The organism is Accumulibacter sp. (genome assembly GCF_029255125.1).
Classification (GTDB): Bacteria; Pseudomonadota; Gammaproteobacteria; order Burkholderiales; family Rhodocyclaceae; genus Accumulibacter.
The window spans coordinates 1-45,508 of sequence record NZ_JAPUVR010000134.1; the positions used below are offsets into that span (position 1 = coordinate 1).

Here is a 45,508-nt window from a genome sequence, read left to right on the forward strand (position 1 = left end):
ACCGACGTGACCGGAGCGATCGCGATGCCGGAAGGCGTCGAAATGGTGATGCCGGGCGACAACGTGCAGATGACGGTCAAGCTGATTTCGCCGATCGCCATGGAAGAAGGTCTGCGTTTCGCGATCCGCGAAGGCGGCCGCACGGTCGGCGCCGGCGTCGTCGCCAAGATCATCGAGTAACAACAACGTCAGTCCAAGCGCGGCTCCGCATGCGGAGCGCGCGCTCTGCCGCAGGGGTATAGCTCAACTGGCAGAGCGTCGGTCTCCAAAACCGAAGGTTGGGGGTTCGATTCCCTCTGCCCCTGCCACCCTGTCACCAAAGCGGACGACATGGCCGATAAGTTCAAGTTTGCGCTGGCGCTATTGCTGCTTGCGGCCGGCGTTGCCGGCTTTTACCTGCTCGCTCAGGAAGCGGCGATTCTGCGCGTTCTGGCGGTTCTCGTCGGCGTCGGCTTGGCAGCCGGCGTGGCCTGGAAGACCGAGCAGGGCCGGCTGTTCTTTGTCTTTGCCCGTGAGGCAGCGGCCGAAGCGCGAAAAGTCGTCTGGCCCTCGCGTAAGGAAACGATGCAGACGACCGGTCTGGTTTTTGCGTTCGTCGTCGTGATGGCCGTTTTTCTCTGGTTGACCGACAAGAGCCTCGAGTGGGTGCTCTACGACCTGGTTCTTGGTTGGAGAAAGTCATGAGCATGCGCTGGTACGTCGTTCACGCGTATTCGGGTTTCGAAAAGAGCGTACAACGGGCACTTGCCGAGCGCATTCAGAGGCAGGGAATGCAAAGCGCTTTCGGTCGCATCCTCGTTCCGGTCGAGGAGGTCGTCGAGCTCAAGATGGGCCAGAAAAGCATTTCGGAGCGCAAATTTTTTCCCGGCTACGTGCTCGTCGAAATGGAGATGAATGACGACTCCTGGCACCTGGTCAAGAGCACGCCGAAAGTGACCGGCTTTGTTGGCGGCACGGCCAACAAGCCGACACCGATTTCCGAGAAGGAAGTCGCCAAGATCATGCAGCAGATGCAGGAAGGCGTCGACAAGCCGAGACCAAAGGTGCTTTTCGAGCCGGGCGAGGTCGTGCGTGTCAAGGAGGGTCCGTTTACCGATTTTCACGGTGCCGTCGAACAGGTGAACTACGAAAAGAACCGCCTGCGCGTTTCGGTGACCATTTTCGGACGGCCGACGCCGGTTGAACTGGAGTTTGGGCAGGTCGAAAAGGCCTGATCGAATGAGTCGTTGGCAGTGTGCCGCTTTTCCGGCGCACGGCCGAAGTGCGGCCAGCGGGCCGCGTTTGTCGTTTGGGGAGCGCCACCGTCGGCGCGCTTGTACCCGTATTTAGGAGTCAAACCGTGGCAAAGAAGATTACCGGTTACATCAAGCTGCAGGTGCCGGCCGGCAAGGCCAACCCCTCGCCGCCGATCGGACCCGCGCTAGGTCAGCGCGGTTTGAACATCATGGAGTTCTGCAAGACCTTCAACGCTCAGACGCAAGGCCTAGAGCCGGGTTTGCCGATTCCGGTGGTGATTACCGCCTATGCCGACAAGAGCTTCACGTTCATCATGAAGACGCCGCCGGCGACGGTGCTGATCAAGAAGACGATTGGTATCCCGAAGGGCAGCGCCAAGCCGCACACGGCCAAGGTCGGAACGCTGACGCGTGCGCAGTGTGAAGCAATCGCGCAGCAGAAGATGCCTGATCTGACGGCCGCCGATCTGGCTGCCGCAGTCCGTACGATCGCCGGCAGCGCGCGCACGATGGGCGTCACGGTGGAGGGCGTCTGAGATGGCGACGCTGACCAAACGCCAGAAGGCACTCAAGGGTAAGGTCGAAGCCGGGCGCAACTACGCCGCGGCGGACGCTTTGAAGCTGGCCAAGGAGCTGGCCGCAGCGAAGTTCGACGAATCGATCGACGTGGCGGTCTGTTTGGGTGTGGACCCGCGCAAATCGGATCAGATCGTTCGCGGATCGGTCGTCTTGCCCGCGGGCACTGGAAAGTCGATCCGGGTCGCGGTTTTCGCGCAGGGCGACAACGCTGCCGCAGCGCGTGCCGCAGGTGCGGATATCGTCGGCTTCGAAGATCTGGCGGCGGAGATCAAATCCGGCGTGATCAACTTCGATCGGGTTATCGCGACACCTGATGCGATGCGCGTGGTCGGGCAACTCGGGCAGATCCTCGGTCCCCGCGGCTTGATGCCGAACCCCAAGGTGGGCACGGTGACCACCGATGTCGCCACCGCTGTGCGCAACGCCAAGGCTGGCCAGGTGCAGTACCGCACGGACAAGGGCGGCATCATCCACAGCACGATCGGCCGCGCCTCGTTCGAGGTCGACAAGCTGGCGGTTAACCTCAAGGCGCTGCTTGAAGCGCTGATCAAGGCCAAGCCGGCAACTTCGCGGGGTCAGTATGTGCGGCGGGTGGCCATTTCCAGCACGATGGGGCCGGGCATCCGGGTTGATGCAGCGACCATCTAAGACTTTCTCGTCGGCTGCCCGCAGGCCTCCTGTCTTGCGGGAGCCGGAAATGAGCTTTGTTGGGCGGTTGGCAGCGCGCGTTGGTGCACTGCCGGCTGATCGTCAAAGACCGCAGGTACCGAGGGTAAAGGCCCGGAGTTTAAGCGTGTCTACGGCCTGCGTAGACGGTGTGACCCGAAAAGGACTGTGCAACCGGTGCCGGTTGGCGCCGGCTGCAGCCCGGATCCAGGTCGCCGTGGGTGCGTTCCGCTCTGTGGGCGGAGCGTGTGTGTTGACTTGATGGGAGGAAGGGCCTGTGGGTCTCAATCTTGAACAAAAGAAGGCTGTCGTCGCCGACCTTGCGGCGGCGATTGCCGGCGCCCAGACGATGGTCCTGGCTGAGTACAGTGGTTTGCCGGTGGCTCACCTGACGCGTTTGCGCGCCCAGGCGCGCGCCGCCGGGGTCTATCTGCACGTGCGCAAGAATACGCTGGTTCGGCGAGCGGTTGAATCTACCGTCTTCGCCAGCTTGGCCGAGCAGATGACCGGGCCGTTGATCTACAGCATTTCGAGTGATCCGGTGGCGGCGGCACGCGTGCTCAACGAGTTTGCCAAGACCAACGACAAGCTGGTTCTCAAAGCCGGCAGCTATGCCGGTGATCTGCTCGACAAAGCCGGTGTGCAGGCACTCGCGTCGATTCCGAGTCGCGACGAACTGCTTGCCCAGTTGCTCGGCATCATGCAGGCACCCGTTACCGGTTTCGCCTGTGCGCTGTCAGCGCTGGCAAAGAGTCGGGAAGAAGCGGCGAATCCGGAAGAAGCGGTTGCCTGAACGTGCTGTCAGGTCCATTGAGTATTCAGAATTAGGAGTTAATAGATTATGGCCATTACGAAAGAAGACATCCTCGAAGCCGTCGGCGCGATGACGGTGATGGAGCTGAACAGCCTGGTCAAGGCGTTTGAAGAGAAGTTTGGCGTTTCCGCTGCGTCGATGGCGGTCGCGGCGCCGGGGGCGGCTGCTCCGGTGGTCGAAGAGCAGACCGAGTTTACGGTGATGTTGATGGCGGCCGGCGAGAAGAAGGTCGAAACGATCAAGGTCGTGCGTGCGGCTACCGGTCTTGGCCTCAAGGAGGCGAAGGATTTGGTCGATGGTGCACCGAAGGCGGTCAAGGAGGCGATTTCCAAGGCAGACGCAGACGCCCTCAAGAAGCAGCTCGAGGAGGTCGGTGCGAAGGTCGAGGTCAAGTAATCCCGGATTGGCACGCTGGGCTGACAGCCGGCAGGCTGTCAGCCTTTTGTGCTTTTCCAGAAACGGCTTTCTGTCGAACGCCTGGGCGCCGGCAGAGGCGATAAGCGCGAGCAGCGCACAAACGCAAGCGCGATTGGCGCACAGGTGGTTGTCGCCGCCAGTCGCCTTGCTCTTGTCCGTTGCGCACCGGCAGGTCATCTGATCTCGCCCGGCGTGTACCAAAGGATTTGCCTTCTGAGTTCGGAGCGACCATGACCTACTCCTACACCGAAAAGAAACGTATCCGCAAGAGCTTTGCCAAGAGAGTCAGCGTGCTCGAGGTGCCGTTCTTGCTGGCGACCCAGTTGGAGTCTTTCTCTGCGTTTCTGCAGGCGAACGTTCCGGCGGCGCAGCGCAAGAACCAGGGGTTGCAGGCGGCCTTCTGCTCGATCTTTCCGATTGTCAGCCATAGCGGCAACGCCCGGCTGGAATTCGTCAGCTACGCCCTTTCCGACCCCACTTTCGACGTCAAGGAGTGCCAGCAGCGCGGGCTGACCTTTGCCTCGGCGTTGCGGGCGAAGGTCCGTCTGGTGATCCTTGACCGCGAGTCGCCCGACACGATCAAGGAAGTCAAGGAGCAGGAGGTGTACATGGGCGAAATTCCGCTGATGACGCCGACCGGCTCGTTCGTCATCAACGGTACCGAGCGCGTCATCGTCTCGCAGTTGCACCGTTCGCCGGGCGTTTTCTTCGAGCACGACCGTGGCAAGACGCACAGCTCGGGCAAGCTGCTCTTTTCGGCGCGCGTCATTCCCTACCGTGGCTCCTGGCTGGACTTCGAGTTCGACCCGAAAGACCTGCTCTTCTTCCGCGTCGACCGCCGACGCAAGATGCCGGTCACCACGCTGCTCAAGGCGATCGGTCTGACGCCGGAGCAGATTCTGCGTGAGTTCTTCGACTTCGACACCTTCTACCTGGGTGGCAAGACGGTCGACTTCGAGCTGGTTCCCGAGCGCCTGCGCGGCGAGGTTGCCCGCTTCGACTTCAACGACCCGAGCGGCAAGCTGATCATCGCCAAGGACAAGCGAATCACCCAGAAGCATATACGCGAGCTCGACGCAGCGGGAATCAGGCAGGTCGCCGTACCGGACGACTTCCTGATCGGTCGGGTGATTGCCGAGGACATCATCGACGAAGACAGTGGCGAGATTCTCGCCAACGCCAACGACGAGATTACCGAGACCCTGCTCGCCAGATTGATCGAGGCGAACGTCAATGAGTTGCACACGCTGTACATCAACGACCTGGATCGGGGTGGTTTCATCTCGCAAACCTTGCGGGCGGACGATACGATGTCCCGGCAAGCGGCGCGTATCGCCATCTACCGGATGATGCGGCCGGGCGAGCCGCCGACCGAAGAAGCGGTCGAAGTGCTGTTCAATGCCTTGTTCTACTCGGACGACCGCTACGATTTGTCGACGGTTGGCCGGATGAAATTCAATCGCCGGGTGGGGCGCAAGGAGGTTGTTGAACATAAGGTGATGATCAAGCACGCGCCGGCCCGGCGCGATGCGGTGGTCAAGCTGATCGGCGATGCGGTGAGCGATCCGGTGGCTTCCGTCGAGCAGATGTTGGGCGAATTGAACTATGGCCCGCGTGCTGCCGCCGAAAATCTGACCGAAGCCGTTGCCCTCGAATTGCTGCAGCAGTTGAAGGCGGCCGGTGTGGCCGGCGAAGTGCGCGAGCAACTGACGCTGTCGCCGCGCGACATCGTCGAAGTCATTCGTTTGCTGGTCGAACTGCGCAACGGACGGGGCGAGGTCGACGACATCGATCACCTGGGCAACCGGCGGGTCCGCTCGGTTGGCGAACTGGCGGAGAACCAGTTCCGGGCCGGCCTGGTACGCGTCGAGCGGGCGGTCAAGGAACGTTTGTCGCAGGCGGAGTCGGACAACCTGATGCCGCACGATCTGATCAACGCGAAGCCGATCAGCGCCGCCGTGCGCGAGTTTTTCGGTTCGAGCCAGTTGTCGCAGTTCATGGATCAGACCAACCCGCTCTCGGAAATCACTCACAAGCGACGCGTCTCGGCGCTCGGCCCGGGCGGCCTGACGCGCGAGCGGGCCGGCTTCGAGGTGCGCGACGTGCATCCAACGCACTACGGTCGCGTCTGTCCGATCGAAACGCCGGAAGGACCGAACATTGGCCTGATCAACTCGCTCGCGCTGTTTGCTCGAACGAATGAATACGGCTTCCTGGAAACACCCTACCGCAAGGTCGTCGATGGCGTGGTCAGCGATCAGATCGAGTATCTGTCGGCGATCGAGGAGGGAGCCTACCTGATTGCCCAGGCCAATTCTGGGGTGGGCGACGCGGGAATCCTGCAGGACGAACTGGTGACCTGCCGCGAGAAGGGCGAAACGATCCTCGCCGAGTCGGCGCGCGTGCAGTACATGGACGTTGCGCCGAGCCAGATCGTTTCGGTGGCCGCTTCGCTGATTCCCTTCCTCGAACACGACGACGCCAACCGCGCGCTGATGGGTGCCAACATGCAGCGTCAGGCGGTTCCCTGTCTGCGTCCGGAGAAGCCGCTCGTCGGCACCGGTATCGAGCGGACGGTGGCCGTTGACTCGGGAACGGCCGTCCAGGCACTGCGCGGTGGCGTGGTCGATTACGTCGATGCTTCGCGTGTCGTCGTCCGGATCAACGACGACGAAACCGGACCCGGTGAGGTCGGTGTCGACATCTACAATCTGGTCAAATACACCCGCTCGAATCAGAACACGAACATCAACCAGCGACCGCTGGTACGCGTCGGCGACCGCATTGCGCGCGGCGACGTGGTTGCCGACGGCGCGTCCACCGACAAGGGCGAACTGGCGCTCGGTCAGAACATGCTGGTCGCCTTCATGCCGTGGAACGGGTACAACTTCGAGGACTCGATCCTGATCTCGGAACGCGTCGTCGCCGAGGATCGCTTTACCTCGATCCACATCGAGGAACTGACCGTCGTTGCGCGCGATACCAAGCTCGGCCCGGAGGAGATTACGCGTGACATCGCTTCGCTCGGCGAATCACAACTCTCGCGCCTCGACGAATCGGGAATCGTCTACATTGGTGCTGAAGTCGAGGCCGGCGATGTGCTGGTCGGCAAGGTGACGCCGAAGGGTGAGACGCAACTGACCCCGGAAGAGAAGCTGCTGCGCGCGATCTTCGGCGAGAAGGCGTCCGATGTGAAGGACACCTCCTTGCGCGTCCAGTCCGGAATTTCCGGAACGGTGATCGATGTCCAGGTGTTCACGCGTGAAGGGATCGAGCGCGACAAGCGCGCCCAGTCGATCATCGACGACCACCTGCGCAGCTACAAGCTCGACCTGGCTGACCAACTTCGCATCGTCGAGCGCGATGCCTTTGCCCGTGTCGAGCGCCTGATCGTCGGCAAGCTGGCGAATGGTGGGCCAAAGCGGCTGGTCAAAGGAACGGCGATCACGCAGGAATACCTCGACGGAATCGAACCGCATTACTGGTTCGACATCCGGATGGCCGACGACGATGTCGCGCATCAGCTCGAATCGTTGCGTGAAGGTCTCGAACAGACGCGCAAGGGTTTCGACGTGGCTTTCGAGGAGAAGCGCAAGAAGCTGACGCAAGGCGATGAACTGCCGCCGGGTGTGCAGAAGATGGTCAAGGTCTATGTCGCCGTCAAGCGCCGTCTGCAGGCGGGCGACAAAATGGCCGGAAGGCACGGCAACAAGGGTGTCGTATCGCGCATCGTCCCGGTGGAAGACATGCCGTACATGGCCGACGGCCGCCCGGTAGACATCGTCCTCAATCCGCTCGGGGTGCCCTCGCGGATGAACGTCGGGCAGATCCTCGAAGTGCACCTTGGCCTGGCTGCCAAGGGGCTGGGGATCAGAATCGGCGACCTGCTGCGTCGGCAGGCCGCCGCGCAGGAAGTGCGCAGCTTCCTCGATCAGGTATACAACGGCACCGGAAAGCCGGAAGACATCGACCAGTTGAGCGACGACGAAGTGCTCGAAATGGCCGGCAACCTGGAGGCCGGCGTGCCCTTTGCGACGCCCGTCTTCGACGGCGCGAAGGAGTCCGAGATCAAGGCGATGCTGGCGCTGGCTGGGATGCCCGAATCGGGCCAGATGACGCTCTACGATGGCCGCACTGGCGAGCGCTTCGAGCGTCAGGTGACCGTCGGCTACATGCATGTCCTCAAGCTGCACCACCTGGTCGACGACAAGATGCACGCTCGCTCGACGGGTCCGTACTCGCTGGTCACACAGCAGCCGCTCGGCGGCAAGGCGCAGTTCGGTGGGCAGCGCTTCGGCGAAATGGAGGTGTGGGCGCTCGAGGCTTACGGGTCATCGTACGTGCTGCAGGAAATGTTGACCGTCAAGTCGGACGACGTCAATGGCCGCACGAAGGTCTATGAAAACATCGTCAAGGGCGACCACAAGATCGATGCCGGAATGCCCGAGTCGTTCAACGTCCTGGTCAAGGAAATCCGTTCGCTGGCGATCGACATCGATCTCGAACGTTACTGATTGTTTGCCGCGGGGCGCAACGTGCTGTGTCCGGCGAGCCCGCCGCGGCGCCGCTGGCCCCGGATGCCTTACTCCTGATTGGAGCGAAAGATGAAAGCACTGCTCGATTTGTTTAAACAGGTGACGCAGGAGGAACAGTTCGATGCGATCACGATTGGTCTCGCTTCGCCGGAAAAGGTCCGCTCGTGGTCGTATGGCGAGGTCAAGAAGCCCGAGACGATCAACTATCGTACGTTCAAGCCGGAACGCGACGGCCTCTTCTGCGCCAAGATCTTCGGCCCGATCAAGGATTACGAGTGCCTGTGCGGCAAGTACAAGCGCCTGAAACATCGCGGCGTGATTTGCGAGAAGTGCGGTGTCGAGGTGACGCTGGCCAAGGTGCGCCGCGAGCGCATGGCGCATATCGAGCTGGCCAGCCCGGTGGCGCACATCTGGTTCCTCAAGAGTCTGCCGAGTCGCCTGGGAATGGTTCTCGACATGACGCTGCGCGACATCGAGCGCGTCCTCTATTTCGAGGCCTTTGTCGTCTGCGACCCGGGAATGACGCCACTGGCGCGCGGTCAGTTGCTCACCGAAGACGATTACCTGGCCAAGGTCGAGGAGTACGGCGACGACTTCTATGCGGCGATGGGGGCCGAAGGGATTCGCGAGCTGCTACGGTCGATCGACCTCGGGCGCGAAGTCGAGACGCTGCGCAGCGAACTCGAGACGACGACTTCCGAGACGAAGAGCAAGAAATTTTCCAAGCGTCTGAAAATTCTGGAGGGCTTCCAGAAGTCCGGGATCAAACCGGAATGGATGGTGCTCGAAGTGTTGCCGGTGCTGCCGCCCGACTTGCGACCGCTGGTCCCGCTCGACGGCGGGCGTTTCGCCACCTCGGATCTGAACGACCTCTATCGGCGTGTCATCAACCGGAACAACCGGCTGAAGCGCCTGCTCGAGCTGAAGGCGCCGGAAATCATCGTGCGCAACGAAAAGCGCATGCTGCAGGAAGCCGTCGACTCGCTGCTCGATAATGGCCGGCGCGGCAAGGCGATGACCGGCGCCAACAAGCGCCCGCTGAAGTCGCTGGCCGACATGATCAAGGGCAAGGGCGGCCGCTTCCGGCAGAACCTGCTCGGCAAGCGCGTCGACTACTCGGGCCGCTCGGTCATCGTCGTCGGGCCACAACTCAAGCTGCACCAGTGCGGCCTGCCCAAGCTGATGGCACTCGAATTGTTCAAGCCGTTCATTTTCAATCGGCTTGAGGTCATGGGCTTGGCGACGACGATCAAGCAGGCCAAGAAGATGGTCGAAATGCAGGAGGCGGTGGTCTGGGACATCCTGGAAGAAGTGATCCGCGAGCACCCGATCATGCTCAACCGCGCGCCGACGCTGCACCGCCTCGGCATTCAGGCGTTCGAGCCGACGCTGATCGAAGGCAAGGCGATCCAGTTGCATCCGCTCGTCTGTGCGGCGTTCAACGCCGACTTCGACGGTGACCAGATGGCCGTGCATGTGCCGCTTTCGCTGGAAGCACAGATGGAGGCGCGCACGCTGATGCTGGCCTCGAACAACGTCCTTTCGCCGGCGAACGGCGAGCCGATCATCGTTCCGTCGCAAGACATCGTCCTCGGCCTCTATTACGCCACGCGCGAACGCGTCAATGCCCGTGGCGAAGGAATGATGTTCCCCGATCTGGCCGAAGTGACGCGCGCGCTGCAGGCGGGCGAACTCGAACTGCATGCCCGCATCGCCGTGCGCATCACCGAGTACGAGCGCGGCGCTGACCATGGCTGGCAGGAGAAGACCACGCGTTACAACACGACCGCCGGGCGTGCCTTGCTCTCCGAAATCCTGCCCAAGGGTCTGCCCTTCAGTCTGATCGACAAGCCTCTGAAGAAAAAGGAGATTTCAAAGCTGATCAACGCCGCTTTCCGGCGCTGCGGGCTGAAGGAAACGGTTGTCTTCGCCGACAAGCTGATGCAGAACGGCTACGCCTTGGCGACGCGCGCCGGTATCTCGATCTGCTCGGACGACATGCTCGTCCCGGCGCAGAAGCGCGACATCATTGCCGCGGCCGAGGAAGAGGTCAAGGAGATCGAGAACCAGTATACGAATGGCTTGGTGACCAATGGCGAGCGCTACAACAAGGTGGTCGACATCTGGGGGCGAACCGGCGATCAGGTGGCCAAGGTGATGATGGACCAGCTCGGCCATGTCGATGTCACCAATCGGCGCGGAGCGACCGAGAAGCAGGAGTCGTTCAACTCGATCTTCATGATGGCCGATTCCGGTGCGCGCGGTTCGGCGGCGCAGATTCGCCAGTTGGCCGGCATGCGCGGCCTGATGGCGAAGCCGGACGGATCGATCATCGAAACGCCGATCACGACCAACTTCCGCGAGGGACTCAACGTTCTGCAGTACTTCATCTCGACGCACGGTGCGCGCAAGGGTCTCGCCGACACCGCGCTGAAGACGGCCAACTCGGGTTACCTGACGCGGCGTCTGGTCGATGTGACGCAGGATCTCGTCGTCATCGAGGAGGATTGCGGAACCAGCGACGGGGTCACGATGAAGGCGCTGATCGAGGGCGGTGAAGTGATCGAAGCGCTGCGCGAACGCATCCTGGGTCGGGTTACTGCGGCTGATGTCGTCGATCCCGACAGCGAGGCGACGATCATCGAACAGGGCACGCTGATCAGTGAAGACCATTGCGACCTGATCGACCAGGTCGGTGTCGACGAGGTCAAGGTGCGTACGCCGCTGACCTGCGAGACGCGCTACGGATTGTGCGCCATGTGCTATGGCCGCGATCTTGGACGCGGCACGCCGGTCAATGTGGGCGAAGCAGTCGGCGTGATTGCCGCGCAGTCGATCGGTGAGCCGGGGACGCAGCTCACCATGCGTACCTTCCACGTGGGTGGTGCGGCGTCGCGGGCGGCGGTTGCCAGTCATGTCGAGACGCGCAGCGCGGGTGTCGTTCGCTTTACGTCGACGATGCGCTACGTCACCAGCGCCAAAGGCGAGAAGATCGTCATCACACGCTCGGGCGAGATCCTGATCACCGACGACAACGGGCGCGAACGCGAAAAGCACAAAGTGCCCTATGGTTCGACGCTGCAGGTGGTCGATGGGCAGCCAGTCAAGGCGGGCGCTCGGCTGGCGGCGTGGGACCCGCACACCCGTCCGATCATTGCCGAATACTCGGGCCGCGTGAAGTTCGACAACGTCGAGGAGGGCGTTACCGTCGCCAAGCAGATCGACGAAGTGACTGGTCTGTCCACGCTGGTCGTCATCGATCCCAAGCGCGGCGGCAAGACGCCGAGCAAGGGCCTGCGCCCGCAGGTGCGCCTGTTCGATCCGGCCGGCGACGAAGTCCGCATGCACGGCAGCGATCACCCGGTGACGATCACTTTCCAGGTCGGCGCGATCATCAACGTCTACGACGGCCAGGAAATCTCGGTCGGCGACGTGCTCGCCCGCCTGCCACAGGAGTCGGCCAAGACGCGCGACATCACCGGCGGTCTGCCGCGTGTTGCCGAACTTTTCGAAGCGCGCACGCCGAAAGACGCCGGCATGCTCGCCGAGTTCACCGGCACGATGTCGTTCGGCAAGGATACCAAGGGCAAACAGCGGCTGGTCATTACCGACCTCGACGGCGTTGCGCACGAGTACCTGATTCTCAAGGACAAGCACGTCCTGGTGCACGATGGCCAGGTGGTCAACAAGGGCGAACTGATCGTCGATGGCGCGCCTGATCCGCATGACATCTTGCGTCTGCTTGGCGTCGAGGCTCTGGCGATCTACATTACCGACGAAGTGCAGGACGTTTATCGTCTGCAGGGCGTGAAGATCAACGACAAGCACATCGAAGTCATCGTCCGCCAGATGTTGCGGCGCGTGAACGTCCTGGAACCCGGCGACACCAAGTTCATCAAGGGCGAGCAGGTCGAACGCGCCCATTTGCTTGACGAAAACGATCGCATGATCAAGGAAGGCAAGCTGCCGGCGACGTTCGAGCATGTCCTGCTCGGTATCACCAAGGCGTCGCTGTCCACCGATTCGTTCATTTCGGCTGCGTCTTTCCAGGAAACGACGCGCGTGCTTACCGAAGCGGCCATCATGGGCAAGCGCGACGAGCTGCGCGGCCTGAAGGAAAACGTCATCGTCGGTCGCCTGATCCCAGCCGGAACGGGCTTGGCGTACCACAACACGCGCAAGAAGAACGCCGCCGGCGAGGATATCGCCGATGGCAGCGGACTGTTCGACGAAGAGATGATGACCGGCGAGCCAAGCGAAAGCGAGCAGGACGCACCGGTGGGTTGAGCATGCGCGCGGCGCGTCTGGCGGCGAGCGTTCGCCGGTGGCGGTTGAATCGGTCGTACAGACAACAGAAATGCCGGGAAGGCTATCGCCCTCCCGGCGTTTCTGTTTACAGATCGAATTCCAGATCGAGCAGCGGCGCGTGCTGCTGTGCGCCATAGACGTCCGAATCGCCCGGCGAACCGGAAACGATCTGACGCGGCATCACCACCTTGACCGCGTTTGCCGGTGCGAACCAGATAATGCGGCGGATTTCGCGCAGCGACACGCCGTAGGCGGCGGCCAGTCGCTGCGGCGAGAACTGGCCGCTCGCCCGCAGCGCGTCGAACAGCGTGCGGTCGCGCAGAATGACGTCGAGCACGAGCTCGTAGGGGCCGGAATTCTTCGAACGGACGACGCGCGCAATATCGAGCAGGCGCTTCATTGGCCAACCCCGGCGCCGACCGTCTCGAGGTGGAAGGGGAACAGCTTGGCTTCGTCGGCCGCCATCAGGTGATAGAGCGAGAACTCGTACACCTCGCCGGTAGCCAGGTCCGAGGGCGAGAAGGGGAAGGCCAGATTGCCCGCGGTCGCCACTCGCCCATCGTAGCCGTAGTGGAGCAGTGTTGAGCGCGTCAAGGAGCAGACGGTATCCGCGTGCTCCTGGGTATCGGCGACGACCTCGAGCACGATGCCGAGTTCGTGCGCGGCGAGCCCGCGGCGCGGTTCGCGTTCGCCCATCACGCCATTCCTCCCGTAAAGGTGGAAGCAGACGCGCGCGCTCTCGGAATCGCCCAGCAGCTGTCCGACGCGCTGCCTGACTGCGGCGAGAATGGGATCGATCGACGCGATCATGATCGGGTCGCGCACGCCGGCAATGGATACGGTGCGAAAGCCGATGCGACGGGCGCCTTCCAGCTTCACCTGGTAGGGTCGCTCGAGGTGCCGGGAACCACGTATCTCGACCGTGCCGTCCGCATGTTCGGCGAACTCGCAGGCGCTCAGGTCGAGCACACCACCGGGTCCGGGCAGAAAACAGGGGTCCGACTTCTCGTACAGCGTGTGCGCCGCGGCCGACTCAGCGGTGAATCTGCGTCCATCGGCGAGCGCCTTGAGGACGAAGGAATCCTCGCGCAAGATTCCGAGCGCGCAGTCGGAACCCGAGCCGGGCGTCGCTGCGATCGCCGCGCATTCGAGAATCTTGCCGCAATGCAAGGCCAGCCCGGCATCGTATCCGTGCGCGATGGGCAGGGCGGCAAAGCATGCCGGATCGTAGGCGCGCCCGGCGAGGACCACCTGAGCACCCGCCGCCAGCGCGCGGATGAAGGGCTCGACGCCGATCTGGGCGACGATGTGCGGGCTGGCGTCGATTGCCGCGTGCGTCAACGGCGGGACCAGATCGAGCGCCTGAATGGCGCCCTGGTCGAGCGCAGCATGTACCGTAGCGTGCGGCACATCGCTGCGAATCAGCGCCATGCTGAAGCTCAGGCCTTGCTCGCACGCCAGTTCGACGATGATCCGGCGGCACCATTCAAGGTGCGGTGCGGCGCCTGAACCGCCGGCCGTGCCGATGACCAGCGGAATGCCGCGCGCGAGTGCGGCGGGCAGCAGGTAGCCTAGGTCACGCTTGACCGCCGCGCGGTCGGTAAAGGACTTTCCGCTACCGAGGTAATAGGGTCCCGGGTCGGTCGATCCAGCATCGACAGCAATCAGGTCTGGTCGTTCGGCGAGGCCGCGGCGCAGACTTTCCTCGGGAAAGCCGTAGCCGAGAATCGCGGTTGGCGCCAGAATCCGGAACTCCACTTTCATTGCTCACCCCGAGCGTTTGCTCATCCCCGCATGGCGGTGGGCGGCTTCCGGAGCGCAGTCACCGAACGCTCGCCGCGGGCCGCTTAGCGCGCGCGCCCGTAAAGCCGAGTCAGTTCAGCCAGCCGATGGGCGTGGCTGGCGTCTACCTGGTCCCAGGAAAAACGCCATTCCCATGAGCCCTCGCTCAGGCTGGGTTCGTTCATGCGGTGTGCCGAGTCGAGCCCGAGCACGTCCTGCATGGGAACGACGCAGAGCGCGGCGACCGATGCGCAGGCAAGCCGGATCAGTTGCCAGTGGGGTGCTTCACTTGCCGTTTCTTTGTCCAGTCCGAGATAGGCACGCACGTACGCCTGTTGCTTGGCGTCGAGCGCCTCCCACCAACCGCGCGTCGTGTCGTTGTCGTGCGTGCCGGTGTAGACGACGGTGTTTTCCTCGTAGTTGTGCGGCAGGTAGAGGTTATGCGGGTCGCCGTCGAAGGCAAACTGCAGGATGCGCATGCCGGGCAGGCCGATCGCGCGGCGCAAGGCATTGACCTCGGGCGTGATGATGCCGAGGTCTTCGGCGATGATGCGCAGGCGGCCGTCGGCGTCGCCCAAGTCGTGCCGCATCGCGTCGAAGACGGCAATTCCGGGTCCAGGTCGCCATTGCCCGTCGATCGCCGTTTCGGCCTCGGCGGCGATTTCCCAGTAGGCCTCGAATCCGCGGAAATGGTCGATGCGCACGATGTCGCAAAGCTTCATCGTTTGCCGCATGCGGTCGACCCACCAGCGATAGTTTTCAGCCCCATGCGCCGGCCAGCGGTAAAGCGGATTGCCCCAGCGCTGGCCGGTGGCGCTGAAGTAGTCGGGCGGTACGCCGGCCACGACGCGCGGCCGACCCGCCGGGTCGAGGTCGAAGAGTTCGGGGTGCGCCCAGACGTCGGCACTGTGCCCGGCGACGAAAATCGGCAGGTCGCCGATGATTTCGACGCCGCGCGCGTTCGCGTAGCGCTTCAGCCCGGCCCATTGCTCGAAAAAGCGCCACTGACAGAACTTCCAGAAGGCGATCTCGTCGGCGTGCTTGCGTGCCGCCTTGCGCAGCGCCTCGGGCTGGCGCCGGGCAAGTGGCGCTGGCCAATCCTGCCAGACTTGCCCGCCGCCGCCGTGCGCGCCGTCGAGCGCCATGAACAGCGCATAGTCGTCGAGCCACGCCTTGGCCTCGCTGCAGAAAACCTTGAAGGGCTCGTGTTCGGCGCTCTTGCCGGCGAGAAAGCGCTCGGCCGCGCGGCGCAGCAGCGGCAGGCGGAAGCTGCGCGCCGTCGCGTAATCGACCCGGCCGGCCGGAAAGCTGGGCACTACGGCGAGATCGGTCGTGTTCAGCCAGCCGGCCGCAGCCAACTGCGCGAGATCGATGAGCAATTCGTTGCCGGCGAAAGCCGAGGGACTGATATACGGTGAATTACCGGGTCCGACGCTACCGAGCGGCAACACCTGCCAGAGCGACTGGCGACCGGCGACCAGCCAGTCGACGAAATGGTAAGCGGCTGGGCCAAGGTCGCCGCAGCCGTGTGGGCCAGGCAAGGACGTGGGATGCAGGAGAACTCCGCACTGGCGGGGCAATGATGTCATTTGGATTCCTGTTGGGAGGCAGGCTGCCAACCTCCGCCGAGTGCCTTGTAGAGGTTGATCATCGCCTGCAATTGTGTTTTCCGGGTCTGCGTGAACTGCAGTTGAGCATTGAACAGGCTACGCTGTGCGTCGAGAACCTCGATGTAGCTCGTATATCCGTTATCGTAGCGCAGGCGGGCGGTCGCTGCATAACGTTCCAACGACTCGACCTGCCGCTGTTGTGCGGCCAACTGTTCGTGCGTCCGGTTCTGTTCGATCAGCGCGTCGTTGACTTCGCGGAAAGCCTGCTGGATGGTCTTCTGATAGCTCAGCAGCGCCTGTTGCTGGACGGCTTCCGCCGCCTGGACCTGGCCGGCGATCGCCCCGGCGGTAAAGATCGGGACGCTGATCGGCGCCGACGCCTGCCAGATCTGCGAATTGCCTTCGAACAGGTGACCCAGACTGCTGCTGGCGTAGCCGAAGAGGCCAGTGAGCGAGACGCTCGGGAAGTAGGCGGCGCGCGCCGCTCCGATCTGGGCGTTGGCGGCAATCAGCGTCTGCTCGGCTTGCCGGATGTCCGGCCGTCGCTCGAGCAGGTCGGCCGGCAGGCCGGCAGGAATCACCGGCAGCGCCAACTGCTCGATCGTCCGGCCGCGCGCGAGCGGACCCGGGTTACGGCCGAGCAGCACGCTCAAACCATTCTCCTGCTGCGCGATGGCCTTCTCCAGCAGCGGAATCGTTGCCAGCGCTTCCTCGTACTGCGACTGGTTCTGGCTCAGTTCAAGGATCGAGATGACACCACCGGCAAAGCGTTCGCGGAAAACGGCGTGCGATTGCGCGCGACTGTGCGCCGTCGCGCGTGAGATTTCCAGTTCCCGGTCGAGTTCGCGCAAGTTGATGTAGGCACCGGCGACGCTGGCGACCAACGAGAGGATGACGCTGCGCCTGCCTTCCTCGCTGGCCAGGAGTTGCGCGCGTGCTGCCTCGCTCTGTCGGCGCAGACGGCCCCAGAAGTCGATTTCCCACGTCGCCGAGAGCGTTGCCTGGTAGCTGTCGAAAACCGTCGGGCCGCCGGTTCCGGGAATCGTGTTGCGCTGGCGGCTGGCCGTGAAACCGCCGCCAAGCTGCGGAAACTGCGCTGCGCGCACGAAACCGTAGCGGCCGGCGAATTCGTCCACGCGCGCCGCGGCAAGCAGCAGATCCTTGTTCTCGCGCAGCGCGGTGTGCACCAGGTCGTTCAGGACCGGATCAGCGAACTGCTCCCACCAGGGCGTGTTGGCCAGATCGCCGGCGTCCTTCTCGCTCACCCGCCAAGCCGTCGGCGTCTCAAGCGGTGGCCGCAGATAGTCCGGACCGAGCGTGCACGCGCTGCTGGCCAGGACGAGCAGCGAAACCAGCAGCGTGCTGAGCAAAGGCTTACGCATGGCCGCCTCCCTGCTGCCGGGCAGCACCTGTCGAGGCGCCAGCCGGTAGCTCTTGCGCACTTGCAAGCGCCGCGTCGCCGCCCGCCTTGCCGCGCCCAGCGCTGATTCTTTCCACGACATAGAACGTCACCGGGATGATGAAGATCGCCAGACAGCTTGCCGCGAGCATGCCGCCAATGACGGCACCGCCCATCACCTGACGCGAAACGGCACCGGCGCCGCTGGCGATGGCGAGCGGAACACAGCCCAGAATGAAGGCGAAGGAGGTCATCAGGATCGGCCGCAGGCGCAATCGGGCACCTTCCAGCGTCGCTTCGACCAACGACAGCTCGCCTTTCCGGTGCTCCATGCGGGCAAATTCGACGATCAGAATGGCGTTCTTCGCGGCCAGTCCGATCAGCATGACGAGACCGATCTGGGCATAGACATTGTTTTCCTGGCCGCGCACGAGCAGCGCGAGGAAAGCGCCGGCGACGGCAATCGGCGTGCCGAGGAGGACCGAGAAGGGCAGCGACCAGCTTTCATACTGGGCAGCCAGGATGAGGAAGACGCAGAGCAGCGAGAAGGCAAAGATCGCCATCGGTGAAATTCCCTCCTGCGCGCGCTTCTCCTGGTACGACATGCCCAGGTAGCCGTAGCCCATGTCGCTCGGCATGGTTTCCGCGAAGACCTCCTCGAGCGCCTGCATGACCTGCGCCGAACTGTAGCCGGGGGCTGCCGAGGCATTGATCTGCGCGCTGCGGTAAAGGTTGTAGCGCATCGTGAACTCCGGGCCGACTACCTCGCGGATCGTCGTCAGCGCCGACAAGGGGACGGCTTCACCTTTGGCATTGCGCACCGAGAATTGGCCGATGTCCTCGATCTTCGTCCGGTACTCCCCCTCGGCCTGGATGTAGACCTGCCATTGGCGGCCAAAGCGGTTGAAATAGTTGATGAAGCCGCTACCGAGGAAGCTCTGCAGCGTCTTGTAGACGTCATTGATGTTGACCCCCTGCTTGAGCACCTTGTCGCGGTCGACCTCGATGAAGCGCTGCGGAACGGTCGGCCGGAAGGTCGTCGACACGCCGGTTAACTCGGGACGCTTGCGTGCCGCCTCGATGAACTTGTTGGTGTTCTCGGCGAGGAACTGGATGTCCTTGCCGGCACGGTCCTGGAGAATGAAGGTCGCTCCGCCCGAGGTGCCGACGCCGGGAATCGCTGGTGGCGGGAACGAGAAGCCGATGGCGCCGCTGATCCCGGCCAGCTTCTGATTCAACGCGGCCTTGATCGCCGCGTACTGTTCCTCCGGCTTCTTGCGCGCCGCCCACTCCTCGAGCGTGATGAAGAAGAAAGCGCTGTAGGTATTCTGAACCTGGCTCAACATGCTGAAGCCGATGACCGAGGTCGAGTACTTGATCCCCGGCACCTGCAGGATCAGTTCCTCAGCCTGGCGGGCGATTTCGCGTGTGCGCTGCAGCGAGGCGCCGTCCGGCAGTTGTACGCCGGCAAAGACGTAGCCCTGGTCTTCGTCGGGCAGGAAGCCGCTCGGGACGATCCTGCCGAGCAGGCCGGCGGCAGCGGTCAAGGCGAGCAGGAAAAACAGGCTGACCACACTCTTGCGAATGGCGACGCGGCAGATACCGACATAACCGGTCGTCAAGCGGCCGAAGACGCGGTTGAAGCCGTCGTAGAACTTCTGCAAGGGACCGCTTCCACGCTGCTTCGGCTTGAGCAGCAGTGCGCAGAGCGCCGGGCTCAGGGTGAGCGCATTGAACGCCGAGATGACCACCGAGATGGCGATGGTGACGGCAAACTGCTGGTAAAGCTGACCCGTGATGCCGGGAATGAAAGCGGTGGGGACGAAGACCGCCGCCAGAATGACGGCGATCGCAATCACTGGGCCGGTTACTTCCTCCATCGCCTTGAGCGTTGCCTCGCGCGCCGAAAGGCCGTGCTCGATGTGCTGCTCGACCGCTTCGACGACGACGATCGCATCGTCGACGACAAGCCCGATGGCGAGCACCAGGCCGAAGAGCGAGAGCGTGTTGATCGAGAAACCGAAAAGCGGGAAGAGCATGAACGTGCCGACAAGCGACACGGGAACCGCCAGCAACGGGATCAGCGTCGCGCGCCAACCCTGCAGAAAGGCGAAAACGACGATGATGACGAGGACCAGCGCTTCGATCAGCGTGTGCTGGATTTCCTTGATCCCTTCGGTAACCGACAGGGTCGTGTCGAGCGCGATGACGTAGTCGAGATCGGGCGGGAAACTGTCCTTCAGCTTGGCCATCAGCTTGCGCGCACCGTCGGCGGCTTCCAGCGCGTTTGCTCCCGGCATCTGGTAGAGCGCGACCAGCGCCGCCGGCTTGCCGTTGAAACGCCCCTCGATGCTGTACGTCTGGGCGCCGAGCTCGATGCGCGCGACATCGCGTACGCGGACCAGCGAGCCGTCGCTGTTCGCCCGCAGAACGACGTTGCCGAACTCCTCCTCACTCTGCAGCCGGCCCTGCGCGCGTACTGCATAGGTGAACTCCTGGCCCGCCGGAACGGGTTCGGCGCCGACCGTTCCTGCCGGATTCACCGTGTTCTGCGTGTTGATCGCGTTGACGATCTCGGGAATCGTGATGTTCAGACGAGCGAGTCGGTCCGGCCTGACCCATAGCCGCATGGCGTACTGTCCGGCGCCGAAAACGGTGACGCTGGCGATTCCCTGCACCCGCGTCATCTGATCGTTGATGTTGATATACGCGTAGTTGGCCAGGAAGACGTTGTCGTAGGTGCCGTTGGGCGAAAACAGCGCGAACATGACGAGCGGCGAGGCGGCCGACTTTTGCACCGTCACCCCGGCATTGCGCACGTCGGCCGGCAGTTGCGACTCGGCCTGACCCTTGCGCATCTGCGCGAGAAGTTGGTCGGTGTTCGCGTCGGTGGCAATGTCGAAGTTGACCGTCAGCGTCGATTGCCCGTTATTCGCGTTGATCGAATACATGTAGTTCATGTTGTCGACGCCGGACATCTGCTGCTCGATCGGCGTCGCCACGGCTTGTTCGACGGTCAGTGCATCAGCCCCGGTGTAGCTGCTGTTGACCTTGATCTCCGGCGGAACGATGTTCGGAAACTGGGCAATGGGTAGCCCGCTCATGGCGATCAGGCCAACCAGGGTCATCAGGATCGAGATGACCATGGCGACGATCGGCCGGTTGATGAAGAAGCTGGCCATGACCGCCTATTCCTTCTTGGCTGCGGCGGGCGATGCCGTCTGGGCGGGCGGCTGGCCGGATGCGCCGGCCGCCGGTCCCGCGCTGGTGGCATACGGCTTGGGCGTTACCGGACTCCCCGGCCTCACCTTCTGCGTGCCTTCGGCAACGACCATTTCGCCTGCCCGCAGCCCCTGGCGGATGATCCATTCCGTGCCGATGCGCTCGCCGACCACCACCGGCCGAACGTCTGCCTTGTTGTCGGGGCCGATCACGGCGACCAGGTGCTTGCCCTGGACCTCGTTCACCGCGCGTTGCGGAACAAGCAGCGCGTCCTTTTCGACCGACATCGTCGCCCTGATCCGGCCGTACTGCCCAGGCCGCAGCAGCCGGTTCGGGTTCGGGAAAAGCGCTGCCGCCTTGAATGTCCCGGTAGTCGCTTCCGCCTGCCGGTCGAGCAGCGAGAAGCGACCGCGGTGCGCATAGGTCGAACCATCGACCAGAATCAATTCAAGCGGAACATGCTCCGCCTTGCGGCTGGCTGCCGTTGCTCCGCCAGCCACCTTCAGGTACTCGCGCTCGCTGATGTTGAAATAGACCTTGATCGGGTCCACAGCCGAGACCGTGGTCAGCTCGCCGTTCATTCCCGGGCTGAGCAGGTCACCGATCTGCGCCTTGGCAATTCCGGCAATGCCGGTGATCGGTGCGCTGATGCGCGTGAAGCCGAGGTTGAGGCGGGCCGTCTTCAACGCCGCGTCAGCCGCCGCGAGTTCAGCCCGGGCCGACTGCTCGGCGCCGGTCGCGTCGTCGAGATCCTTCTGGCTGACCGCATTCTTCTCGGCCAACGGCTTGATCCGGGCGAGGTTGGCGCGTGTCGTCTGATGGCGCGCCAGTCGCTGGGCGCGCACGCCGCTGGCTTCCTCGACGGCGGCTTCAAAGGTGCGCGGGTCGATTTCGAAGAGGACTTGCCCTTTCCTGACCAGATCGCCTTCGCGGTAATGTTGGCTGATCAGGTAGCCGGTGACCTGCGGCCGAATATGCGCATTGACATCGCCATCAAGCGAGGCGATCCATTCGGCGGTAAGCGGCACATCGCGCTGCACGACGCCGACCACTTCGACGATCGGTGGCGCAGGCGCCACCGCTGCCTGCTCCTTGCCGCAGCCGGCGGCGAGCAGGATGAGCGGAGCGGCGCACAGAACGGTGCACAGTTGGTGGCTCCATTGGGCGTGGGCAGTGCCTCGCTGGCAAGGGCGCAGGTGTCGGGAGAGGCGTGGGGTCTGGGTGAGCGTCATGGCAGCTCCTGCACGGGTGGAGATCGAGCGACAGGGCAAGGTGTGGTCAGGAAAAACCCTGCCGGTCGACCGCGCGCCGCGCCGTTTCCCCACCTCGCCCTGCTCCAGTTGCCATTATACGTGGAGGTTGCGCCGCAATAGGGAGAGGCGTACGATCGAGATCGCTTTCGGTTTATGACAAAGGCCTGTCAAGGCAGGGCGTTTGGAACGAGTTGTCGGGCGCCAGCAGCAAAGCCAGCAGACAAGGACTGGCGAAACCGGAGCGTTGGACCGGCAGCAGAAGGCGCACCGCTCGAACGGGCGCTGCCTCCCTGCCTGGCTCAGCATCACAACCCCTAGTATGAAAGGAATGGAAGCAGTGGCCGGACAAGTTCTTGTATTGATCAACAGACTGATCGATGCGCGCGCCAAGGGCAACCCGACGGTTGCCAGTACCACCCGAACCAAACTGCTGTTGAAGGGAATCAAGGCAGAGAACTGGACTCCCTCTTCAGCCGACGATCCCGCGATGCTCGCCAAGGTTCGTGACGTGGCAAGAGAAATGGGCGTTGCCATCTGACCTCGCCATCGCAAAAAATACAAGGAGTTGTCAAAATGATCAAAACAGCCTTATCGAAAGCGACCGTGACCGCCGAAGCGGTCGAAGAACTGGCCGCACAACTGCATGGTGTCGTGGCGAGCGTCGTTCTGCTCTTCTATTCGTCCCAGCATGATGCCCGGGAAGTTGCCCGCCTTGCCCGGAACGCTTGGCCGGAAGCGCACACGATCGGTTGCTCCACCTCCGGAGAAATTGTTTCGGGTGAAATGACCGATGGCGCGATCGCCGCAATGGCGATCGACCGCACGGTCGCTGTCGAGGTCTCCGTCGCGGTCGTCAGCGATATGGGCGACGCAAGCCGAGTGGACGCTGCCTGCCAACAACTCGGGTCGGCGCTCCATGGCGACGTTGGGCAGCACGTCGGCATCGTCCTGATGGATGGCCTGTCGGGCAAGGAGGAGGCGGTGATGGATCGCCTTGGCGACCTGACCGACCTGCGCTTCATTGGCGGTTCGTCTGGCGATGACCTGGCGTTCTCCGCGACCTCTCTGATTGTCGACGGTGACGCGCTGAGCAATGCCGCGGTTCTCGCTGTCCTGCACGTCCCGGCAGGCTACCGGGTGATCAAGACGCAGTCATTCTGCCGTGCCGGCAAGCAGTTGACGCCGACGCGCGTCGACGCCGCCAAACGCGAAGTCATCGAGTTCGACGGCAAGCCGGCGAGCGAGGCCTACTGCGAGGCGGTCGGCGCCCGAACAGTCGAGGAAGCGGGCACCCGGTTCATGTCCAATCCGGTCGGGCTGATGGACGGAGACGAACCCTACGTCCGTTCGCCACAAGCTTTCGACGGCCATGCACTGAAGTTCTACTGCGCTGTCAGCGAAGGGATCGAGCTTGATCTCCTGCAGTCGACCGACATACTGGCCGATACGCAGCGTGCGCTGGCCGAAGCCAACAGCGATGGTCGAGTAATCGGCATCCTCAACTTCAACTGCATCCTGCGCACGCTCGAACTCAAAGCGCAGAACAAGACCCATGAGTACGCAAGCCTGTTCTCGCTGCCGACCGCCGGTTTTTCAACCTATGGCGAAGCCAACATCGGGCATATCAACCAGACGGCGACGATGATAGCGTTTCTTGGTGTGGACGCGGGCGCCGAACCGGCGTAGCGCGTAGCGGGTGCCGTCGATCCGGCAGTCACCTTCGGCGCGTCGGATTCCCGCGGTGGCGCTACGCCAAACGCGGGCCAGCCATGCAAGCCGCTTGACGGTGCGGGCCCGATGCGTCGATACTTGCCGCCCGCAAATTGTTCCCGCCTTCGTCGATCGTTCGCCGTCGATCGACGAAGGCGCCCAGGCCAGTGCCTCAGCTTTCGCCCACGTCATCCCCCTGGTACGTCTGCTTCACCAAGCCCCGACAAGAGGCGACTGCCGTGCGCAAGCTCGAAGAGCAAGGTTACGAAGTCTTCCTTCCGATGTTTACCCGCTGGGAGAAAACGACTCGTGGTTGGTCCATGAGGCAGCAGGTCATGTTCCCGCGCTACGCCTTCGTCCGCTGCTCGCGCTCGGAACAGAGCATCGCGCCAATTCGCAGCACGCCGGGCGTCACCGGGCTTGTCAAGTTTGGCAACACACTGGCCCAGATCGGTCACGAGACACTGTCGGCCATCCGTCACCTGGCGGAGCGGCAGGCGCGCGCGGCAGACGGGACCGGTTCGCCGTTCCAACCGGGCGAGGTGGTGAGCGTTTCAGATGGACCGCTGAAGGGGATGAGCGGTATCGTTTCGTCCATTGCCGCAGATCGGGTTGTTGTTCTGCTCAAACTACTTGGGCGCGAGAAACCGGTTGTTATGCCATGTGAACATGTGACCTCGGGCTGATCCTCCTACTGGCTATCACTGCGCCTTGCGGCGTCTTCGCGCGTATCGCGGGAGCAGTAGGAGCGCGGCGGCAGACGAATCATGAATCGCACGAGTACCAGTATCGGTGGCCGCGGCTTGTGAGCCAGTCGAAGAAGCGTCGTGGTGATCTACAGATTTGTTAGAGCAATGACTTGCAACGCAGCGATGAATTGCCACGGCTGATCATGTCTCCGAGTAGCGCTGAAAGCGGCTGAAGTCGGTTGATGAGAGTGGAGGGCACGAGGGGCTAGCTGGTCACAGTACAAGCACCAGGGACCCTACAGTCTGCCTTGGGAAACGCTGATTTGAGCGCCGACAGATCATGCGTATGGTATAATGGACACGTCAGGTAAGGTGGGATTGGCCAATGATTCAGATCAGCTTTTCGGAAGCCGAGTTTGCCGCGAAGAAGCGGGTAACGAAGTACGCGCTCCTTATTGCCGACGTGGAAAAGCTGGTACCCAGGCGGGAACTGCTGGCGGTCATCGACCCGCATTACCCGACGAAGCGCGGGCGGCCGCCGATCGGGCCGGGGCGAATGCTGCGGGTGTATCTGGTCGAGGAATGGTACAGCCTGCCGGATGGAAGGGCGGCGAAATCGACCGGGAAAGCGCGACGCTGGCGGCAAGCACTGGCGTTACAACCTGCAGATGTGTCGGCGGTGAGCAACCTCCGAAGTTTGGCGGCAAAAAGCGCGAGTCAGCATAAGTTCAGGCATGTAGATGCCGCGCGCACAGTTATGCCACGGCGTACCCTTCCTTCCACCGCGTCACGGGCTTTGCTGCGCCTGGCAGGCGCCCACACCCTCGACCCGGCTCCAGGCACGCAATTTGCATGCTGGATGTGTCGTTAACGCGCTAGATTCCGCGGCCTTGGCGCTTCTTGAGGTCCATTGATCAGCGCTTCCTTAAGAGTGGAAGCAAGCCCAGCTCAGGCTAGCAGCGCTGGCGCGGTTTACACTTAGCTGTCCGCTGCCGTGTTGGAACAGGTACCGCCGATAAGCCCACAAAGATGAATTTCTTCCCATTTCGCGAGTCGCTGGAGTAGCACAATGGCCCGCTTCACGGGATAATTCGTCAACAATCGCTGCTTGGGCTGATGCGACCTGTATCGGCCCGCCTCGTGGGTGAGCGCGGCGTAGGAGGTCAGACGCTGGAAGTGTGGGCCGCCAAACGTAGGGTGGTCGCTTCTCAGGGTGGTTCCACTACATCAAGCTGCTGAATGCGGAAGCATTCGGGCACGGCGGTAGCGTGGTTGAAGTGGGGTTACCGGAGGTTCCAGCGAGCCTTGGCCAGCAGAAGGGCATTGAGTTAAGTGGGTAGCCTTGTGCCCCGTCGGCGGAAGGCAGAGGGCGTCCAGCCCGAGCAGAAGTGGCGACGGTTGACCCAATGCTGTAACCGCCACCGGAATCAGGTTGCGGATCGGAAACGGTGCTGGCGAAGCTTGCGTTTCAGGCTCGTCGGAGCGTTAGCAATCCAGCGCGCGGATGCTGTTGTCAAATCCGGTGCGCCAAATTTCATAAGCATGAGCGGATCAGGCGGTAATCTTTTGGCGCCCCGGGGGATTGCTAGGCACCAGACGCCGTCTTTTACAACCACACCCCCGAGCGGGTCGGCATTCGCTTCGACGCCGCGAAGGTAGTACCAGCTCTTCTCGGCCTCTTGGACCCGTTTGAACGCGAGCCCCGGAGCCGTGGCCCGCGACACGCAGTTCCTCGTGTGCATAGTGCGATGGCGTTCCGTGGCGAAGGTCGACACGATGGGGGTTAGTAGTTTGCAGGTGCATCCGTGGTAGAGGGCGAGAAAGGCGTGGCGGTCCTTAGCGAGTTTGTTGGTGGCCTTCGGGTATTTCGCATGATAGCTCTTGGGAAAGGCATCAACGGTGACGATGGCATGCGCTCGGGTGAGCTCTAACAAAATCTCGTGCTACGCCGGTTTGGCGTTACCCTTGCCGCTCATTTTGGAGTTCGTTGAGCACGTTGGCGGCCTCGTGGATCCGACAGCGCCGTGGGCGAGCTTCGGGACAAGTCTGGTCGAGCGCACTCCACAACCCGTTCGTACCGCCTCCGGCTGCCAACAGGGGGCACCAGTCCAGGCCGCGCGTCTTCAGGTGGCGCAGTACTTCAAGCCACGATGTCGGCGACTCGCGCAGGGCACCGCTAATCCTTACCCGTTCGTTGGTGCCTGCGGCGGCGACGAGCACTATGATCAACAGGCAGCTAGTAGCGTGCGCCGCCTTCATCACGCCAGCAGGTATAAATTCCGTCAGCCCACCAGTAGATGTCGCGGCAGTTGCTCAAGCCGCGGTTTATCCACACCGCGTATTGACCGGCCGACGCGCTTTCAGCCAGTCGACCACGTTCGGCGCGAACACGCGCACCTTGACACACCAGCACCGTCAAGGTCTCGCGCGCATATCGCCACCGGAAACCCACTTCAGGTACAACCACTGCAGTGTCGCAGCGATCGTCTTCGGGCGATGCTCGTATTGCGGCGCAACGGCGGAATTAGGCTTGACGCCGGTGCCGGTGTGGTTCCACACCCCTCAGCAGGCGAACCCCAATCGATCCGATTGCCGTCAGGACCTCACGCCGCGGCAGACCCCCGTTCCGCACCGCCGCCGTCGCCGACGAAAGTGTCCGAACGTTGGCGTACGCACCCGGGAATTCCCGCCTCTCAAGGTTGATCGCACCTTGCATCAACTTGTGGGTGTACCGGCGAAACAATGCTTCGAGCGTCAGCCGCACTTCCCGTGGGTGGCCGTCCTTGTTGCTTGCGACCTCTCTCGTCGCGCTTCTGCGGATTCGGCGACTGCCGGTGCCGACAACCCGACTTCATCTGAGGTACGCCACCTGATCAAGTCTTCCTCACGCCTGCCTACGCGAGAATGGAAAATAGCTCATGAAGCTCATTAAACAGTGGTTTCCAAATTGCCTAGCAACGCCCAGTCCGAAGTCCTGAGACAGTCGATGTCTCAGGATGGAGGGCACAGGTGCGCATCCAAGAGCATTTCCGAGCGAACTGCTCTCTCTCGAACCAACCGCTCGCGACAATACACTCTAACGGGGCTTCATGAAATCTTCGCCTGAATTCTCTAAAACGAGCATACTAAAGAACGGGATAAAGATATTTACAAGCAGGATTTTGACAACCATTCTCGCCTTCTTGACTGTCCCAATAGTAATAGGAAAGCTTGGAATCGATGTATATGGGGCTTGGGAGTCAATACTCGCAATTTCGGCCATCACTAACCTGTTTAGTGCGGTAATAACAGGCACCCTCCTATGGTTGATATCAACCTCTCATGGTTCAGCAGATAAAGGTGAAATCGAGAGATACGCGCGGAATGGGATTTTTTGCAGCGTTTGCTTATTTGCAGTCGTAGTTCCAATCTCAGTTTTTTTTCGTCACGAACTGGTCGGCACCTTCAATCTCCCGAGAGAAACTTATCAAGATGCTGTTTGGCTGCTGCCCGCAGTGGTTTCATTTTCTTTCATCACCAGTATCAACGAAGTTCTGGCAGCGCTCGTAAGTGGTCTTCATCGCGCCGGGACGGCTGCATTAATTCAGGCGGGCGCCAGCATTGGCGGCAGCTTGCTTACCATAGTCTGCATTTTCGGGGATGTGGGGTTGGTTAGTTTGCCTATCGGGTTAGCGTTCACGGCTGTTGGAGCAAACTGCGGTTTGTATGTGGCGTGTGGTAGGGTCTACAAAAAGATCATCCTCTGGCCCTTGTTGCCGGACAGAGGAATACTCAAGCGGGTTGCCCCGTATGCTGCGTTTATGGCTTTGGGCGCGCTGACAGTAGCGCTCAGAGATCAATCCGATAAGATTATTCTTTCGTATACTGCCTCTGTCGCGTGGGCGGGATACTACGGTGTTGCTGCTCGGCTTTCTGGTGTCGTAATGGTTGTTTGTACGTTCTTTTATGTTCCCGCAATAGCAGCGGCAGGCTCGTTATACGCCATGAGTGGCATGGCGGCTGTGACAAAGCTCTATAGCGACCTTACTGTAGGTGTTGCCTATACTGTGGGTTTAGTTGTTGTCCTGCTCGGGAGCTTGTACGACCGGATTGTGGTGATGTGGATTGGACATGTTATGCCGGAGGTCGAGGCGATATTTTTTCTCCTTCTTATCGGAAACGGCTTGGCAGTAATGCTGACAGCTCCCGGCACGTCTGTCTGTAAGGGAATTGGTTTGGTAAAGATTGAGGCTGTCTATATCGCTGCGAGTTTAGCCTTGAACGTTGTTTTGAAGTTGCTGCTTGTTCCTCATTTTGGGGGGCTAGGTTCGGTCGCATCATCAGTATTGAGCTGGACGCTTGCGTCTTGTGTATTCATCTGGCTGTTACACAAACGTACTCAGCTGCCCTTTTCGAGCGTGACCAAGACGATAAGAACGATCTTGATAATAGTGCTCTGCGTCTCTCTTGCGCGATGGCTGAGTATTGGATTTCCTCCCGAAGCGCATCGTCTAGACGCGGCCGTCTCAGCGACTCTGTTGGGGGTGGTTACAGCAGGGGTGTACACTGCGATGATGATGTTATGTCGAGTCATCTCGTTTAGTACTATCCTGCAACTGTTGGGTGGTCTAACGAGCAAGGCTAAGGCTTAAGCCAAGTCCACATTTTTGCAGCCCAGCCCGTCGATCGCCTCGAAAAACATCTGACGTGCATCGGACGAAGACCCATATAAGCGGCGGTTCAAAGTGAGCTCAATCCCCAGCAAGTAGAGGCCGGAAGCCATACCCGTGAGGATCGCCCGACCGTTGTCCTTCATCACTGTCAGACGAACTGGGCTGGTATCCGCCGCGATCACGGGCTAGCCTCTCCAGAGTGGGATCGGCAAGTATCTCCCCACCAGCTCAATCTGCTACCGGCCGAGCGCCTGCCGGAGGTGTGAAAGGGCCTGTTGCATAACGTGAAGAAGTTGCAGGATCTGCTGAACTAGAACCCGGACAACAGCTCACGTCCGCGAACGAGTCAAAGGTCCTTGGCGAAGACAGGTGGCTCGGTGGGGCAGAGTGGCGCGGCGGACGAGCGCGGCACTGCTGACGTCACCGCCATGACGGCGGGAAGCTCTGCGGCAGCGGCGGGACAGGCTTCACCGGCTGATGGGTATCGGCCAGGAGGCGGCTGGGAGGCGGCTGGGAGGCGGCCCAGCAAGCAGTCGGGCAGTCCACAAGGTCACGGTCGTAGTCAGAAACTGGCGATCAACGCCCGGTGAGCACCACCCCGAGATCCCAGCGGCTTGAGCGACTGCGTTATCGACGGATGCGGTCTCGCAGGCTTACACGGCTTGGGACGATGTGGACATTGGACCGCCGGTCGAAGGCGCGATCGGGTTTAGGTTTCGTGTCACCCGCAGCGCGCGGTTTGAAGTGAGCCGCACCCGTGACAAGGTTGGCGGCGTGCAAGCTTGGCGGGCGCTGGCCGACGGGCAATGCTAGAAGGTCGATCTTGGGAAATGGTTTTCCCTGGGCCCGCGGCTGGCCGCGGTGATCCTCCCGCCGGGGCAGCGCATGCACCTGTCGCGGGCGGGCATTCGCCAACTGTTGATGGAACTGCTCGAGTTGGCGCTGAGTACCGGCGCCGTCGACGACGCCATCCGGGGAGCGGGCGGCGCCCGTTTGCCGCTGGATCACGCCTTGGTGGCTGACCTCGAGCAGGCAGATCAACTGCAGGTCGATGAGAACTCGTGGCCAGAGTGTGCCAGCATGCTGTGGCTGTAAGCATTGGTGACGATGCACACGGTGCTGATCCTGATGGGGCCCCGCGCAGCCGAGGAATGCTCGATAGCGCCATGCAGGACAGCTTTGTGCTACTTGCAAGCCGCTTGCGTCGCTGGCCGCGCCTGCTGCGCAAACTGAGGAGGCTGGCCTAATGGAGCGATGGGCGCGTCTCCGTGGTGGGATAAGAGATGGAAGGCAGCCTGAAGATGCCGGTGGCCGGCATCTCCTCGGCGCGGATCGATCCGGCGCCGGAAGGACTCACGGTTCGCTTCGCGAACGAGATCGGGCGACCGCGGGAGACCTGCGCGAAGGGCATCGCCTTGATGCCTCCTCGGTGCTGCTTCGGGTTGTGTGTCAATTCATCTACCATTGATTGGGACGTGATTCCGCGTCCCGTTGCCGCGCCTGAGGCGAACAATCCCGCCGAACAGGTGCTACTGCACTGATTGATTTCGCGCACTATCAGCCACGACACACGCGCTTAAGATGAGTCACGTGCCTTCGCTTTCCTCACCAGCCTCATCGAAACGTGTCGCCAGCGCGGGAAGGATCCGCCTGGCAGTACCTCCCCACTGTCATCGCTGCCGCTCGCAAAGGCATGCAGCCCTTGACGATCGCTGCAGTCGGGGGCAATCGTGTAGCGGAGTGAATGATTACTACCGGTCAGCAGTTCCATCGATGAAAGGTTTTCGTGAGGCTATTGTTCATTTCTTTTGAACTGGGAGTTACCTCCTCGGGGATTGCTAGCGATCGCGTTGCCAGGCAGCTAGCGGAACACGGTCACCACATCACAGGACTCGTAGGCGCACAAACGCCACAAGAGAGGCCATTCGAAGTTTGGACAGCATCTCCATTCCCATTGAAGCCGGCGAGGTTCTACTCGCTGTTAGGGAACCTGATTGGCCGTGATCTAAATTATGTCTTCTGGGAACGGCGTGCCATCAAACTTGGGTTGTCTCTAATAGATAAGCACTGCCCGGACGTAATTTATGCCAGAGGCTCGCCGGCTTGCGCATTTTCAGTGGGACTGCATCTCTCGGAACGGACAGGTATCCCCCTGGCAATCCATTTCGCAGATCCGATCCCCGCCACTCCGGACTGGCAGGCAATGCCTGCTGTGCGGGAGAAAATGCGCCGGACGGTGCTCCCTGCTCAACGCCATGCGTCATTAGTATCGTTTGGAAACGATAGGATGCGTGTCTACCAGGAAAAGACTACCGAAGAGTGTATAGGCAGCCGGTGCATGATACTACCAAATCCGATTCCCGTAAGAAAGCCATGTACGCCTTTAGTTAAAAAAAATGCTTTCGTATTCACCTTCATTGGTTCGTTTTTTGGCAGCCGGAGACCTGATTCACTACTCCAGGCATTCTCGGTTGTGGCGCAACGGCATGCGGATGTAAGGCTTCACATCTACGGTGTGTGCTCAAAAGAGATGAAAGGTCTCATTTACAGGGACGCGTGTCTCGCCAGATGTGTCGACCTGTTTGGATGGACGAGCGACGTTGCGTCGGCGCTTTCTGAGTCGTCCTGCTTGATCGACGTAGATCCCGATGTTGACGATTGCGTTTACACATCCAATAAGCTCATGGACTATCTTTCGGTCGATCGCCCAATACTTGCGATCACACCCAGAAATAGCGCTTCACGAGAAGTCTTGGAAGGCCTTAAGGAGTCATGCGTTCTTTCAGACCACGCGATCGAGAATATTGTTGGCGCCATGGAAACAGCAATAGCGAGTGACTGGGGCATCAGTGCATTCGAGGAAAGAAGGGAGCTTCGGTCTGCGATGAGCTTAGAAAGCGTTTGTCGCCACCTTGAGAACAGGCTCGAAGGACTCATACGACGGTGAAAGACGCACGTTGCTCATGGGTCATTCGCGTTGTCGTTTCGCGACCCAAAGCCTCCGCCCTCCACTGGCCGAGGGTTGGCGAAGCGCTGATTTAATGGCCCCGCCCGACGATGCAAAGGGTGCAAATATAGACGCCAATGGGCACGAGATTGGCTAAAGAGTCAGGCCAGCTTTTCGGAAGCCGAGTTTGCCGCGAGGAAGCGGGTCATGAAGCGCGAAGAGCGGAAAGACCTGGACGTCGACTGGCAGCTGGCGATGAACCGCAGCAAGTTGAAGGCAATCCCGCAGGAGAACAGGTTTACCCCATTGCCGTGCCAACTGGAATCGGTCAAGGCTATTATCCGGTCGAGGGTCGAGCACCCGCTTTCACATCGTGCATAATCTCTTCGCCCATCGGAAGGTCCGTTGCACGAGGCTGAAGAAAAACACCGCCCGGTTGCACACCCTCTTTGGGCTGGCTAATCTGGCCATCGCCACGCGGCTGCTTGTCGCCCTCCACAGCCAAGGTGGGTTCTGAGCACGCTGAGGAGCACCGAACACGGGCGGTGGAGGCCAGAAGGAGGGTTCAAATGCCAGAAAAACCGGCTCGAGCGGCGCGACGCTGACCGGGGGTGTGCTCGTTTCCCAGCTTGCGGCAGCCTTGGTGCGCCTTGACGCCGAATGCGCCGGGTTTCCTTAGAGGGGTCGCAGCAGCTCCCGGTGATTTTCGGCAGTCCATTCTGGCACTCCGAATGTGCTCGATTTTTTTTTGTGATACCAGTTTCCTTATTCTATTAGTAGCTCTTATCCGCATCGCGTCTTCTATAAGCTTTATGAAAAGGCTGAGTTGACCTAAGAGTGCGAAGCCGTGGTAAAGCATTGAGCAAACCACGCAAGATAGAGAAGACGTTAGGTACTGGCTACAGTAGTGAATTTATCTTAGCCAGAGATTAAATCATGGTATTAGAAGAGCAGTCGAACTAGCTATAGAGGTTAGATGTGAAAATCTTGGTCGTAGGAAACGGATTTACTCGCTACGAAGAGCCTGGAAGATACTTTGTCAATCACCATACTGCTGACTTTCTCGGCGGGTTGGTTGCCAGGGGGGTCAAGGTTTCGCTTGCGCAGCCAGTCATTCGCGTCCCCACGGATGGTGGGCTGAACGATGCGCGCGTACCTACCCAGGAAATCGAGATTATCGATCTGAATCGACGCGCGGTGACGATCGGGCTAAAGGTATTGCAGGCGATCTGGTCGGCGGATCTGGTATATCTATTTTTTCCGGGGACCTGGCCAAGGCTAATTGGCTTTGGTTGTTTGTTACTCAATCGACCATTCGGGATATACTTGCGGGGTGAGCAGTTCTCGAGTAAAGGGTTTGACGTCAGGCTGCTTCAGAGGGCGGTAGCGATATGCACTGAGACCGGTTTGGAGGAGCGCGTCCGGATGCACAGCGATCGAATTATTCCAGTCGCACCGATGATCGACATGACAGCGCAGGACGCACTAGCCCGTACGTCGGAACGGGGACCGAACGGGTCCCTCAGGATTCTTTTCGTGGGACGGCTTGAGAACGCAAAAGGCGTTCCAGAACTCGTCAGCGCTGCGCGGGAGCTCAAAGAACGGGGTGTATCGTTCGAAATGCGCTTAGTTGGCGGTGGCCCACTTTATCACCGATTAAGAGAAGAGCTGCTAGTGGATAGTGATTTGCCGATCGTGCTGACGGGGCTACTGTCTGACAAAAGCTCAATGATGGCACAGTACGAATGGGCAGATGCGCTAGTCTTACCATCACATCATGAGGGCTTTCCGAGGGTTCTATTCGAAGCTATGATCAAGTCTTGCGCGATCGTGACGACGATGGTAGGCGGTATCCCGGCAGTAATGCGCGACGGGGTAAACTGTCTCGCGCTACCCGTTGGTAGTTCAGTTGCCATTGCAGATCAGCTAGAGCGCTTAGCGAAGGAGCGAGGTTTAACGGGGGCGTTGGCTTCTGCGGGCCACACAACGGTATTGGAAATACTTGCTCATCGTGTCGCACACATCGCCGCAGTTCAAAGGATAATCGATGCAAAGGTTAGGTAAGATCTGGAATGGTCGAATTGGTGGTGTGCCGTCAGCGCTTTTATTGGCGCTGAGTGTAGTATATGGTCGAATAGGAGATTGGATTTCTACGTCCCTATGGAGGGGGAACCTTGCTGCTTTGGGAACGGGATCAAGAATTCAGCGGAGCGTTACAATTCGCTTTCCGGGGCGCGTAAGGATTGGGCGTGACTGTTGTGTTGGTTCCTTTAGTTCTTTTACCTCCGAGTACGCGGATGCCGATCTGGTGATTGGGGACAATGCAACGATTAATCCGCATGTTTTTCTGGACTTTAGCGGTGGCTTAATGATTGGAAAAAACGTTTTGATTTCTAGAAACGTCACCGTTTTCACTCACTCGCATGGCTATGATCCAAAGTCGGAGGCGCGGAAGATGCCCTTGCGGATAGACGACAATGTTTGGGTGGGTGCTAATGTGATTATTGGTGAAGCGGTTTCTTGGATAGCTGCGGGTTCGATCATTGGTACCGGGTCAGTGGTAACACGGGATATCACGGAAAAGGGGATTTATGCTGGTGTGCCGGCGAGCTTAAAAAAATCTTTGCCGTCTGCAACGGAAGTCTCTAAAGCTGGTCTATCGCGGTAAGGGCAGAGTGCAAAGACTCCACATTTACGCCGTAAGCCCCGCGGCGGTGTACGCAACCAACGCGGATCCCTTTCGCGGATGAACTGGACGCCGTTGACGCGGTCCATGACGCACTGCAAGCCGCTGAGCATGGCTACGAATCGCAGCGCATAGCTGTAGGTCGGCTGTACAGACAGACCGCGCTGGGGCACATGGCACAAGGGGCCGAATCGTCGATGCTTTGTCCATTGGAGTCCTGTTCGGCGCCCTGGAGGATCAGCACGCCTTGCGGGGGGCGGTAGGCCTCCGGGAGCACGCCCAGCAGTGGCACGCCAGCAGACCTTCCCAATTGACGTAATCATTGGGCATTGGCCACGAAGCGCTACTCCGCGATCGTCGCTGCCCGGCCAGAATGCGGCCACGGGATGTGCCCACTGTTGGCTTGGCAGCCAGCCTGTCCAACAAAACGATTGCCCGCTTGCTCACGATTCGGTTCCCCAGGTAAACTTTCTTCGGCTGCTCCGCAGCCCAGCACATCCTGCCAGATTCTTCAGTAGATCGTCGGATCGCAGCGGGCTCCTAAAGTGTTCATAAGGGATACCCTCTCGACTGGGTTCTGCGTCGGTGGTCATGCTCCGCGGTTTCCTGGCGTGTAAGGATGACGACGAACTGGGCGCCGGAACAATCTACATCGGCTTGCAGCGCGTCGGCGACTGCTTCACGGGTCTGCACTTCGTCCCTGAAGCGGGTTCGGGGTAAGTTGTGTCTACAAATGCATGGGCCAAGGGACTCGAAAAGCGGGCGAGGAAGCCAGAAAGTGGCTTTGAATCCGCGAGGAATTGGCCGGAACGGTGCGACGCGCACCGCAAGGACTCGTTACCCAAACCATCAGCAGCGTTGGGGCGTTTTGGCATCCGTTGATCAGCGCTCCCTTAGGCTTCGGAGCTACGGCAATCCCTTCGGCTAATCTAGGCGATCATCACGCAATGGGTTCCCAAAAAAACGTCCTCGTTTTTGCATCCAGCTATTTGCCGGGTTTTAAGGGTGGAGGCCCGGTTCGCAGTATCTCAAATCTAGTAGAAGCCCTTGGAGACGATCTGGAGTTCAGGATTCTAACCGCTGATCGAGACCTTGGTGAGACCACTGCCTACCCAGACAGACAGGCTGGAGTTTGGCATACAGTTGGGAAAGCCAAGGTCCAGTATCTCTCACCAGAGCAATTACGCCTACAGAATATGTTCCGGCTTCTTCGAGAAACCGACTGTGATACCGTCTATCTGAATAGCTTCTTTGATCCTAGGTTTAGCGTCGTTCCCCTCGCGCTCTATCGCTATGTGCTTCGGAAGCGGCCTCAGGTCGTCTTGGCCCCAAGGGGTGAGTTTTCAAGCGGCGCATTAGGGTTGAAGGCAAGAAAGAAGCGTGCGTTTCTGGGAGCTAGTCGGCTGTTGGGTCTACATCAGGGCATAACCTGGCAGGCGTCGTCACAGCACGAGTTGGATGACATCCGAGCGGTAATGGGACACGCCGCGACAGACATCCGTCTTAGCCCACCGTTCCCAGGAATCCTCGGGGATCTACCACCCCCGAGGGAATCGCGTTTTCCAGAGGAACCGCTGCGCCTGGTCTACCTTGCTCGTATCGTGCCAATGAAGAACCTACTCTTTGCACTTGAGGTGCTTGCGCAGGTTCAAGTGCGAGTAGTCTTTTCGATCTATGGCCCCTGTGAGGACCAAGCCTACTGGAAGGCGTGCCAAGAAGCGATCGCGCGGCTTCCAAAGAACGTGAGCGTCCGCGAAAACGGACCGCTACCACAGTCTGAAATTCCTCACGTCTTGGCTGATCAGGATCTCCTTTTTTTACCCACTAAGGGAGAGAACTTCGGCCATACAATCGCTGAGGCACTGGGAGCGGGTGTGCGGGTCTTGATTTCTGACCGAACGATGTGGCGTAACCTTGAATCCGAAGGCGTTGGCTACGACCTGGCACTTGAATCGCCCGGGAGCTTTGTCCGCGCTATTGAGACCGAATACTACCGCGCGCACCAGGAAACACTTAGATTGAGCTGTCGGGCATACCTGGCGCGTAAGTTGGAGCTCGACAAGCTGAGGGTTGCCAACAGGGGCTTGTTTGGGCTCTGAGAGGCATTTGCCCAAAATTGGATCAGCGGCCGTCAAGGGGATATCGTCTTCACAAGCCGGAGTACTGGCAATTTGTGGCACTGGACCCCTTTGCTAGAGCGTGAGCTTGGGGTTAGTGGTCAAACCGGAGTTGTATCAGGAAGTTCGCCCAGGCGTTGAATTGCATTAGCGTCGATAAGTTGTGCAACAGGGAATGCGCTAAGGATAGGCGCGAGTAAGCAACGGTAGCCGGCGCTGCTCCGTGCGAGCCGAATTCTCGTATCACGGTGAGGCAATAGGAGCATAGGAATGTAGCCTTCTCCGGAGATTGCCGACTGTCGCGTGTCTAGCTATGCCTTTAAGGGATCGGAGGTGAATGGTGGCAGAGCGAGAATATGGGACGGGTGTGGGCCACGATTGTCGACCGGGAGGACTAAAGCTGCCCCAAGTAGGCCGAGAGGGAATTTCGACCAGAGTCTCCTTATTTCCGTTATATTTCTTCCAGGTTTATTTGAGTTTGACGGTTCTCCTATACGCGTTTGGACCATGGCCCTGGCCGACCCAGGAGCCGGGCATTCTTTACGGCTTTTTGCTACTGGTGCAGGTGGCCTTTTGGCTTGGGTATAGACTTGGGGTACCAAAGGTTCCTTGCAAGTACGTTGGGCCGTGGAGTATGCAGGTGCTTGTTAGCGTAAGCCTGATCTTAAACATGGTGTGGATAGTGCCAAGCTTCATGTCTAGGTCGGGGGCTACTGGTTTTAGCCTCGGGGGAATGTTGGAATCGGCTCTGCAGGGACTATACGATCCGGGCAGTATGTATGCGGCTCGAATGGAAGCACTTGCGACAGTGGAAAAAACAACCCTTTTCGGCTATTTGAGTCAGGTGGTGAGTCCGGTATTATGGCTTGCTATTCCACTTGCGATTTTTTTCTGGAAGAGTCTAGACCGTCTAAAAAAGATTTTCTTGTTAATCGTCGTCTTCTTTGAGATAGTCTCGTGGGTGGCAATCGGTACTAATAAGGGGCTGTTTGATATTCTGATTGTCGTGTCGTGGATGGTAATCGCCGCAAATCCACGGTTTATCAGCAGCTTTGATTTTAGGGGGTTCCTCAAATCCGCTGTATTGATAATCGGCGGGTTGGTGGCTGTGCTATACTTTTTTGCCATCGGTCAGGAGGGTCGAGGAGGTGGTGAAATACCAGCCTATGATAGATCGGCGAATATTCAACTTGACTACGATAATTGGTTAATTGCGGCACTGCCAGATGGTGCGCGGTTGCCGTTCGGTGCTGTCGCGTCGTATCTTTCCCAGGGCTATTATCCGTTGTCTATCGCATTGACAGAGCCGCCCACTTTTAGCTATGGTGTAGGTCATTCGCACTACTACACTGGAATCGTGCAGTCGTTCGTTGGGCAAGGAGTTATTTCAGATAAGACGTATCCGGCATTAATTGAAAAGTATGGGTGGGACCGATATGGAAAGTGGCATACGATGTACACTTGGATGGCTTCGGATATCAGCTTTGCCGGGGTCATTGTGTTTGTCTTTGCTCTTGGAGGGCTATTAGCCAAGGTTTGGTGTGACGTCGTTTATCGCCACAATCCGCCGGCTGTTGCTCTTCTTGCCTTACTCTGTATAATGGTGTTCTACTTTCCTGCGAATAATCAGGTTCTGGCGTTTTCTAGAACAGCTAACGCGTTTTGGGTGATTTTAGTTTTTTGGGGGCTTACTCGGAGTAGGAAAGCCTGAGGAACCGCCGACTTCGCGGCCGAGACCGACGTTGACGGAGGATTGCCGGTCGGTTGTTGGGGGATCGGATTTGTCGACGGGTCAGATCGGCTTTTCGGAAGCCAAGTTTTCCGCGAGACAGCGGGTCACGAAGCGGGAGCACTTTGCCGCCGACAGGGAAAAGGTTGTTTCCTGGCAGGAAGTGCTGGGGGTGATCAAACCGTATTACCTGAAAGGCAGGCGCGGGCCGCCGCCGGTCGGGCTGGAGCGCATGCTGCGAGTGTATCTGGTCCAGCAGTGCTACGGTCTGTCGGATGAGGGCGCGGAGGATGCGATCACCGACAGCCAGGTGTTGGGGGGATTCGTGCGGATCGATTTGTCGCAAGTAGCGGTACCCGCTGCGACGACGCTGCTGGAGTTTCGGCACTTGCTGTGGAAGCGACGGGCCTGTCGAAGGCCGTCTTCGAGACGATCACCGGGCAACGGAGGAGCCAGGCGCTGATGATGTGCGAGGGCACGATTGCTGGCGCGACAATTTTGGCTGCACTGTCGTCGGTGAAGAATCAAACTAGAGCCCATGATCCGGTGATGCACCCGACGAAGAAGGGCAAGCAATGGCACTTTGGCATAAAGGCGCGCATCGGTGTCGATGCCGAAAGCGGGCGGCTGGTGCACAGGGTGGTTGGAACGGCGGCGAACGTCGCCGACGTGACGCAGACCGCCGAATTGCTGCATGGCGAAGCGAAGACCGTCTGTCGGGATGCCGGTTACACCGGTGTCGAGAAGTGGGAAGAAATGAAGGGCCGGGACATCGACTGGCAGGTGGCGATGAAGCGCCGCAAGTTGAAGGCAATCCCGCAGGAAAACGAGCTTGGCCCACTGCTGCGCCAACTGGAATAGGTCAAGGCGAGTATCCGCTCGAGGGTCGAGCACCCCTTTCACATCGTGAAGAATCTCTTCGGCCATCGCAAGGTCTGTTGCTAGGGGTGAAGAAGAACACTGCCCAGTTGCACGTCCGCTTTGGGCCGGCCGTTCTGGTCATCGCCAAGCGGCAGCTTCTCGCCCTGCACAGCCAAGGTGCCTCCTGAGTACGGCGAGGAGCCCCGAAAGTGGCCGGTGAAGACCAGGAGGAGGCTTCAAACGCCAGGGAAATCGACCCGAACGGCGCGAGGCTGACCGGAAGTAGTCGTTTCTCGACGTGCAGCAGCTTTGGCGCGCTTTGACGTCCACTGATCAGCGCCTCCTTAGAGTTGAGAGCCAAGCGTTGCCCGATGTAGGTCTAAGGCGGTGCATAGCCGAGGTTGTACAGTTGTATTCTATTGACAGTTATTTGGGAGGTTTATGTTCTCTGGGAAAGTGTTGTTGATCACAGGCGGGACAGGCTCTTTCGGCAACGCTGTGTTGCGCCGCTTTTTGGGTACGGATATTCGCGAAATTCGCATTTTCAGCCGTGATGAAAAGAAACAGGATGATATGCGCAGGCATTACGCAAGCACTAAAATAAAGTTCTATATTGGCGATGTTCGAGATGCTCGGAGCGTCCTGACGGCAATGCGTGGCGTCGATTTCGTTTTTCACGCGGCCGCTCTAAAGCAGGTACCTTCATGCGAGTTTCATCCAATGGAAGCGGTGCGAACCAATGTCCTTGGTACGGAGAATGTTCTCGAAGCAGCGATAGCCGCCGGCGTGAGGCGCGTCGTATGTCTAAGCACCGACAAGGCTGTGTATCCAATTAACGCCATGGGTATCAGCAAAGCGATGATGGAAAAGGTGATGGTAGCGGCGTCCCGCAATCTGGAAGGGGCTGGCACTGTCATCTGTGGAACACGCTACGGCAACGTAATGGCGTCCCGGGGGTCGGTCATTCCCCTATTCGTTGATCAGGTCCGTGCGGGGCGGCCGATTACGATTACAGATCCCAGCATGACGCGGTTCATGATGACACTAGATGATGCGGTCGATCTTGTTCTGTATGCCTTCGAGCATGGGAGAAACGGCGATATCTTTGTGCAAAAGGCGCCCGCTGCCACCGTCGAGACTCTCGCGAAGGCGATTCTCGTCCTGATGAAAAAGGTCGATCACGAAATGCGTGTCATTGGAACTCGCCACGGCGAGAAGTTGTACGAGGCCTTGCTAAGCCGCGAGGAGCGAGCGGCCGTTGAGGATCTAGACGGGTATTTTCGGGTTCCGGCCGATGCGCGCGACCTCAATTACGACAAGTTCTTCGAGTTTGGCGAAGAGCGGATCACGCAGGCGGTGGAGTATACTTCGCACAATACAGAACGGCTGGACCTGGAAGGGATGACACGACTGCTACTGAAGCTTGACTTTATGCAAAGGATCGCGCGTGGTGAGCACGCCGATGCACAGGACTAAATAAGCATGCGCATTGTGATTACCGGTGCCGACGGGTTTATCGGCCGGAACTTGGTCGTTCGCTTAAAAGAGCTTGGGCATACTGACCTTGTTGGCATTACCCTTGAGTCCACCGCAGCGGAATGGCAGGGGGCGCTGAAGGCGGCGAACTTCGTATTCCACCTTGCTGGGGTCAACCGCCCGAAAGACGCAAGCGAGTTTGCAACGGGAAACGCCGAGCTTACCGATGAGGTCTGCCGGCTGCTGGCTGACGCCGGAAACGCTGCGCCCGTTGTTTTGTCGTCCTCGACGCAGGCCGAACTGGATAATCCCTACGGCCGAAGCAAGCGGGCGGCTGAGGACGCCGTTTTCCGGCACGGCGAGAAGACGGGAGCACCAACCTATGTTTTTCGGCTGACCAACGTATTCGGCAAGTGGTCGCAGCCAAACTATAACTCGGCGGTGGCTACGTTCTGTCATAACGTTGCACGTGGACTGCCCATCACGATCAACGATCCGACGGCGCCGTTGCGGCTGGTGTACATCGATGACGTTATGGGCGCTTTTGTTAGGCTGCTTGATACATCACAACCCAGTGGATTTGTCGGGGCAGAGCCAGAGTACCTGACGACAGTTGGGGATGTGGCTAAGGCTATTGTGGGCTTTGCGGATAGCCGTAAATCGATGCTTACAGAGCGGGTGGGTACGGGACTGATGCGCGCTTTGTACTCGACTTACCTTAGCTTCCTGTCACCGGAATCGTTTTCGTACGAGGTTCCATGCCATACTGATCCGAGAGGTGTCTTCGTTGAGATGTTGAAAACGCCGGATTGCGGGCAATTTTCCTACTTTACCGCGCACCCCGGAGTTACGCGAGGCGAACACTATCACCATACGAAGACTGAGAAGTTCCTTGTCATTAGAGGCACAGCGCAGTTTGCTTTTCGCCATATTGTAACAGGCGAGCGCTATGAGCTGCTTGCCAGAGGTGGGGAAGGCCGAATTGTCGAGACTGTACCGGGATGGACCCACAATATTACGAATGTCGGCGACGAAGAGATGATCGTCATGCTTTGGGCAAATGAGATTTTTGATCGAGAACACCCGGACACTGTTGCGATGAAGGTAAGACCGTGAGGCGGCTGAAGGTTGTTAGTGTAGTTGGGACGCGGCCGGAAATCATACGGCTTTCGCGCGTAATGTCACGGCTTGACGAGTATTGCGATCACGTGCTGGTCCATACGGGGCAGAACTACGATTACGAGCTGAACCAGATATTTTTTGAGGATCTCGGTGTCAGGAGGCCAGATCACTTCCTGAGCGCAGCGGGTAATTCTGGTGCCGAGACAATCGGGAAGGTCATTATCGCGGTCGATAAGGTGATCGCCGCCGAGGAGCCGGACGCGATGCTGGTGCTGGGCGATACCAACAGTTGTATGGCGGTCCTCCCAGCGAAGCGGCGGAAGATTCCGACGTTTCATATGGAGGCCGGCAACCGTTGTTTCGACATGCGCGTCCCCGAAGAGATCAATCGGCGAATCGTCGATCACACTGCTGACATAAACCTCACGTATAGCACAATTGCCCGGGACTATCTGCTGCGCGAGGGCTTGCCGCCGGATATGGTTATAAAGACCGGCAGCCCAATGTTTGAGGTCCTGGGGCACTACCGGGCTGGCATCGATGCGTCTGACGTGCTGGAACGGTTGGGGCTGATTTCCGGTGAGTTTTTCGTGGTTAGCGCCCATCGCGAAGAGAATGTCGATTCGGAGGAACGCCTTGGCGAACTGGTGGAGACGCTGAATGCGGTAGCGGCGAAGTACGGATTGCCGGTGATTGTGTCGACCCACCCGCGCACTCAGAAGCGCTTTGATTTGGCGGGCGCAAGGTTTGATCGACTCGTGCGTCTGCTGAAACCGTTGGGTTTCAAGGATTACAATAAGCTTCAGTTGACCGCGAAGGCCGTGATGTCTGATAGCGGTACGATCAACGAAGAGTCGTCCATATTGAATTTCCGGGCTTTGAACTTGCGCGAAGCGCACGAGCGGCCCGAAGGTATGGAGGAGGCGGCGGTAATGATGGTTGGAATGAGTACTGAGCGGGTGATGCAAGGGTTGGCGATTCTTGAGAACCAGGCATCGGGCGAAGCGCGGACCTTGCGCCTCGTCGAGGATTACAGCATGCCGAACGTGTCGGAAAAGGTAGTGCGAATTATTCATAGTTACACGGACTACGTTAACCGTGTAGTTTGGAAACGCTACTAGATTCGGAGAGCAGATGCGGATTGGCCTCATTGCCGATACGTTTCCGCCCCTGCGAACGTCAGGCGCGGTGCAGCTGCGCGACCTGGTGCGGGAATTCGTGCGCCAAGGGCATTCTTTGACGGTGCTGCTTCCAGCGGACGGATTGAACCAGTCGTGGGAACTAGAATATTTCTCGGGAGCAAGAGTTCTACGTCTGCGTTCACCCCGGATCAAGAACGTGGGCTATGTCAGGCGAACCATTGGCGAGTTCGTGATGCCATTTGCCATGTTCCTCAGCTTTCTTCGAAGTCCATTAGCCAATGAGGAGTTCGATGGGTTGGTGTGGTATTCACCATCGATCTTTCACGGGCCGCTGGTCGCCCGCTTAAAGCGACGGAGCGCTTGCAAGGCCTATCTGATCATCCGAGATCTTTTTCCCGAATGGGCAGTTGACCTTGGCTTGATGAGGCGCGGCGCTGCATATCAGTTCTTCCGTGCGGTAGCGAACTATCAGTACGCCGTCGCCGATGTGATTGGCGTTCAGACACCTGGTAATCTGAAGTATTTCGAGTCGTGGGTGGGCGTTCCGGGGCGCCAAACAGAGGTGCTGCAGAACTGGCTGGGTGAGGCAGCCGGTCGGCGCTGTCGAATTCGAGTAGAAGAGACGGCGCTCGCGCTACGCAGGATCTTCGTATACGCTGGGAATATGGGGATAGCCCAGGGCATGGACGTTTTGCTTGAGCTGGCGGAGCGCTTTCGCAGCCGCGAGGATGTTGGCTTCCTTTTTGTTGGCAGGGGTAGTGAAGCCGGCAGACTCGCTGTCCAGGCTAGACTACGCGGACTGGACAACGTGCTTTTTCGGGAAGAAATTGACCCGGACGAGATACCTGATCTTTATTCCCAGTGCCATGTCGGGCTAGTCGCACTGGATGCACGTCACCGGTCGCACAACATTCCGGGAAAGTTCCTCACCTATATGCAATCAGGTTTACCAGTCCTGGCGAGTGTTAATCGGGGCAATGATCTCGCGGCGATGATTCGTACGGAGAACGTTGGGCGGGTCTGCGAAGAGGATGGCGCGGAGAAGCTGCAGATGGCGGCAGAGGAGTTACTGGACGCACTGGTTGCCGACCCCGACTACGCGCAACGATGCAGATCCCTGTTTTTCCGTGAGTTCTCAGCTGAGCGCGCAGTCCGTCAGATCGTCGGTGCCCTAGCTGCAACAACAGGTTGGAATTAAGGAAGCGCTGAGCGCGACACCGCCAAAGGGCGCCAACGCTGATGCAGGTAGGGAAGCCAGCATTTCCGTTTAGCATCGCGTCCTTGGGTCGATTTCTCCAGCGTTTCAAGCTTCCATAATGACCTTCGGCGCCCGTTTTCGGCGCACCGCTCTGGGGCAGATTAGCCGTCGCTGTCGCTCGGGTAGGATCTGAAACGACGCGGCGAAGCAGAGAAGCGACGGATGGCGAGATACGGACAAGCGATGAAACCTCGTGAACCGGGGAGGCTGTTGCCACCGGGGAGCGTGGCGCTGGAGGGTAGTCGGGTGACGCTGAGCTTTCGGTGGGAACCGTCGAGGGTTGGCGAGGAGAGACCCGCTGTCCAGGCCCGCTGGCGAGCCGGCCTGGACAGCAGGGGCGGGGCTGCAGGTGGTGATCGCGACCGCGGCGATGGACGAGGCGCAGTGCAGCGCCTGGTGCCGGGAGCACGGGTTGTATCCGAGCGAGTTGGCGGGCTGGCGAAGTGAGGCGACGCACAGGCGCTGGCCGATCCGGGAGAAGCATGCGCACGGCCGGGGAATGCGCGCCGACATGGAGCGCATCGGGGAGCTGCAAGGTGAGGTGAAGCGCAAGGAGAAAGCGCTGGTGGAGGCAGCGGCCTTGCTGGTCCTCTTAAGAGAAAGCTCTCGGCGATTTCCCAAGGGGCTGCGGACGAATGATCCGCTCGGAAGATCGCCAGAGGCAGATGGCCCAAATCGAAGCGGCTTGCCAGGCCGGAGCGCGCCTGGCGCCGGCCTGCGTGCTGGAGGGAATCGATGCACGCACCTACCAGCGCTGAAAGGTAGACGCCGATCGCTGCGGTGATGGCCAGCCGCTGGCCGAACCACCAAAGCCGGCACATGCGCTAAGCGAACCCGAACGAGAAGCGATCCTGGCTGTGGCCAATGAACCGCGCTTTGCCGAGCAGCCACCCGCACGGATGGTCCCGGAATTGGCCGACGAAGGAAGCTATATCGCTCGGGAATTAAGCTTCTAACGCGTGTTGCACGCACATCAGCGAGTCCATCATCGCCGTGCGCACACATGCCCCGACGGCAACCCGAAGCCCTCGACGACGCAACAGGCGACGCAAGCGCGCCAGGTCTGGTGCTGAAACATGACCGGTCTGCCGAGTGCGGCCGACGGACAGGGATCCTTTCTTTTCCGGATCCTCGACTTCTACAGCCGCAAGTTCGTCGGCTTCGCCGTCTGGGCCACTGAGAGGCTGTGAAAAAATCCCGAGCCTACCCTCCGGGAACGTGGGACGCAGGGTATAATGACAATGTCAACTACGGACGGTTTCTGGCGATGACTGAATCTCTTTTTCGCGAGGAAGAAGT

General features: G+C 59.9%; 34 protein-coding genes, 1 tRNA gene and 3 pseudogenes. 29 read left to right on the top strand and 9 right to left on the bottom strand.

Annotation, left to right across the window (positions count from 1 at the left end; translation table 11 throughout):
* The 10 genes and pseudogenes from tuf to rpoC form a co-directional block, all read left to right on the top strand.
* Positions 1-180, top strand: a pseudogene (tuf, locus tag Q1L59_RS14535) (elongation factor Tu); the annotation flags it as partial.
* Between the two features lie 52 nt (positions 181-232).
* Positions 233-308: transfer RNA gene (locus Q1L59_RS14540), tRNA-Trp, on the top strand.
* A 22-nt stretch (positions 309-330) separates the two neighbouring features.
* Positions 331-684 (top strand): preprotein translocase subunit SecE, encoded by a 354-nt coding sequence (gene secE, locus Q1L59_RS14545; RefSeq protein ID WP_300333499.1) that lies wholly within the window; start codon positions 331-333, stop codon positions 682-684.
* Positions 681-1,214 (top strand): transcription termination/antitermination protein NusG, encoded by a 534-nt coding sequence (gene nusG / locus Q1L59_RS14550; protein WP_300333502.1) that lies wholly within the window; start codon positions 681-683, stop codon positions 1,212-1,214. The genes secE and nusG overlap by 4 nt, the downstream gene beginning before the upstream one ends.
* Positions 1,215-1,339: 125 nt before the next feature.
* Positions 1,340-1,771, top strand: coding sequence for a 50S ribosomal protein L11 (gene rplK / locus Q1L59_RS14555; protein ID WP_300333505.1), 432 nt, complete (start codon positions 1,340-1,342; stop codon positions 1,769-1,771).
* A gap of 1 nt (position 1,772) precedes the next feature.
* On the top strand, positions 1,773-2,462 hold the full coding sequence (rplA, locus tag Q1L59_RS14560) for a 50S ribosomal protein L1 (RefSeq protein ID WP_300333507.1): 690 nt from the start codon (positions 1,773-1,775) through the stop codon (positions 2,460-2,462).
* Positions 2,463-2,757: 295 nt separating this feature from the next.
* Positions 2,758-3,273 (top strand): 50S ribosomal protein L10, encoded by a 516-nt coding sequence (gene rplJ, locus Q1L59_RS14565; RefSeq protein ID WP_300333510.1) that lies wholly within the window; start codon positions 2,758-2,760, stop codon positions 3,271-3,273.
* 48 nt (positions 3,274-3,321) lie between these two features.
* The gene (gene rplL / locus Q1L59_RS14570; protein ID WP_300333513.1) at positions 3,322-3,690 is read left to right on the top strand and encodes a 50S ribosomal protein L7/L12; all 369 of its coding nucleotides are present in this window, start codon (positions 3,322-3,324) and stop codon (positions 3,688-3,690) included.
* Positions 3,691-3,941: 251 nt separating this feature from the next.
* The gene (gene rpoB, locus Q1L59_RS14575) at positions 3,942-8,225 is read left to right on the top strand and encodes a DNA-directed RNA polymerase subunit beta (RefSeq protein ID WP_300333515.1); all 4,284 of its coding nucleotides are present in this window, start codon (positions 3,942-3,944) and stop codon (positions 8,223-8,225) included.
* A 90-nt stretch (positions 8,226-8,315) separates the two neighbouring features.
* Positions 8,316-12,533 (top strand): DNA-directed RNA polymerase subunit beta', encoded by a 4,218-nt coding sequence (gene rpoC / locus Q1L59_RS14580; protein ID WP_300333516.1) that lies wholly within the window; start codon positions 8,316-8,318, stop codon positions 12,531-12,533.
* 106 nt (positions 12,534-12,639) lie between these two features.
* On the opposite strand, the gene Q1L59_RS14585 is transcribed toward rpoC, so the two are convergent.
* From Q1L59_RS14585 to Q1L59_RS14610, 6 genes are all read right to left on the bottom strand, one after another.
* On the bottom strand, positions 12,640-12,954 hold the full coding sequence (locus Q1L59_RS14585) for a DUF4387 domain-containing protein (RefSeq protein WP_300333519.1): 315 nt from the start codon (positions 12,952-12,954) through the stop codon (positions 12,640-12,642).
* On the bottom strand, positions 12,951-14,318 hold the full coding sequence (locus Q1L59_RS14590; protein ID WP_300333521.1) for an acyclic terpene utilization AtuA family protein: 1,368 nt from the start codon (positions 14,316-14,318) through the stop codon (positions 12,951-12,953). Before Q1L59_RS14590 ends, Q1L59_RS14585 begins: the two co-directional genes overlap by 4 nt.
* Before the next feature lie 83 nt (positions 14,319-14,401).
* Positions 14,402-15,925 (bottom strand): 4-alpha-glucanotransferase, encoded by a 1,524-nt coding sequence (gene malQ, locus Q1L59_RS14595; protein ID WP_300333523.1) that lies wholly within the window; start codon positions 15,923-15,925, stop codon positions 14,402-14,404.
* A complete protein-coding gene (locus tag Q1L59_RS14600) occupies positions 15,922-17,328 on the bottom strand; it encodes an efflux transporter outer membrane subunit (protein WP_300333525.1) in 1,407 nt (468 codons plus the stop codon). The genes malQ and Q1L59_RS14600 overlap by 4 nt, the downstream gene beginning before the upstream one ends.
* Positions 17,321-20,527 (bottom strand): multidrug efflux RND transporter permease subunit, encoded by a 3,207-nt coding sequence (locus Q1L59_RS14605; RefSeq protein ID WP_300333528.1) that lies wholly within the window; start codon positions 20,525-20,527, stop codon positions 17,321-17,323. The genes Q1L59_RS14600 and Q1L59_RS14605 overlap by 8 nt, the downstream gene beginning before the upstream one ends.
* A 6-nt stretch (positions 20,528-20,533) precedes the next feature.
* The gene (locus tag Q1L59_RS14610; protein WP_300333530.1) at positions 20,534-21,799 is read right to left on the bottom strand and encodes an efflux RND transporter periplasmic adaptor subunit; all 1,266 of its coding nucleotides are present in this window, start codon (positions 21,797-21,799) and stop codon (positions 20,534-20,536) included.
* Positions 21,800-22,148: 349 nt separating this feature from the next.
* Here Q1L59_RS14610 and Q1L59_RS14615 point away from each other — a divergent pair, with 349 nt between their 5' ends.
* From Q1L59_RS14615 to Q1L59_RS14630, 4 genes are all read left to right on the top strand, one after another.
* Positions 22,149-22,358, top strand: a complete 210-nt coding sequence (locus tag Q1L59_RS14615; RefSeq protein WP_300333533.1) for a hypothetical protein — start codon at positions 22,149-22,151, stop codon at positions 22,356-22,358.
* A gap of 35 nt (positions 22,359-22,393) precedes the next feature.
* On the top strand, positions 22,394-23,506 hold the full coding sequence (locus tag Q1L59_RS14620; protein ID WP_300333536.1) for an FIST N-terminal domain-containing protein: 1,113 nt from the start codon (positions 22,394-22,396) through the stop codon (positions 23,504-23,506).
* Positions 23,507-23,697: 191 nt separating this feature from the next.
* Complete coding sequence (locus Q1L59_RS14625; protein WP_300333539.1) at positions 23,698-24,216, top strand: transcription termination/antitermination NusG family protein; 519 nt, start codon at positions 23,698-23,700, stop codon at positions 24,214-24,216.
* Between the two features lie 388 nt (positions 24,217-24,604).
* Positions 24,605-25,090: a transposase gene (locus Q1L59_RS14630; RefSeq protein WP_300333542.1), complete on the top strand. Its 486-nt coding sequence runs from the start codon at positions 24,605-24,607 to the stop codon at positions 25,088-25,090.
* A gap of 556 nt (positions 25,091-25,646) precedes the next feature.
* On the opposite strand, the gene Q1L59_RS14635 is transcribed toward Q1L59_RS14630, so the two are convergent.
* Together Q1L59_RS14635 and Q1L59_RS16775 are read right to left on the bottom strand one after the other, a co-directional pair.
* Positions 25,647-26,153, bottom strand: a complete 507-nt coding sequence (locus Q1L59_RS14635; protein WP_300333545.1) for a hypothetical protein — start codon at positions 26,151-26,153, stop codon at positions 25,647-25,649.
* A 25-nt stretch (positions 26,154-26,178) separates the two neighbouring features.
* A complete protein-coding gene (locus Q1L59_RS16775) occupies positions 26,179-26,478 on the bottom strand; it encodes a transposase (protein WP_366145664.1) in 300 nt (99 codons plus the stop codon).
* An 830-nt stretch (positions 26,479-27,308) separates the two neighbouring features.
* Here Q1L59_RS16775 and Q1L59_RS14640 point away from each other — a divergent pair.
* Positions 27,309-28,850 (top strand): polysaccharide biosynthesis C-terminal domain-containing protein, encoded by a 1,542-nt coding sequence (locus tag Q1L59_RS14640; protein WP_300333547.1) that lies wholly within the window; start codon positions 27,309-27,311, stop codon positions 28,848-28,850.
* On the opposite strand, the gene Q1L59_RS14645 is transcribed toward Q1L59_RS14640, so the two are convergent.
* Complete coding sequence (locus Q1L59_RS14645) at positions 28,847-29,053, bottom strand: hypothetical protein (protein ID WP_300333550.1); 207 nt, start codon at positions 29,051-29,053, stop codon at positions 28,847-28,849. The two genes, Q1L59_RS14640 and Q1L59_RS14645, sit on opposite strands and share 4 nt — an antisense overlap.
* Positions 29,054-29,732: 679 nt before the next feature.
* Between Q1L59_RS14645 and Q1L59_RS14650 the strand changes: the two genes are divergently transcribed.
* From Q1L59_RS14650 to Q1L59_RS14715, 14 genes and pseudogenes are all read left to right on the top strand, one after another.
* On the top strand, positions 29,733-29,966 hold the full coding sequence (locus Q1L59_RS14650) for a hypothetical protein (protein WP_300333552.1): 234 nt from the start codon (positions 29,733-29,735) through the stop codon (positions 29,964-29,966).
* A 188-nt stretch (positions 29,967-30,154) separates the two neighbouring features.
* Positions 30,155-30,412 carry a hypothetical protein gene (locus tag Q1L59_RS14655; protein ID WP_300333555.1) on the top strand — a complete coding sequence of 86 codons (258 nt, stop codon included), beginning with the start codon at positions 30,155-30,157 and terminating at the stop codon, positions 30,410-30,412.
* Between the two features lie 245 nt (positions 30,413-30,657).
* Positions 30,658-31,818 (top strand): glycosyltransferase, encoded by a 1,161-nt coding sequence (locus Q1L59_RS14660; RefSeq protein ID WP_300333557.1) that lies wholly within the window; start codon positions 30,658-30,660, stop codon positions 31,816-31,818.
* A gap of 318 nt (positions 31,819-32,136) precedes the next feature.
* Positions 32,137-32,335: pseudogene (locus Q1L59_RS14665) on the top strand (transposase); the annotation flags it as partial.
* Positions 32,336-32,796: 461 nt separating this feature from the next.
* Positions 32,797-33,882: a glycosyltransferase family 4 protein gene (locus Q1L59_RS14670; RefSeq protein ID WP_300333559.1), complete on the top strand. Its 1,086-nt coding sequence runs from the start codon at positions 32,797-32,799 to the stop codon at positions 33,880-33,882.
* A gap of 244 nt (positions 33,883-34,126) precedes the next feature.
* Positions 34,127-34,486, top strand: a complete 360-nt coding sequence (locus Q1L59_RS14675) for an acyltransferase (RefSeq protein ID WP_300333560.1) — start codon at positions 34,127-34,129, stop codon at positions 34,484-34,486.
* A 609-nt stretch (positions 34,487-35,095) separates the two neighbouring features.
* The gene (locus tag Q1L59_RS14680) at positions 35,096-35,224 is read left to right on the top strand and encodes a hypothetical protein (RefSeq protein ID WP_300333562.1); all 129 of its coding nucleotides are present in this window, start codon (positions 35,096-35,098) and stop codon (positions 35,222-35,224) included.
* Between the two features lie 227 nt (positions 35,225-35,451).
* Positions 35,452-36,603 carry a glycosyltransferase gene (locus Q1L59_RS14685; protein WP_300333565.1) on the top strand — a complete coding sequence of 384 codons (1,152 nt, stop codon included), beginning with the start codon at positions 35,452-35,454 and terminating at the stop codon, positions 36,601-36,603.
* 808 nt (positions 36,604-37,411) lie between these two features.
* The gene (locus Q1L59_RS14690; RefSeq protein WP_300333567.1) at positions 37,412-38,332 is read left to right on the top strand and encodes a hypothetical protein; all 921 of its coding nucleotides are present in this window, start codon (positions 37,412-37,414) and stop codon (positions 38,330-38,332) included.
* A 70-nt stretch (positions 38,333-38,402) separates the two neighbouring features.
* Positions 38,403-39,399: pseudogene (locus Q1L59_RS14695) on the top strand (IS5 family transposase).
* Positions 39,400-39,652: 253 nt separating this feature from the next.
* Positions 39,653-40,687: a polysaccharide biosynthesis protein gene (locus tag Q1L59_RS14700; protein WP_300333571.1), complete on the top strand. Its 1,035-nt coding sequence runs from the start codon at positions 39,653-39,655 to the stop codon at positions 40,685-40,687.
* A 6-nt stretch (positions 40,688-40,693) separates the two neighbouring features.
* Complete coding sequence (locus tag Q1L59_RS14705) at positions 40,694-41,803, top strand: NAD-dependent epimerase/dehydratase family protein (RefSeq protein WP_300333574.1); 1,110 nt, start codon at positions 40,694-40,696, stop codon at positions 41,801-41,803.
* Positions 41,800-42,930, top strand: coding sequence for a UDP-N-acetylglucosamine 2-epimerase (non-hydrolyzing) (gene wecB / locus Q1L59_RS14710; protein ID WP_300333576.1), 1,131 nt, complete (start codon positions 41,800-41,802; stop codon positions 42,928-42,930). The genes Q1L59_RS14705 and wecB overlap by 4 nt, the downstream gene beginning before the upstream one ends.
* Before the next feature lie 13 nt (positions 42,931-42,943).
* Positions 42,944-44,149, top strand: coding sequence for a glycosyltransferase family 4 protein (locus tag Q1L59_RS14715; RefSeq protein WP_300333578.1), 1,206 nt, complete (start codon positions 42,944-42,946; stop codon positions 44,147-44,149).
* Positions 44,150-45,508 lie beyond the last annotated feature (1,359 nt).

Excerpts from the sequence above, each read along its gene's own strand:
- Q1L59_RS14715 (WP_300333578.1), top strand. The coding sequence starts at position 42,944 with ATGCGGATTGGCCTCATTGCCGATACGTTTCCGCCCCTGCGAACGTCA.
- rplA (WP_300333507.1), top strand. The coding sequence starts at position 1,773 with ATGGCGACGCTGACCAAACGCCAGAAGGCACTCAAGGGTAAGGTCGAA.
- Q1L59_RS16775 (WP_366145664.1), bottom strand. The coding sequence starts at position 26,478 with ATGAAGGCGGCGCACGCTACTAGCTGCCTGTTGATCATAGTGCTCGTC.
- Q1L59_RS14600 (WP_300333525.1), bottom strand. The coding sequence starts at position 17,328 with ATGCGTAAGCCTTTGCTCAGCACGCTGCTGGTTTCGCTGCTCGTCCTG.
- Q1L59_RS14685 (WP_300333565.1), top strand. The coding sequence starts at position 35,452 with ATGGGTTCCCAAAAAAACGTCCTCGTTTTTGCATCCAGCTATTTGCCG.
- Q1L59_RS14655 (WP_300333555.1), top strand. The coding sequence starts at position 30,155 with ATGGAAGGCAGCCTGAAGATGCCGGTGGCCGGCATCTCCTCGGCGCGG.
- rplL (WP_300333513.1), top strand. The coding sequence starts at position 3,322 with ATGGCCATTACGAAAGAAGACATCCTCGAAGCCGTCGGCGCGATGACG.
- Q1L59_RS14690 (WP_300333567.1), top strand. The coding sequence starts at position 37,412 with ATGGAAGCACTTGCGACAGTGGAAAAAACAACCCTTTTCGGCTATTTG.
- rpoC (WP_300333516.1), top strand. The coding sequence starts at position 8,316 with ATGAAAGCACTGCTCGATTTGTTTAAACAGGTGACGCAGGAGGAACAG.
- Q1L59_RS14615 (WP_300333533.1), top strand. The coding sequence starts at position 22,149 with ATGGAAGCAGTGGCCGGACAAGTTCTTGTATTGATCAACAGACTGATC.
- Q1L59_RS14590 (WP_300333521.1), bottom strand. The coding sequence starts at position 14,318 with ATGAAAGTGGAGTTCCGGATTCTGGCGCCAACCGCGATTCTCGGCTAC.
- Q1L59_RS14605 (WP_300333528.1), bottom strand. The coding sequence starts at position 20,527 with ATGGCCAGCTTCTTCATCAACCGGCCGATCGTCGCCATGGTCATCTCG.
- secE (WP_300333499.1), top strand. The coding sequence starts at position 331 with ATGGCCGATAAGTTCAAGTTTGCGCTGGCGCTATTGCTGCTTGCGGCC.
- Q1L59_RS14640 (WP_300333547.1), top strand. The coding sequence starts at position 27,309 with ATGAAATCTTCGCCTGAATTCTCTAAAACGAGCATACTAAAGAACGGG.
- Q1L59_RS14620 (WP_300333536.1), top strand. The coding sequence starts at position 22,394 with ATGATCAAAACAGCCTTATCGAAAGCGACCGTGACCGCCGAAGCGGTC.
- nusG (WP_300333502.1), top strand. The coding sequence starts at position 681 with ATGAGCATGCGCTGGTACGTCGTTCACGCGTATTCGGGTTTCGAAAAG.
- Q1L59_RS14585 (WP_300333519.1), bottom strand. The coding sequence starts at position 12,954 with ATGAAGCGCCTGCTCGATATTGCGCGCGTCGTCCGTTCGAAGAATTCC.
- Q1L59_RS14705 (WP_300333574.1), top strand. The coding sequence starts at position 40,694 with ATGCGCATTGTGATTACCGGTGCCGACGGGTTTATCGGCCGGAACTTG.
- Q1L59_RS14680 (WP_300333562.1), top strand. The coding sequence starts at position 35,096 with ATGCTCCGCGGTTTCCTGGCGTGTAAGGATGACGACGAACTGGGCGCC.
- malQ (WP_300333523.1), bottom strand. The coding sequence starts at position 15,925 with ATGACATCATTGCCCCGCCAGTGCGGAGTTCTCCTGCATCCCACGTCC.
- Q1L59_RS14630 (WP_300333542.1), top strand. The coding sequence starts at position 24,605 with ATGATTCAGATCAGCTTTTCGGAAGCCGAGTTTGCCGCGAAGAAGCGG.
- Q1L59_RS14700 (WP_300333571.1), top strand. The coding sequence starts at position 39,653 with ATGTTCTCTGGGAAAGTGTTGTTGATCACAGGCGGGACAGGCTCTTTC.
- Q1L59_RS14610 (WP_300333530.1), bottom strand. The coding sequence starts at position 21,799 with ATGACGCTCACCCAGACCCCACGCCTCTCCCGACACCTGCGCCCTTGC.
- rpoB (WP_300333515.1), top strand. The coding sequence starts at position 3,942 with ATGACCTACTCCTACACCGAAAAGAAACGTATCCGCAAGAGCTTTGCC.